At 32.1% G+C, this 57,671-nt stretch carries 63 protein-coding genes and 1 riboswitch (1 of these 64 cut by a window edge); of the genes, 54 read left to right on the plus strand and 9 right to left on the minus strand.

From position 1 onward, the window contains the following. Window positions 1-260: 260 nt before the first annotated feature. The 20 genes from AAA453_RS08095 to gcvPB all read left to right on the plus strand — a co-directional run bounded on the left by AAA453_RS08095 (window position 261) and on the right by gcvPB (window position 17,373). Window positions 261-860, plus strand: a complete 600-nt coding sequence (locus tag AAA453_RS08095; RefSeq protein ID WP_046465435.1) for a superoxide dismutase — start codon at window positions 261-263, stop codon at window positions 858-860. 122 nt (window positions 861-982) lie between these two features. Next, the gene (locus AAA453_RS08100; RefSeq protein ID WP_427704355.1) at window positions 983-3,034 is read left to right on the plus strand and encodes a peptidoglycan D,D-transpeptidase FtsI family protein; all 2,052 of its coding nucleotides are present in this window, start codon (window positions 983-985) and stop codon (window positions 3,032-3,034) included. 130 nt (window positions 3,035-3,164) lie between these two features. Continuing rightward, a complete protein-coding gene (gene rpmG, locus AAA453_RS08105) occupies window positions 3,165-3,314 on the plus strand; it encodes a 50S ribosomal protein L33 (RefSeq protein ID WP_002483181.1) in 150 nt (49 codons plus the stop codon). A 149-nt stretch (window positions 3,315-3,463) separates the two neighbouring features. Then, window positions 3,464-4,003, plus strand: coding sequence for a 5-formyltetrahydrofolate cyclo-ligase (locus AAA453_RS08110; RefSeq protein ID WP_069815510.1), 540 nt, complete (start codon window positions 3,464-3,466; stop codon window positions 4,001-4,003). Between the two features lie 14 nt (window positions 4,004-4,017). Beyond that, window positions 4,018-5,475: a rhomboid family intramembrane serine protease gene (locus AAA453_RS08115; RefSeq protein WP_427704356.1), complete on the plus strand. Its 1,458-nt coding sequence runs from the start codon at window positions 4,018-4,020 to the stop codon at window positions 5,473-5,475. After that, complete coding sequence (locus AAA453_RS08120; protein ID WP_069815514.1) at window positions 5,459-5,659, plus strand: YqgQ family protein; 201 nt, start codon at window positions 5,459-5,461, stop codon at window positions 5,657-5,659. The genes AAA453_RS08115 and AAA453_RS08120 overlap by 17 nt, the downstream gene beginning before the upstream one ends. A 721-nt stretch (window positions 5,660-6,380) precedes the next feature. After that, window positions 6,381-6,563, plus strand: a complete 183-nt coding sequence (locus AAA453_RS08125) for a CsbD family protein (RefSeq protein ID WP_046465431.1) — start codon at window positions 6,381-6,383, stop codon at window positions 6,561-6,563. Window positions 6,564-7,073: 510 nt separating this feature from the next. Beyond that, window positions 7,074-8,060, plus strand: coding sequence for a glucokinase (locus AAA453_RS08130; RefSeq protein WP_046465430.1), 987 nt, complete (start codon window positions 7,074-7,076; stop codon window positions 8,058-8,060). Beyond that, complete coding sequence (locus tag AAA453_RS08135; RefSeq protein WP_046465429.1) at window positions 8,060-8,383, plus strand: MTH1187 family thiamine-binding protein; 324 nt, start codon at window positions 8,060-8,062, stop codon at window positions 8,381-8,383. Before AAA453_RS08130 ends, AAA453_RS08135 begins: the two co-directional genes overlap by 1 nt. A 1-nt stretch (window position 8,384) precedes the next feature. Next, complete coding sequence (locus tag AAA453_RS08140) at window positions 8,385-9,008, plus strand: MBL fold metallo-hydrolase (protein ID WP_046465428.1); 624 nt, start codon at window positions 8,385-8,387, stop codon at window positions 9,006-9,008. A gap of 100 nt (window positions 9,009-9,108) precedes the next feature. After that, a complete protein-coding gene (comGA, locus tag AAA453_RS08145; RefSeq protein ID WP_427704357.1) occupies window positions 9,109-10,083 on the plus strand; it encodes a competence type IV pilus ATPase ComGA in 975 nt (324 codons plus the stop codon). Then, the gene (comGB, locus tag AAA453_RS08150) at window positions 10,055-11,122 is read left to right on the plus strand and encodes a competence type IV pilus assembly protein ComGB (RefSeq protein WP_427704359.1); all 1,068 of its coding nucleotides are present in this window, start codon (window positions 10,055-10,057) and stop codon (window positions 11,120-11,122) included. Before comGA ends, comGB begins: the two co-directional genes overlap by 29 nt. Before the next feature lie 24 nt (window positions 11,123-11,146). After that, window positions 11,147-11,464, plus strand: coding sequence for a competence type IV pilus major pilin ComGC (gene comGC / locus AAA453_RS08155; protein WP_427704361.1), 318 nt, complete (start codon window positions 11,147-11,149; stop codon window positions 11,462-11,464). Beyond that, window positions 11,442-11,888, plus strand: a complete 447-nt coding sequence (gene comGD / locus AAA453_RS08160; protein ID WP_427704362.1) for a competence type IV pilus minor pilin ComGD — start codon at window positions 11,442-11,444, stop codon at window positions 11,886-11,888. The genes comGC and comGD overlap by 23 nt, the downstream gene beginning before the upstream one ends. Continuing rightward, window positions 11,875-12,174 (plus strand): hypothetical protein, encoded by a 300-nt coding sequence (locus AAA453_RS08165; protein WP_427704363.1) that lies wholly within the window; start codon window positions 11,875-11,877, stop codon window positions 12,172-12,174. The genes comGD and AAA453_RS08165 overlap by 14 nt, the downstream gene beginning before the upstream one ends. After that, the gene (gene comGF, locus AAA453_RS08170) at window positions 12,146-12,589 is read left to right on the plus strand and encodes a competence type IV pilus minor pilin ComGF (RefSeq protein WP_427704365.1); all 444 of its coding nucleotides are present in this window, start codon (window positions 12,146-12,148) and stop codon (window positions 12,587-12,589) included. The genes AAA453_RS08165 and comGF overlap by 29 nt, the downstream gene beginning before the upstream one ends. A gap of 164 nt (window positions 12,590-12,753) precedes the next feature. Beyond that, window positions 12,754-13,269, plus strand: coding sequence for a shikimate kinase (locus AAA453_RS08175; RefSeq protein WP_427704366.1), 516 nt, complete (start codon window positions 12,754-12,756; stop codon window positions 13,267-13,269). Beyond that, a riboswitch (glycine riboswitch) is annotated at window positions 13,266-13,372 on the plus strand. Its footprint overlaps the gene before it by 4 nt. Before the next feature lie 74 nt (window positions 13,373-13,446). After that, window positions 13,447-14,538, plus strand: a complete 1,092-nt coding sequence (gcvT, locus tag AAA453_RS08180; RefSeq protein ID WP_427704368.1) for a glycine cleavage system aminomethyltransferase GcvT — start codon at window positions 13,447-13,449, stop codon at window positions 14,536-14,538. A 17-nt stretch (window positions 14,539-14,555) separates the two neighbouring features. Continuing rightward, on the plus strand, window positions 14,556-15,908 hold the full coding sequence (gene gcvPA, locus AAA453_RS08185; RefSeq protein ID WP_427704369.1) for an aminomethyl-transferring glycine dehydrogenase subunit GcvPA: 1,353 nt from the start codon (window positions 14,556-14,558) through the stop codon (window positions 15,906-15,908). Next, window positions 15,895-17,373 carry an aminomethyl-transferring glycine dehydrogenase subunit GcvPB gene (gene gcvPB, locus AAA453_RS08190; RefSeq protein ID WP_427704371.1) on the plus strand — a complete coding sequence of 493 codons (1,479 nt, stop codon included), beginning with the start codon at window positions 15,895-15,897 and terminating at the stop codon, window positions 17,371-17,373. The genes gcvPA and gcvPB overlap by 14 nt, the downstream gene beginning before the upstream one ends. A gap of 326 nt (window positions 17,374-17,699) precedes the next feature. Here gcvPB and AAA453_RS08195 read toward each other — a convergent pair whose 3' ends face one another. Beyond that, window positions 17,700-18,086 (minus strand): rhodanese-like domain-containing protein, encoded by a 387-nt coding sequence (locus AAA453_RS08195; RefSeq protein ID WP_427704372.1) that lies wholly within the window; start codon window positions 18,084-18,086, stop codon window positions 17,700-17,702. Window positions 18,087-18,257: 171 nt separating this feature from the next. On the opposite strand from AAA453_RS08195, the gene AAA453_RS08200 reads away from it, so the two are divergent. Continuing rightward, the gene (locus AAA453_RS08200; RefSeq protein WP_427704374.1) at window positions 18,258-19,088 is read left to right on the plus strand and encodes a lipoate--protein ligase family protein; all 831 of its coding nucleotides are present in this window, start codon (window positions 18,258-18,260) and stop codon (window positions 19,086-19,088) included. A 122-nt stretch (window positions 19,089-19,210) separates the two neighbouring features. Here AAA453_RS08200 and AAA453_RS08205 read toward each other — a convergent pair whose 3' ends face one another. Next, on the minus strand, window positions 19,211-19,429 hold the full coding sequence (locus AAA453_RS08205) for an SA1362 family protein (RefSeq protein WP_046465416.1): 219 nt from the start codon (window positions 19,427-19,429) through the stop codon (window positions 19,211-19,213). 23 nt (window positions 19,430-19,452) lie between these two features. Beyond that, window positions 19,453-20,040: a hypothetical protein gene (locus AAA453_RS08210; protein ID WP_427704375.1), complete on the minus strand. Its 588-nt coding sequence runs from the start codon at window positions 20,038-20,040 to the stop codon at window positions 19,453-19,455. A 103-nt stretch (window positions 20,041-20,143) separates the two neighbouring features. On the opposite strand from AAA453_RS08210, the gene AAA453_RS08215 reads away from it, so the two are divergent. The 19 genes from AAA453_RS08215 (at window position 20,144) to AAA453_RS08305 (ending at window position 38,467) form a co-directional block, all read left to right on the plus strand. Further along, the gene (locus tag AAA453_RS08215; protein WP_427704376.1) at window positions 20,144-21,202 is read left to right on the plus strand and encodes a M24 family metallopeptidase; all 1,059 of its coding nucleotides are present in this window, start codon (window positions 20,144-20,146) and stop codon (window positions 21,200-21,202) included. A 28-nt stretch (window positions 21,203-21,230) separates the two neighbouring features. After that, window positions 21,231-21,788: an elongation factor P gene (gene efp / locus AAA453_RS08220; protein ID WP_002507518.1), complete on the plus strand. Its 558-nt coding sequence runs from the start codon at window positions 21,231-21,233 to the stop codon at window positions 21,786-21,788. Window positions 21,789-22,145: 357 nt separating this feature from the next. Beyond that, window positions 22,146-22,619 carry an acetyl-CoA carboxylase biotin carboxyl carrier protein gene (gene accB / locus AAA453_RS08225; RefSeq protein WP_046465413.1) on the plus strand — a complete coding sequence of 158 codons (474 nt, stop codon included), beginning with the start codon at window positions 22,146-22,148 and terminating at the stop codon, window positions 22,617-22,619. Further along, window positions 22,619-23,977 (plus strand): acetyl-CoA carboxylase biotin carboxylase subunit, encoded by a 1,359-nt coding sequence (accC, locus tag AAA453_RS08230; RefSeq protein WP_069815531.1) that lies wholly within the window; start codon window positions 22,619-22,621, stop codon window positions 23,975-23,977. The genes accB and accC overlap by 1 nt, the downstream gene beginning before the upstream one ends. A gap of 12 nt (window positions 23,978-23,989) precedes the next feature. Further along, window positions 23,990-24,352 (plus strand): Asp23/Gls24 family envelope stress response protein, encoded by a 363-nt coding sequence (locus AAA453_RS08235; protein ID WP_046465411.1) that lies wholly within the window; start codon window positions 23,990-23,992, stop codon window positions 24,350-24,352. Between the two features lie 123 nt (window positions 24,353-24,475). Then, window positions 24,476-24,862, plus strand: a complete 387-nt coding sequence (nusB, locus tag AAA453_RS08240; protein WP_427704378.1) for a transcription antitermination factor NusB — start codon at window positions 24,476-24,478, stop codon at window positions 24,860-24,862. A 14-nt stretch (window positions 24,863-24,876) separates the two neighbouring features. Next, complete coding sequence (gene xseA, locus AAA453_RS08245; protein ID WP_427704380.1) at window positions 24,877-26,214, plus strand: exodeoxyribonuclease VII large subunit; 1,338 nt, start codon at window positions 24,877-24,879, stop codon at window positions 26,212-26,214. Continuing rightward, entirely contained in the window at window positions 26,207-26,443 is a 237-nt protein-coding gene (locus AAA453_RS08250) for an exodeoxyribonuclease VII small subunit (RefSeq protein ID WP_046465408.1), read from the plus strand. Before xseA ends, AAA453_RS08250 begins: the two co-directional genes overlap by 8 nt. Beyond that, a complete protein-coding gene (locus AAA453_RS08255) occupies window positions 26,433-27,314 on the plus strand; it encodes a polyprenyl synthetase family protein (RefSeq protein WP_427704382.1) in 882 nt (293 codons plus the stop codon). Before AAA453_RS08250 ends, AAA453_RS08255 begins: the two co-directional genes overlap by 11 nt. Before the next feature lie 341 nt (window positions 27,315-27,655). Continuing rightward, on the plus strand, window positions 27,656-28,108 hold the full coding sequence (gene ahrC / locus AAA453_RS08260; protein ID WP_002507526.1) for a transcriptional regulator AhrC/ArgR: 453 nt from the start codon (window positions 27,656-27,658) through the stop codon (window positions 28,106-28,108). 21 nt (window positions 28,109-28,129) lie between these two features. After that, the gene (gene recN, locus AAA453_RS08265) at window positions 28,130-29,809 is read left to right on the plus strand and encodes a DNA repair protein RecN (RefSeq protein ID WP_427704383.1); all 1,680 of its coding nucleotides are present in this window, start codon (window positions 28,130-28,132) and stop codon (window positions 29,807-29,809) included. A gap of 52 nt (window positions 29,810-29,861) precedes the next feature. Further along, window positions 29,862-30,758 (plus strand): phosphate acyltransferase, encoded by an 897-nt coding sequence (locus tag AAA453_RS08270; RefSeq protein WP_427704385.1) that lies wholly within the window; start codon window positions 29,862-29,864, stop codon window positions 30,756-30,758. Between the two features lie 263 nt (window positions 30,759-31,021). After that, window positions 31,022-32,083, plus strand: a complete 1,062-nt coding sequence (gene buk, locus AAA453_RS08275) for a butyrate kinase (RefSeq protein ID WP_427704386.1) — start codon at window positions 31,022-31,024, stop codon at window positions 32,081-32,083. 10 nt (window positions 32,084-32,093) lie between these two features. Continuing rightward, complete coding sequence (gene lpdA / locus AAA453_RS08280; protein ID WP_427704388.1) at window positions 32,094-33,515, plus strand: dihydrolipoyl dehydrogenase; 1,422 nt, start codon at window positions 32,094-32,096, stop codon at window positions 33,513-33,515. Between the two features lie 15 nt (window positions 33,516-33,530). After that, window positions 33,531-34,529: a thiamine pyrophosphate-dependent dehydrogenase E1 component subunit alpha gene (locus AAA453_RS08285; RefSeq protein WP_069815545.1), complete on the plus strand. Its 999-nt coding sequence runs from the start codon at window positions 33,531-33,533 to the stop codon at window positions 34,527-34,529. After that, window positions 34,522-35,505 (plus strand): alpha-ketoacid dehydrogenase subunit beta, encoded by a 984-nt coding sequence (locus AAA453_RS08290; RefSeq protein WP_046465401.1) that lies wholly within the window; start codon window positions 34,522-34,524, stop codon window positions 35,503-35,505. The genes AAA453_RS08285 and AAA453_RS08290 overlap by 8 nt, the downstream gene beginning before the upstream one ends. A 12-nt stretch (window positions 35,506-35,517) precedes the next feature. Further along, the gene (locus AAA453_RS08295) at window positions 35,518-36,786 is read left to right on the plus strand and encodes a dihydrolipoamide acetyltransferase family protein (protein ID WP_046465400.1); all 1,269 of its coding nucleotides are present in this window, start codon (window positions 35,518-35,520) and stop codon (window positions 36,784-36,786) included. Between the two features lie 238 nt (window positions 36,787-37,024). Beyond that, window positions 37,025-37,462 (plus strand): bacilliredoxin BrxB, encoded by a 438-nt coding sequence (brxB, locus tag AAA453_RS08300; protein WP_046465399.1) that lies wholly within the window; start codon window positions 37,025-37,027, stop codon window positions 37,460-37,462. A 12-nt stretch (window positions 37,463-37,474) separates the two neighbouring features. Beyond that, window positions 37,475-38,467: an aromatic acid exporter family protein gene (locus AAA453_RS08305; protein ID WP_427704389.1), complete on the plus strand. Its 993-nt coding sequence runs from the start codon at window positions 37,475-37,477 to the stop codon at window positions 38,465-38,467. 157 nt (window positions 38,468-38,624) lie between these two features. On the opposite strand, the gene prli42 is transcribed toward AAA453_RS08305, so the two are convergent. Next, a complete protein-coding gene (gene prli42 / locus AAA453_RS08310) occupies window positions 38,625-38,723 on the minus strand; it encodes a stressosome-associated protein Prli42 (protein WP_155398016.1) in 99 nt (32 codons plus the stop codon). 219 nt (window positions 38,724-38,942) lie between these two features. On the opposite strand from prli42, the gene AAA453_RS08315 reads away from it, so the two are divergent. The 4 genes from AAA453_RS08315 (at window position 38,943) to AAA453_RS08330 (ending at window position 44,528) form a co-directional block, all read left to right on the plus strand. Next, window positions 38,943-40,079 (plus strand): M20/M25/M40 family metallo-hydrolase, encoded by a 1,137-nt coding sequence (locus tag AAA453_RS08315; RefSeq protein WP_427704391.1) that lies wholly within the window; start codon window positions 38,943-38,945, stop codon window positions 40,077-40,079. Window positions 40,080-40,147: 68 nt separating this feature from the next. Next, window positions 40,148-41,557 (plus strand): NADP-dependent phosphogluconate dehydrogenase, encoded by a 1,410-nt coding sequence (gndA, locus tag AAA453_RS08320; RefSeq protein ID WP_021339229.1) that lies wholly within the window; start codon window positions 40,148-40,150, stop codon window positions 41,555-41,557. Window positions 41,558-41,860: 303 nt separating this feature from the next. Then, a complete protein-coding gene (locus AAA453_RS08325) occupies window positions 41,861-42,877 on the plus strand; it encodes a LacI family DNA-binding transcriptional regulator (RefSeq protein ID WP_427704393.1) in 1,017 nt (338 codons plus the stop codon). Between the two features lies 1 nt (window position 42,878). Continuing rightward, on the plus strand, window positions 42,879-44,528 hold the full coding sequence (locus tag AAA453_RS08330; protein ID WP_427704395.1) for a glycoside hydrolase family 13 protein: 1,650 nt from the start codon (window positions 42,879-42,881) through the stop codon (window positions 44,526-44,528). A gap of 79 nt (window positions 44,529-44,607) precedes the next feature. Here AAA453_RS08330 and AAA453_RS08335 read toward each other — a convergent pair whose 3' ends face one another. Further along, window positions 44,608-45,480, minus strand: coding sequence for an AraC family transcriptional regulator (locus AAA453_RS08335; protein WP_285323213.1), 873 nt, complete (start codon window positions 45,478-45,480; stop codon window positions 44,608-44,610). A gap of 290 nt (window positions 45,481-45,770) precedes the next feature. Then, window positions 45,771-47,255 (minus strand): glucose-6-phosphate dehydrogenase, encoded by a 1,485-nt coding sequence (zwf, locus tag AAA453_RS08340; protein WP_427704396.1) that lies wholly within the window; start codon window positions 47,253-47,255, stop codon window positions 45,771-45,773. Between the two features lie 150 nt (window positions 47,256-47,405). Here zwf and rnz point away from each other — a divergent pair, with 150 nt between their 5' ends. Next, window positions 47,406-48,326, plus strand: a complete 921-nt coding sequence (gene rnz / locus AAA453_RS08345) for a ribonuclease Z (protein WP_427704397.1) — start codon at window positions 47,406-47,408, stop codon at window positions 48,324-48,326. 283 nt (window positions 48,327-48,609) lie between these two features. On the opposite strand, the gene proC is transcribed toward rnz, so the two are convergent. Beyond that, a complete protein-coding gene (proC, locus tag AAA453_RS08350) occupies window positions 48,610-49,425 on the minus strand; it encodes a pyrroline-5-carboxylate reductase (protein ID WP_046465391.1) in 816 nt (271 codons plus the stop codon). A gap of 142 nt (window positions 49,426-49,567) precedes the next feature. Between proC and AAA453_RS08355 the strand changes: the two genes are divergently transcribed. Then, window positions 49,568-50,326: an SDR family NAD(P)-dependent oxidoreductase gene (locus AAA453_RS08355; protein ID WP_427704398.1), complete on the plus strand. Its 759-nt coding sequence runs from the start codon at window positions 49,568-49,570 to the stop codon at window positions 50,324-50,326. 140 nt (window positions 50,327-50,466) lie between these two features. Here the strand turns inward: AAA453_RS08355 and AAA453_RS08360 are convergent, their stop codons facing one another. Then, a complete protein-coding gene (locus AAA453_RS08360; RefSeq protein ID WP_427704399.1) occupies window positions 50,467-51,381 on the minus strand; it encodes an aldo/keto reductase in 915 nt (304 codons plus the stop codon). 218 nt (window positions 51,382-51,599) lie between these two features. Here AAA453_RS08360 and AAA453_RS08365 point away from each other — a divergent pair, with 218 nt between their 5' ends. From AAA453_RS08365 to xerD, 3 genes are all read left to right on the plus strand, one after another. Further along, on the plus strand, window positions 51,600-52,142 hold the full coding sequence (locus AAA453_RS08365) for an NUDIX hydrolase (RefSeq protein WP_427704401.1): 543 nt from the start codon (window positions 51,600-51,602) through the stop codon (window positions 52,140-52,142). A 105-nt stretch (window positions 52,143-52,247) separates the two neighbouring features. Next, entirely contained in the window at window positions 52,248-52,694 is a 447-nt protein-coding gene (locus AAA453_RS08370) for a Fur family transcriptional regulator (RefSeq protein WP_046465387.1), read from the plus strand. A gap of 41 nt (window positions 52,695-52,735) precedes the next feature. Next, complete coding sequence (gene xerD, locus AAA453_RS08375) at window positions 52,736-53,623, plus strand: site-specific tyrosine recombinase XerD (RefSeq protein ID WP_046465386.1); 888 nt, start codon at window positions 52,736-52,738, stop codon at window positions 53,621-53,623. A gap of 93 nt (window positions 53,624-53,716) precedes the next feature. Here xerD and AAA453_RS08380 read toward each other — a convergent pair whose 3' ends face one another. After that, entirely contained in the window at window positions 53,717-54,223 is a 507-nt protein-coding gene (locus AAA453_RS08380) for a DUF309 domain-containing protein (RefSeq protein ID WP_427704402.1), read from the minus strand. 93 nt (window positions 54,224-54,316) lie between these two features. On the opposite strand from AAA453_RS08380, the gene AAA453_RS08385 reads away from it, so the two are divergent. From AAA453_RS08385 to AAA453_RS08405, 5 genes are all read left to right on the plus strand, one after another. Continuing rightward, window positions 54,317-55,051: a segregation and condensation protein A gene (locus AAA453_RS08385; RefSeq protein ID WP_046465384.1), complete on the plus strand. Its 735-nt coding sequence runs from the start codon at window positions 54,317-54,319 to the stop codon at window positions 55,049-55,051. Then, a complete protein-coding gene (scpB, locus tag AAA453_RS08390; protein WP_046465638.1) occupies window positions 55,041-55,583 on the plus strand; it encodes an SMC-Scp complex subunit ScpB in 543 nt (180 codons plus the stop codon). Before AAA453_RS08385 ends, scpB begins: the two co-directional genes overlap by 11 nt. Then, window positions 55,576-56,313 (plus strand): pseudouridine synthase, encoded by a 738-nt coding sequence (locus AAA453_RS08395; RefSeq protein ID WP_002507552.1) that lies wholly within the window; start codon window positions 55,576-55,578, stop codon window positions 56,311-56,313. The genes scpB and AAA453_RS08395 overlap by 8 nt, the downstream gene beginning before the upstream one ends. 133 nt (window positions 56,314-56,446) lie before the next feature. Next, entirely contained in the window at window positions 56,447-57,172 is a 726-nt protein-coding gene (locus tag AAA453_RS08400; protein WP_002507553.1) for a response regulator transcription factor, read from the plus strand. Beyond that, on the plus strand, window positions 57,156-57,671 hold the start of the coding sequence (locus AAA453_RS08405; protein ID WP_046465637.1) for an ATP-binding protein. It continues 1,260 nt past the right edge of the window; 516 of the gene's 1,776 nt are visible here — the first part of the coding sequence; its start codon is at window positions 57,156-57,158; its stop codon lies beyond the right edge, outside the window. The genes AAA453_RS08400 and AAA453_RS08405 overlap by 17 nt, the downstream gene beginning before the upstream one ends.

A 57,671-nucleotide genomic window follows, 5' to 3' on the forward strand; every position in this document is an offset into this window, starting at 1 on the left:
TTGTAAAACATCACAAAATAATTCTTTCTACTAAAAATGAGTTGATTAAACATAGGCCGTTAGTATGAATTAAATTGAATTTTTAAAATAGTTCGTCAAAGATGTTTAAATAGGTCTGATTTGAGATATACTAATAAAGGAACTAAAGATGACAAATAGTATTTTATGACTATATGTATTGCTTTCACAAGCATATTAATTGTTGTCATTAATATAACTTGTTATGCTTTATTTAAGATTAATTAGGAGGATGATTATTTATGGCTTTTGAATTACCAAACTTACCTTATGGTTTTGATGCATTGGAACCACACATTGATCAACAAACAATGGAGATTCACCATGACAAACACCATAACACTTATGTAACTAAATTAAACGCTGCAGTTGAAGGAACTGATTTAGAATCTAAATCAATCGAAGAAATTGTTGCAAACTTAGACAGTGTACCAGAAAACATTCAAACAGCTGTTCGTAATAATGGTGGAGGACACTTAAACCATTCATTATTCTGGGAATTATTAACTCCAAACTCTGAAGAAAAAGGTACTGTTGTTGATAAAATTAAAGAACAATGGGGTTCTTTAGATGCATTCAAAGAAGAGTTTGCTAACCAAGCTGCAGCACGTTTCGGTTCAGGTTGGGCATGGCTAGTTGTAAACGATGGCAAATTAGAAATCGTTACTACGCCTAACCAAGACAACCCATTAACTGAAGGTAAAACACCTATCCTAGGCTTAGATGTTTGGGAACATGCTTATTACCTTAAATACCAAAACAAACGTCCAGACTATATTAGTGCATTCTGGAACGTTGTAAATTGGGAAAAAGTTGACGAATTATATAACGCTGCTAAATAATTAAGCAGGCGATTATGACGGCCTTTTCAAAGGTCGTCATTTTTTTTAACTAAAATAATAGAAATATTGTCTGATTTCATATATCATTTGTAGTGAGAACTTTTGAATAGAGGTATGTTGTTTTGCTAAAAAGACTAAAAGAAAAATCAAATGATGAAAAGATTAGAAATACAATGAATAAAAGAATTAGTTTTATTTTTGGTGTTATTGTATTCATTTTCGCAGTAATTGTTTTAAGATTGGGTTATTTACAAATTGCTGAAGGATCTCATTATGAACAGCTTATTAAAAACAGTGAAAATTTAACTGTTAATGAAGCTGTGCCAAGAGGCCGAATTTTAGATAGAAACGGTAAAGTTCTCGTTGATAATGCATCTAAAAAGGCGATTACATATGCAAGAGGCAGAAAAACATCCCAATCAGAAGTTTTAAAAATTGCTAAAGACTTGTCTCGCTTAATAGAAATGGATACAGATAAAATTACAGACAGAGATAAGCAAGATTATTGGATTCAAATTCACCCTAATAAAGCTGAAGATTTGATGAAAGAAGAACAAGCATTATTAGAAGATGGCAGTATTTCTCAAGATGATTATGATGAATCATTGTATAAAAAGATTGGTGCTAAACAAACCGATACATTAACTGATGAAGATTTGCAGATACTATCTATTTATCGAGAAATGATGTCTGGATCGGCTTTAGATCCACAAATGATTAAAAACGAAGACGTTAGTGACGAAGAATATGCAGCAGTATCTCAAAAATTATCAGAATTACCAGGAGTCAATACTACAATGGATTGGGATAGAAAATACCCATATGATGATACGTTGAGAGGTATATTTGGTGACGTTTCTACAAGTGAAGAAGGAATACCAAAAGAATTAACAGAAAAGTATTTATCTAAAGGGTATTCACGTAATGATCGAGTAGGTAAATCTTATTTAGAATATCAATATGATGACATTCTAAAAGGTAAGAAGAAAGAAATGAAATATACTACGGATAAATCTGGAGACGTTATTGACTCGAAAGTTATAAATCCAGGCTCACGTGGTGATGATTTAGTTCTTAGTATCGATATAGAACTCCAGAAAAAAACTGAAGAGTATCTAGAAAAACAAATTGACAAATTGCGTAGTGAAGGCGCTAAAGATATGGATAATGCTATGATTGTAGTCCAAAATCCAAACAATGGCGATGTCTTAGCAATGGCAGGTAAACAAATTGATAAGAATGGCGATTTAACAGATTATGATATCGGAACATTCACTTCACAATATGCAGTAGGTTCTTCTATAAAAGGTGGTACACTGTTAGCCGGATACCAAAACAATGCAATTGAGGTAGGCGATGAGATGGTCGACCAACCATTAGAATTTGCTGGCGGACTTAAGAAAAGTTCTTACTTTAACCAAGATGGTAAAGTGACTATTAATGATAAAGAAGCATTGATGCATTCTTCCAACGTTTATATGTTTAAAACAGCATTGAAAATCGCTGGATCTGCATATACACCAAACATGACATTGCCTTCAGATATTTCAGAAGCGGGTCAAAAATTGCGTAAAGGTTTAAACCAAGTTGGTTTAGGAGTTAAAACAGGTATTGATTTACCTAATGAGACAAGTGGACAAATTGAACCTTTAACTGATAATCCAGGTAACTTCTTAGATTTAGCAATTGGTCAGTACGACACATATACACCGTTACAATTATCACAATACGTTTCTACCATTGCTAACGATGGTTATAGAGTACAACCACATATCGGATTAGAAGTAAGAGATGCTACTAATAAAGACACACTTGGTCCAGTAAAAGAGAAATTCAAAGGCGATGTACTTAACAAGGTTAATAACACTGAAGAGGAAGTTAACCAAGTGCAAGAAGGATTTGAAATGGCCTTTAATGAAGAAGAAGGAACAGGATATGAAAGCTTTAATGATACTGAAGTGCCTTCTGCAGGTAAAACAGGAACAGCCGAAGTATTCCAAGATGGCGATCCTAAAGTAAACGCAACATATGTTGGCTATGCACCAATTGAAAATCCACAATTAGCATTTTCAATCGTATATACCAATCAACCCGTACCTGAACCTTGGTTAAACGGCGGAGATTTAGGTAGAGATGTTATAAACTATTATTTTAAAGAAAAAGACAAAAATTAAATCATTTTAAGACACAATTTATTAAAAATACCGACATAGTGGTGTTTATTGAAAAATTAATACTTTTCAATTTTATAACTAAATGGTATGATTAGTAGGTCGTATTTTGAAAAGGTAAGGAGGAATTAGCATGCGCGTAAACGTAACTCTAGCTTGTACTGAATGTGGAGAAAGAAACTACATTACTACAAAAAATAAACGTACTAATCCTGAACGTATAGAAATGAAAAAACATTGTGCTCGTGATAACAAACACACTATGCACCGTGAAACAAAATAATTTATATTTTGAACCAGATTCTTTTAATAGAATCTGGTTATTTTTTTTGGAAGACTACATTAATTATTTTTTAAAAATTGCAGTTTAATGACATTGTAATTCATTAACGTTATAATAACAGAAGTATAATTAACGGGAAGGTGTATGTTATGAGTAAAAAAGTATTACGCCAAGATAAAATTGAATTAATGAAATCTTTTATGTCTAATGACCATAAACAAGTTTCAGATGAATATCTTGCTCACCATTTATTTGATACGAGTGAATATAAATCAGCTAAGCGTGTAGGCGTTGTATTATCTATGCCACATGAAGTAAATACATATGCTATTATTGAGCAAATGCTTACTGAAGGTAAGACTGTTTTTGTACCTGAAACAAATTATCAAAGTAAAGAAATGACATTTAAACATGTAGATAAACTTGACCATATTGGACCAGATGATAAAGGTATTAATCATGTGGAAGCTGATACGGAAATTTCAAATCAATTAGATTTATTAATTGTACCTGGCGTGGTATTTAATCATAGTGGATATCGCATTGGATACGGTGGTGGATATTTTGATAAGTTTTTAAGTCAAAATACACAACCAACGATAAGTTTGCTTTATGACTTCCAACTTGGTGACTTTGAGGTTGAATCACATGATCAGCCCGTTGAAAAATTAATAATAGCAACAACTTAATTATGGAGGCAGAAATGATTACAGAAAAACATTATTGGAAGTGTATCTACACTTGGATTAAATATTTTAATTATCATGTTGTTCATCGTAATCAAGATGATAGTGAAATTTGGTTAGCAAACAAGAAAAAACAGTCTGTTGCTATCTTTGAATTTGGTGCTAATTCCACTCAAGAAGTTAGGTTTGCTAAAAGTAGGATTCAAGAAAACGAAGAGAATATCGTTTCATTTTTAGATTTTTCACCTAAAAATTATGAATTATACATATTCACGGATAAAGCTTTTACTGATGAAAATTTAAATGAATTACAACCACTTAAATTTAAAGTGAAAATTATTAGAGAAGCAAGTCACGCTGAAAGAATTATGCCGAATTTCATAATGAAGAAAATTTATAATAGAGATACTAAACTTACAAAATATCAATATAAACAACGAGCGTTAAATAATAATCCCATTGAAAAACATATGTTGAAGTTTTCTCCTGTGACCTACACATTAATTGCAATCAATATTATTATCTGGCTTGCAATGGTACTGTTTTTAAATCGTTTTTCAGATTTGAAAATGTTAGATGTAGGTGGACTTGTGCACTTTAATGTTGTGCATGGTGAATGGTATAGATTGATTTCATCTATATTTTTACATTACGATTTTGAACATATTTTAATGAATATGCTAAGTTTGTTCATTTTTGGTAAAATTGTAGAATCAATCGTAGGTCATTGGCGAATGTTTGTCATCTACATTGTTGCTGGACTATTTGGTAACTTTGCATCATTGTCATTCAATATTGACACTGTTTCTGCGGGTGCAAGTGGTGCAATATTCGGATTGATTGGTGCCATTTTTGGATTTATGTATGTAGGTAAACAGTTTAATCGTAAGCTTATCGGTCAGTTGCTTATTGTTCTTGTAATAATGATAGGATTATCTTTATTTATGCAAAATATTAACATTGTCGCACACATAGGTGGCTTTGCAGGTGGTCTATTAATTACATTAATTGGCTACTATTATAAAGCAAATCAAAATCGTTTTTGGTTTTTATTAATTCTTATGCTTGTATTATTTATTGCAGCACAAATTCGTATTTTTACGATTAATGAAGATAATATATATAACACAATTATTTCGAATGAAATGAAGCAAGGACAATATAATGAAGCCAAAGATATGGTTGAAGATACGATAGATAAGAACTATGCAGATGATGAAACGTATTATCTGCATGGACTCATCAACGCCACTCTAAACTCAAAATCTGAAGGTGTCGCAAGTTGGAAAAGAGGCTTAAGGTATTTTCCTGACTCCGGTCTATTAAATTATCAACTAGCGATTGCAAGTAGGTCACTTGAAGATGATGATAAAGCTAAAGAATATATAAAAGCTGCACTAAAGGCAGATCCAAGCAATAATGATTATATTAATTTAAATAAAGAATTGAGCGATAATAGTGAATCAAAAGATTAATAATTTTTATGATGTACTTCAGCTTTTAAAAAAGTTTGGCTTTATTATATATTTTAAAGACAAAAATGATATGTATGAAATGATGGAACAAGAAATAAAATCATTGTACGATTATAAATTATTAACAAATGATGAATATTTGAAATGCATATTAATTATTAATCAAAGAAGAATAAATAAATAAAACAAAATATCCCCCTGTAACTATTGTGTTTACAGGGGGATATTTTGTTTTAAGTATTAAAAAGGATAGAAAAGTGCGGATTTTCTAATGAGATATGTTTGTTAATCAAAGGTTTGTCTATTTTTCATGAAATAGAAGTATATATTTATGACGTTGTATTTCGTCTGCAAACCCAACACGTTCCATAATGTTTAAAGTGAAATGTGCGTTTCTACAAGTGAATTAATATAAGTGGGTTGAATGTAGATAATGTAACTTCTTACGTATTCCTAATTTCAACACATCCTCTTTTTGAGAGGCTTTAGTATTTTTATTTAAAACAATACTCATGTGTTGCCATTTGTCTACGTATGGGGCTTTAAGTTTCACGTAATAGCGATATTTTATATCGTCTTGTTTATACTTGAATTTTTTCTGTCGACATTCCGATTCTCTCCTTAAAAAATCAGATGATTCAATATAAGGTCTTCGCGGCTCAACCGTTAATGAGCTATTTTATTAATAGTAAGTGGTAGGCGTACCATGGATTGTAACTTATAATATGACAAATACTTCAGACATATTGGTGTTGCACCTATGTATGTTGCCCTTGTTACAATTTATAAGGTAGTACAGTACATTGTGCCTACTATTTTCATTTAAATTAGTTGCAGGAAATAAGATAAAATAATATTATAATAGTAGTGATGTTTGGTTAAATTATTTAATGGAGGTGCGTCTCATGGCAGACGAAAGTAAATTTGATCAATTTAAAGGTAATGTGAAAGAAACGGCTGGAAACGCAATTGGAAATGATGAGTTAGAAAAAGAAGGTAAAGAAGATAAAGCTTCTGGTAAGGTCAAAGAAGTCGCAGAAAATGCAAAAGATAAAGTTAATGATATCGTTGATAAATTCAAAAAATAATTTTTGATTAATATGAATTGTACTTGTCATACATTTAACAAAGAGGTAGTCACTTTAAGTGTCTACCTCTTTGTTATGTTAAAGTTCTTGCATAGATTTACTACAACGCTAAATCAACGTATGAGATTTAACAAATATAGTATTAGAATATGAAAGAAAGACTCATATTGAGCAATAGAAGATAGTTATTTTGTAAAAGGTTATATACGAATGGAAATGCACATTAGCAACTACTTTGTTTATATGAAATATATATTAGGAAGTCTTATTTAGAGAGATAAGTTTTGTTCGTTATAATTGCAATTGAGAATTGATTAAGATTAAAATGTATATAAGGAAATATCTTGTAATATTTTAAGGGCAAAAAGGGCGGGTTATTTTAAAAACGGTAAAAAAACATAAATTATATATTGGTGTAAAATCTCCAAAACCCTTGATATATAAGCATTTTTGAACTACAGTGAAAGATAGCAAACCCTTTCAAAAAAATAGAGAAGGATGAATAAATTAATGAATAAAATCATATTAGCAGCAGATATTGGTGGAACAACATGTAAATTAGGTGCTTTTGACGAAAATCTTGATCGCTTAGCAAAATGGTCAATTGATACTGATACGTCTGATGCTACTGGCTATTTACTACTAAAAAAAGTTTATGATTCTTTCGTAAATTACATAGATGAATCTGAATATGCTTTTTCAAACGTCATTGGTGTCGGCATAGGTGTCCCTGGTCCAGTGAATTTCGAAACAGGCGAAGTAAATGGAGCAGTTAATTTATATTGGACTGAAAGTGTTAATGTACGACATATATTCCAACAATTTGTAGATTGTCCAGTTTACGTTGATAATGATGCGAACGTTGCAGCCTTAGGTGAAAAACATAAAGGCGCTGGAAATGGCTCAGATGATGTTGTGGCTATAACACTGGGAACCGGATTAGGTGGCGGTATTATTTCTAATGGAGAGATTGTACACGGTCATAACGGTTCTGGCGCAGAGATTGGACACTTTAGAGTAGATCATGATCAGCGTTTCCGTTGTAATTGCGGCAAGTCAGGTTGTATTGAAACCGTAGCCTCTGCAACCGGTGTAGTTAATTTAGTCAATTTTTATTATCCTAAATTAACGTTTAAATCATCAATCTTGCAGTTAATTAAAGATAATGAAGTAAGTGCAAAAGCAGTATTCGATGCGGCTAAGGCTGGAGATCAATTCTGTATTTTCATTACTGAACGTGTAGCAAATTATATTGCCTACCTATGTAGTATTATTAGCGTTACAAGTAATCCTAAATATATTGTTTTAGGTGGTGGCATGTCCACAGCTGGTTTGATATTAATTGAAAATATTAAAACAGAGTATCATAATTTAACATTTACACCCGCACAACAAGGTACAGAAATCGTTCAAGCACAACTTGGAAATGATGCTGGTATTACCGGAGCAGCCGGGTTAATTTATACTTATATAATTGAAAAGGATGGTGTTAAATAATGGCTATTGTTGATGTAGTTGTTATACCAGTTGGTACAGATGGTCCGAGTGTTAGTAAATATATTGCAGAAATACAAACAAAATTAAAAGAATTTAAAGCGCAAGGCAAAATAGATTATCAATTGACTCCTATGAACACTTTAATCGAAGGTGACTTAAAAGATTTATTTGAGGTTGTTCAAGCAATTCATGAATTACCTTTTGATAAAGGCTTAGACCGTGTCTGTACGAATATAAGGATTGATGATCGTCGTGATAAGTCTCGCAAAATGAATGATAAAGTGAAAGCTGTCCAAAATCATTTGGAAAATGGAGGCAACTAGGGTGAGGATTTCGAGTTTAAGTTTAGGTTTAGTTGATACAAATGCATATTTTATTGAAAATGATAAGCAAGTCATTTTAGTAGATCCTGCTAGTGATAGCGAGTTAATTATTAAAAAACTAAATCAAATTAATAAATCACTAAAAGCGGTATTGTTAACACATGCACATTTTGATCATATTGGTGCTTTAGATGATATTGTAAAAAAATATGATGTGCCAGTTTATATGCATAAATCAGAATTTGATTTTTTAACAAATACAGAAAAAAATGGTTCTGAAAAGTTCAAACAATATGGCATGCCAATTATAAAAAGCAAAGCAACACCAATAGAACTTAAAGAAGGTAAAATGCAAATCGCTGACTTTAATTTCGAAGTCCTTCACACACCAGGACATTCTCCAGGTAGTTTGTCATTCGTCTTTAATGAATTTGCAGTTGTTGGTGATACATTATTCAATCAAGGTATAGGCAGAACTGATTTATATAAAGGTGATTATGAAACTTTAGTTAATTCAATATTAGATAAATTGTTCAAACTAGACGATGATTTACCATTATTCCCAGGTCATGGGCCGCACACTACAGTAGAGGATGAGCAATTAAACCCATATCTACACGGTTAATATATCGTCATATCAATTAAGATTATAAAAAAGATTGAAAAATAAAATAAGTAAAGTAATTCTATCACCTCCTACGTGTTTATAAGTAGGAGGTGATTTTTTGAAGTTATTATTTAATAACATACTTGAGAAAGCAATTCAGAGCAATGCTACTGATATACACTTTATACCTTCTGAAAAGGAAGTGCATATCAAATTTAGAATTCAGGATGATCTAACCTTTATTGAGTCGATTCAGATACATGTTTATAGAAAACTGCTTACTTATATGAAATATCAAGCTGGATTAGATGTATCAAAACATAATTCGGCACAAAGTGGAAGATACATATATAAACTAAAACAAATATTTTATTTAAGAATCTCAACGTTACCATTGTCTCTCGGTAATGAAAGTTGTGTCGTTAGAATCATTCCTCAATACTTTCAAAAGCAAAGTATCTCCCATAATATTGAAAAATTGTATACATTAATGAATAAAAAGCAAGGTTTAATATTGTTTAGTGGTCCAACTGGATCTGGTAAAAGCACGTTAATGTATCATATGGTTATGTATGCAAAAGAAAAGTTAGGCTTAAATATCATAACAGTGGAAGATCCGGTGGAACAGTTAGTTGAGGGTATTACTCAAGTTTCTATCAATGAAAAAGCAGGTATTAATTATGAGAGTTCTTTTAAAGCGATACTAAGGTGTGATCCAGACATTATACTTATTGGTGAAGTTAGAGATTCTACAATAGCAAAATATGTAATACAAGCAAGTTTAAGTGGTCACTTGGTACTTACTACAATACATGCTAACAATTGTAAGGGAGCGTTATTAAGATTATTAGAAATGGGCATAACCAAACAAGAAATTAATCAATCTATTTTGAGTGTATTAAACCAAAGACTGATTACAACTTATAACAGTGAAAGAAAATTGATTTATGAACAGTTACTGCAACATGATATAAGTTATTTTTTTAATAATGATTACACATTACCGAAGCATTTTCATAATTTATCCTTTCATTTAAACCAAATGTCTAAAGAAGGTGTGATATGTGAAGAAACAGTTGATCGCTATATTTAAAACACCTAAATATAAGATAATAACCGAGAAAAATCAAATAGAACTTTTAATAAGATTAAAAGATTTACTAGAACATGGATTCACACTTTCTGAAGCCTTTAGCTTTTTATTAAAACATATTAAAGTTAAATCACCTAAAGTAACCGCATTAATTGAAGAAGAATTAAAAAATGGTGCAAACTGTCATCAAATACTTCACATATTAAAATACCCGCAACCTGTTGTGATGCTTATTTATTTCTCAGAGCTATTTAGTGATTTACCTATGAGTTTAGCGCATGCACATGATTATTTATCGAGAAATTATAATGCTAAAAAAGCGTTATTTAAAACACTTCAATATCCTTTACTATTATTAACAATCTTTATAACAATGTTAATCGTTCTAAATCACACTATTATTCCAGAATTTCAAAATTTATATAACAATATGGATGTCCAAATATCGACTTTACAACTATTTTTATCGACATTTATTGTTTATTTTCCTACCTTCATTACTTACCTCATTATATTTCTATTCATTACTTCAATAGCCTTTATCCTTTATTACAATACTTTATCAATACAGCATAAACATAAGTTTGTTTTAGTAGTACCTATCATACGTAAATTTTTCAAACTTTATAAAACGTATCGAATTGCCTCTGAATTCTCATTGTTTTATAAAAATGGTGTGAACTTACAAAAAATAGTGGGGATTTATGCTCAACAACAGAATGATAAATATTTAAAATTTTTAGCTGATCAAATAACACGCGGAACACAAAATGGATTAACACTCAGTGAAATTTTAACTAGCATCGCTTGTTTTGAAAAAGGATTAACAGAATTTATAGAAGAAGGTGAGAAAAAAGGTAGAGTTGAAATAGAATTAAAATTATATAGCGAGATAGTCATTGCACAAATAGAACGTTATTTGCAACAACTCATAAAATTCATTCAACCTTGTATATTCACATTATTAGCTTTTCTCATCGTATCTTTATATCTCGTTATTATGTTACCAATGTTTGATTTAATGCAAACAATAAAATGAAAAGGAAAGGGGTATATACACTTTTTGAAAAACCTTAAAAAACAGTTTAATAAAGAAGCGTTTACACTTATTGAAATGTTGCTTGTTTTATTAATCATAAGTTTATTGCTTATCTTAATCCTGCCTAACATTGCAAAACAGTCATCACATATACAATCTACTGGTTGTGAAGCTCAACTAAAAATGGTAGACAGCCAAATTGAAGCTTATTCATTAAAATACAATAAAAAGCCAACATCAATTGATGATCTTGTATCAGAAGGATATATTAATGAAAGTCAAAAGCATTGTAAAACTGGTTCCACGATTTCAATAAATAATGGTGAAGCAGTTGCTAACTAGTAAGGCATTTACTTATATAGAAATGCTATTGGTTTTAGGTATAGTAAGTTTGTTATTATTTTTGCAAGTAAGACACATCTCTTTAAATGATTCCTCATTCCAATCAAATAATCATTCTATGACGAATCTTATTATGCAATTTAACTATTTAAAATCTAAAGCAATTAAAGATAATAAACCAATTACTTTAATATTCAACACTTTTTCATCAAAAATTATTGTTAGAGAACCCCAACATGAAAATCCTCCTATAAAGTTAACTCATAATACTTATATTCATCCTAGAACAAATGTGAATTATTTAACCTTTGATAAAAATGGTGATACTAATAAATTTGGAACACTTTACCTATCAAGAAATAACCGTTTATATAAAATTGTTTTCCATATTGAAAAAGGAAGGATGAGATTTGAAAAAATATAATGTCACTGCTTCTTTATTTTTAGATGCTATTATTTCTTTCTCAATTATCACTACGATCTGTGTATTATTTTTACCAATGTTATTACAATTAAATCAATCTACAAAAGAAAAATTATCAGAAATAGAAATGAAAAGAATCCTACTTCTTTCAATGCATAACTACAGCAAATCTGAATTGAAAAAAGGTTTGATTTTGGATGGCTATAGTTTAACTCTCAAAGCGAATAAAATTTGTATAATAAAAAAGGAAACAAAAAATGAAATTTGCTATTATAAAAAAGATTAGTGCTTTCACTTATATCGAGATGCTTTTTGCATTAATGATAACTGTATTGTTACTAACTATAATTCCTGGAATATTTAAATCGACTACAGCCTTGGGTTTTCTAGCAAATGATCATCTAAATGTAGAAAGTGAATTATTTGCGAGAGATTTAACTCAAGACTTAATGAATAAAAAGGCAAATATAATCATAGATAAATCAAAAGAGACTCAACTTTTGATTAAAGAGGAAAATAAACTTATATCTTATAACTTTAAAAATAATAAAATTATTAAGTCTATTAATGGAAAGGGAAATATCACAATACTTAATAACGTAAAGGCGATAAAATTTCGAATACTAAAAAATAAATCTTTACTTGTTAACTTGAAAATATTTGATAAGGATAAGACATTTGAAAAACAAATACTTTTTTAATATATCGGGCTATATATATCCTTTTGTGATGGTCATATTTATGCTATATTTATCTTTAATAACAAACTACACGTTCCAATTTAGCGTTCAGCTAAAAACGTTAGATAATATTGAAGCTTATTATGAAAAGCAAATTAACTTATTTATAAAAAAGGAAGATATTTTTGAAAAATAACAATTTAGAGCCAATAATCCTTATAGGATTTATGGGTACTGGCAAAACAACTTTAGGTAAATATCTTGCTAAAGCTGAACACCTCACTTATGTCGATTTAGATGCCTATATCGTTCAACAAGAGAACAAAACAATTCCTAATATTTTTAAACAACTAGGTGAAAGTGGTTTTCGAGCACTAGAATATAAGTATTTAAAACAGTGTATGGATCGTTTTGATATCATTTCTACTGGTGGTGGCATTATAGAAAGTGATAAGTCATTTGACTTTTTAAAACAACAAACCAAAATTATTTGGTTAGATTGTGATTTGACAATTGTTTACAATAGAATCAAGAATGATAACAATAGACCAAATGCTAATAATAAATCACTTTTTGATTTAAAAAGCTTGTATTCATCTAGGGTTTCAAGATATAATGAAATCGCATTCATAAAAGTGAATAGTAGTAATTCTCTTTCAGATTTACACAAAGAAATCAAGAAAGAGTTAACATGCGAATGACCAGTATTAGAGAGAATGGCAGGTTATATTATATATAACATTAGACCATCGCCGAAGGTGCAAGTTTAACGAAACTCTCAGGCAAAAGGATAATACTGTGACGCATTCCTGGAGTGTCATAAACAGGGTAGATTAGTCTACTCTGTTTTTTTTATAAAATTTTTAGGAGGTTTCTTCATGTCTAACGAACTTAAACATACACCGCTTTACCAAAATTTTGTTGATAGCGGGGCTAAAATTGTGGAATTTGGTGGCTGGGCAATGCCAGTTCAGTTTTCAAGTATAAAAGAAGAACATAATGCAGTAAGAACTGAAATTGGCTTGTTTGATGTAAGTCATATGGGAGAAATTATTATTAAAGGTTCTGAAGCAGATAAATTAGTACAATATCTTCTTTCAAATGATATTGAAAACTTAACTACTACTAAAGCTCAATATACCGCGCTATGTAATGAAAATGGTGGGATTATTGATGATTTAATTACTTATAAATTAGATGAAAAAGTTTATCTATTAGTAGTAAATGCTGGAAATACAGATAAAGATTTTGAATGGATGAAAGAAAATGCTATAAATTTTGATGCAGAAGTAATTAATGCATCAAATGACTATGGTCAATTAGCAATTCAAGGCCCGAAAGCACGTGATTTGGTTAAACAACATGTTAACGTTGACGTAGCAGAAATGAAACCTTTTGATTTTAAACAAAACGTTGAATTCTTTGGAAAGAATGTAATCCTTTCACAGTCAGGTTATACAGGTGAAGATGGCTTCGAAATTTATTGTAATGCAGAAGATACACCTGACTTGTGGGAAAAAATTCTTGAATTCGATGTACAACCTTGTGGACTAGGTGCAAGAGACACATTAAGACTTGAAGCTGGACTGCCGCTACATGGTCAAGACTTAACAGAGTCTATAACACCATATGAAGCTGGTATCGCATTTGCTGCAAAACCATTGATAGAAGCTGACTTTATTGGCAAAAGTGTACTAAAAGATCAAAAAGAAAATGGTTCTAAACGCAGAACTGTAGGTATAGAAATGATAGACAAAGGCATTCCAAGAACTGGTTACACAGTCTATGATTTAGATGGCCATGAAATTGGTGAAATCACTTCTGGTACACAGTCACCATTAAGTGGTAAATCAATTGGGTTAGCTTTAATCAATCGCGATGCTTTTGAAATGGGTAAAGAAGTGATTGTACAAGTTAGAAAAAGGCAACTTAAGGCTAAAATTGTTAAGAAAAACCAAATTACTAAATAATCCAAAGGGGTGTTACTATGAGTCATCGTTATATTCCATTAACAGAGCAAGATAAAAAGGAAATGTTAGATACTATTGGAGCTAATTCTATTAAAGAACTTTTTGGAGACGTTCCAAAAGATATTTTACTGGGAAGAGAATTAGCTATACCTGATGCTGAATCAGAAACAACATTAAGTAAGCGATTGAGCAGAATCGCAAACAAAAATATCACCAAAGAAACGCATTCATCATTTTTAGGTGCAGGGGTATATGATCACTATGCTCCAGCTGTTGTTGATTCAATGATTTCACGTTCAGAATTTTATACTGCTTATACACCTTATCAACCAGAAATTTCTCAAGGTGAATTACAAGCGATTTTCGAATTTCAAACGTTAATTTGTGAATTAACTGATATGGATATAGCAAACTCGTCAATGTATGATGGTATTACAAGTTTTGCAGAAGCATGTATTTTAGCTTTCAACCAAACACGTAAAAACAAAGTTGTTGTATCAAAAGGACTACATTATCAAGCTTTACAGGTATTAAGAACTTATGTTAAAACACGTGAAGAATTTGAAATCGTTGAAGTTGATTTAGATGGCACGATTACAGATTTAGATAAGCTTGAAGCAGCGGTTGATGATGATACAGCAGCTGTTGCTGTACAATATCCAAACTTCTATGGTTCTGTTGAAGATTTAGAAAAAATCAATTCATTTATTGAAGACAAAAAGGCTTTAATGATTGTATACGCAAACCCGCTTGCATTAGGTTTATTAACACCTCCAGGTAGTTTCGGAGCAGACATAGTTGTCGGAGATACACAACCATTTGGTATACCTGCACAATTTGGTGGGCCTCATTGTGGGTTCTTCGCAACAACTAAAAAATTAATGAGAAAAATACCTGGCCGTTTGGTAGGACAAACCGAAGATGGAGATGGCAATCGTGGTTTTGTATTGACTTTACAAGCACGTGAACAACATATTCGTCGTGATAAAGCGACATCAAATATATGTTCAAACCAAGCATTAAATGCTTTGGCTTCCTCAATTTGTATGTCAGCTTTAGGTAAACAAGGTATTTATGATATCGCGGTACGAAACTTTGAAAATGCTAACTATGCAAAAGATCAATTCAAACAAGCTGGTTTTGAAGTTGCTAATGGCACATCTTTTAATGAGTTTGTAGTTAAATTCGACAAACCAGTTAAAGAAGTTAATGATGCTTTAATTGAAGAAGGAATTATCGGAGGATTTGACTTAAGTGAAGCTTCTGAAGACTTTAATAATCATATGTTAGTTGCGGTAACAGAATTAAGAATGAAAGATGAAATAGACACATTTGTTAAGAAAGCGGGTGAATTAAATGGTAGTAAGTAAATCTAGTCCACTAATTTTTGAACGTTCTAAAAAGGATCGTTATGCATACTCGTTACCTCAGAAAGAAATTGATAATGGTGCTGTAGATAAATTATTAGATGATAAATTCATCAGAAAAAATAAAGCAGAATTACCAGAAGTTGCAGAATTAAATTTGGTTCGCCATTATACCGAACTCTCAAACAAAAACTTTGGCGTTGATTCAGGATTTTATCCATTAGGCTCATGTACGATGAAATATAATCCTAAAATTAATGAAAAAATTGCAAGAATACCAGGATTTGCAGAATCACATCCATTACAAGATGAATCACAAGTACAAGGCTCATTAGAAATTATTCATAGCCTACAAGAAGAGTTAAAAGAAATTACAGGTATGGATGAAGTTACATTACAACCAGCTGCGGGTGCACATGGTGAATGGACAGCATTAATGATTTTCAAAGCCTATCATCAAAAAAATGGCGAAGGTCACCGTGACGAAGTTATTGTTCCTGATTCGGCTCATGGTACCAATCCAGCTTCAGCTGCATTTGCAGGATTCAAAGCAGTTACTGTTAAATCAAATGAGCGCGGTGAAGTTGATATTGATGATTTGAAACGTTTAGTTAATGAAAAAACGGCAGCAATTATGCTAACTAATCCTAATACTTTAGGGATTTTTGAAAAGAATATTATGGACATCAGAAATATCGTTCATGAAGCAGGCGGCCTATTATACTACGATGGTGCAAATTTAAATGCAATTATGGATAAAGTAAGACCAGGTGATATGGGATTTGACGCTGTACACTTAAACTTACACAAAACATTCACAGGTCCTCACGGTGGCGGTGGACCAGGTTCAGGTCCAGTAGGTGTTAAGAAAGAACTAGCTAGTTTCTTACCAAAACCTATGGTTATTAAAGAAGATAACGAATATAAATATGATAATGATATTGAAAATTCAATCGGTCGCGTTAAACCGTTCTACGGTAACTTTGGAATTTATTTAAGAGCATATACTTACATTCGTACGATGGGTAATAAAGGTCTTGAAGAAGTTTCAGAAGCTGCTGTGTTAAATGCTAACTATATTAAGGCTCGATTAAAAGACCACTTTGAAATACCATATGAACAATATTGTAAACACGAATTTGTGCTAAGTGGTTCTAAACAAAAAGAACACGGTGTGCGTACATTAGATATGGCTAAACGTTTGCTAGACTTCGGTGTTCATCCACCTACAATTTATTTCCCACTTAACGTGGATGAAGGTATGATGATTGAACCGACAGAAACTGAGTCAAAAGAAACTTTAGATTATTTCTGTGATAAAATGATTGAAATAGCTAATGAAGCTAAAGAAGATCCAGACAAAGTATTGGAAGCACCTCATACTACAATTATAGATAGATTGGATGAAACGAAAGCTGCACGTCATCCAGTATTGAAATTTGAAAATCTACGTTCAGAAAAAGAATAAAATTTTTGAGTAATGAATACTCATGCTCATAATAAAAGTACTACTCCGTTGAAATTATAATCGGAGTAGTACTTTTTTATATTAAATTCTTATGATTAATCAAAATCGTTTCATTATGTCAAAGTATCTTATATCAAATAACCATAGTTATTTTAAAAAGCAATAAATCCAGTAAGGAAACCGCGACTAAATTTTTGGATACATTTGTAGATATTAAAAATAGCGAATTATTCACCCATTAAGGTCAATAATCCGCTATAAAAATGAGTATGTAGAGTTAAGCTAATGTAAATCAAGTTTTATAAACACAATACTTATTTATACATTTATTTTTTCGACTTAATCTTACCAGTCCACTTTTTATATCCACCTTTTAACATGTAGATATCTTTATAACCATTCTTTCTCAATATTTTAGCAGCACGATAACCCGCAATGCCATTTGCATCACATAGATAAATAGGTTGATCAGTTCTCAATCCCTGATATCTTTGCTTAAACGTTGTAATTGGAATGTTGCGTGCACCGTTAATGTGTCCGTAATCATAATCCACTTTTTCTCTTACATCAATAACTTGAGCTTTACGCAAACCATTATGGAATTCATTTTGGTTTAATTCAGTGACTGCTCTCTTGTTAAGAAGATAATTGATTAGCATGTAAGCGATGATTATTATTAATGCTGCTAAAGGTATAAACCAAAAATTACTCATCTTGCATCCTCCCTAATTAACCGATATTATATATTATAAGACTGTTAGCACAATTTATCAAAATTTTTTATTTAATTTATTGGATAATGCTGACAAACTTAGACAATTAGTGCAAACGATAACATAAAATGAATATTAAAACAATTTAATTTATTGATTGGGGTTTTTAGTGTGACTGAATCTTGGAATTTTATAAATACAGGAAGTAACGATCCATATTTCAATATGGCAATGGACGAAGCGCTGCTTAATTTTGTTTCTAGGGGAGAAATTGATCCAGTTATTAGATTTTACACGTGGAATCCAGCAACATTATCTGTTGGTTATTTCCAAAGACTGACTAAAGAAATAGATATAGAAAAAGTACAAGAAAAGGGATATGGTTTAGTCAGACGTCAAACAGGTGGCAGAGGCGTGCTACATGACAAAGAACTTACATATAGTGTTATTGTACCAGAATCTCATCCGGAGATGCCCTCGACCGTAACAGAGGCATACAGAGTGATATCTGAAGGTTTGTTAGAAGGGTTTCAGGCTTTAGGCTTCGAAGCATCCTTTTCAATCCCTCGTTCAAAAGAAGAACGTGAGAAATTAAAACAACCAAGAAGCGCTGTATGTTTTGATGCTCCTAGTTGGTATGAGTTAGTTGTAGAAGGGCGTAAAATAGCGGGTAGTGCGCAGATACGTCAAAAAGGCGTCATTTTACAACATGGTTCATTGTTACAAGACGTCGACATTGATGATTTATTCGATATGTTCATTTTTAAAAACGAGCGTTTAAAAGATAAAATGAAACAATCTTTCGTAGAAAAAGCAGTGGCGATTAATGATATTTCAGACCGACATATTACAATACCCGAAATGGAAGAGGCTTTTGAAATAGGTTTCAAGAAAGGGTTGAATATTGATTTTAAACCACTAAACTTAACGCATAAACAACAAGAAGAAGTGAATAAACTTATTGAAAAATATAAAGCTGACGAATGGAATTATCGTAAATAAAATTATCGAAATCAAAAAATGTGAGGATACAGTCTTTAATGACTGTATCCTCACATTTTTTGTTACATATAAAGTTAGATAGATTTAAATAAAAGTTTTAAGAGTAAGATAGCGCAATAAAATTATTTTTTTCTATTGCGTCTTTTATATTTTCTTTGTGCGCGTTTATACTTTCGTTGATCTTCTGTTAAAAAGAAGAAGTAATATATCGCATATATAATCCCTGCAAATACAGCAAAACTAATTGCCATACTAACAAAACTGAATATAAACGAATCTAAATTGAGGATTAACCCAATTGCTGCGATTGCGATTATTATATAAAATATTGCTCGTTTCAATTTATAACACTCCTATTTAGTTGTTAACTCTGTTTATTATCGATACTAATGGTTGATAGGGCTTTTTGTCCTTTTTTAAGTTTCTTCTTATCTTTCTCGCTATAACCATCTCTAATGTCATTTATTGCTGAACTAAGGTCTTTATTTAATTTAGTGATGTTTTTCTTTTTACTCTTATCTTCATCACTCATTTTATCTTTATCAATATCATTTTCATATGTAGTGTGCGCAGAATCGATTTTATTCGTTATGTCAGTCAACTTACCAAGAATCTTTTTATCATTTTTATTTTTTGTTACATCACTTTCAATATCATTATATTGATCAACTGCTTTTGCTATATTTTGATAATATTTAGATGATGCTTTTAAATTTGTTACTTTCTTTTTATTGTTTTTAGCCTGTTTAATGTTTTCTTTGTCTTTCTTAAGTGAAGCAACGTTTGTTTTTTCTTTGTCGATAGTTTGTTCTAATTCTTGAATATTACTTTTTAATTTATGATTTTCATCACGAAGTTGTGTGGTCTTTTCTTCTAAAGGACCTAAATTTTGACTACCACAACCTACTAGTAAACATGAAGCACTTAATATAGCTATAATTTTTTTCTTCATAACTCTCTCCTAATTCAAAAACTATATATTCACATAATAATTATGCTATCATTTTAATGTATAAAAAGAAAATGTACAAATTTATTGAATAGGAGGAAGACAGATGACTAGAATAGAAAAACTGAATTCTGCCTTAGAAACAAAACATTTGGAAGCGATTGTTGTATTAACCGATTTTAATAGAAGGTATTTATCAGGATTCACAGGTACAAGTGGCGCGCTTGTTATTACAAAAGATAAAAACTTATTGATTACAGACTTTAGGTACATAGAGCAAGCAACTTCCCAAGCTACTCAATTTGAGATCATTAAACAAAAAGGTGGTCTCATAGAAGAAGTGAAAGCACAATTGGAAAAGTTAAACGTCCAGAATGTAGGCTTTGAAGGTGATTTAGTCAGCTATGATACATACTTACAATTAAGCAAATCCTACATTAGCTTAATCAGTGTTTCTGGTTTAATTGAAAAAATCAGAGAAGTAAAAGATGATAGCGAAATTAAACTTATTCAAAAAGCTGCTGAAATTGTTGATGAGACGTATGAGTATATCTTAACTGTTGCAAAAGCAGGTATGACTGAACAGCAATTAAAAGCTAAATTAGAAAGTAAAATGTTAGAACTAGGCTCAGAAGGTACTTCATTTGATACAATTGTTGCCTCAGGTGTCAGAGGTGCGTTGCCACACGGTGTCGCAAGTGAAAAAGTTATTAATCAAGGTGAACTGATTACTTTAGATTTCGGTGCATATTATAAAGGTTATTCTTCTGATATCACACGTACGTTTGCTATAGGTGAACCAGATCCTAAACTCAAAGAAATATACAATATTGTCTTAGAAGCTAATATTAAAGGCATTGAAGCCGCTAAACAAGGTGTTACAGGCAAAGCTTTAGATGCTATCGCTAGAGATTATATTACTGGACAAGGATATGGTGATGCGTTTGGTCATTCCCTTGGACATGGGATAGGGTTAGATGTACACGAAGGACCCAATCTATCTAGAAAATCAGAAGCTAAATTAGAGATAAATAACTGTGTTACAATTGAACCTGGTATTTATTTAGACGGATTAGGTGGCGTTCGCATTGAAGATGACGTTTTAATTACAGAAAATGGTTGTGAATGCTTTACTAAATGCGCTAAAAACCTTATTATTTTATAGAAGACCTTATAATTGAGGAGGAAACTGAATGATTTCGGTTAATGATTTTAAGACAGGCTTAACAATTGCAGTAGATAATGGTATATGGAAAGTATTAGATTTCCAACACGTAAAACCAGGTAAAGGATCTGCATTTGTGCGTTCAAAATTACGTAATTTAAGAACTGGTGCTATTCAGGAGAAAACATTCAGAGGCGGCGAAAAAGTCGAAACTGCTATGATTGAAAATCACCGCATGCAGTATTTATATGCAGATGGTGATACACATGTTTTCATGGATAATCAAACTTTTGAGCAAACAGAATTAGCAGCCGATTATTTAGAAAATGAATTGAATTTCTTAAAAGCTAATATGGAAGTTCAAATTCAAACTTACGAAAGTGAAACACTTGGCGTTGAATTGCCAAAAACTGTTGAACTTACAGTAACAGAAACAGAACCTGGTATAAAAGGTGATACTGCTAACGGAGCAACAAAATCAGCTACAGTAGAAACTGGTTATACACTAAATGTGCCGTTATTTGTAAATGAAGGCGACACACTTATAATTAACACAGGCGATGGTAGTTATATTTCAAGAGGTTAACACTTATAAAAATAATCATATTTATTATTTTTAGTTTAGCCATATTTATTAATAACCTTTCCAATTCACGAAACGTTGGAAAGGTTATTTTATTTTTTCATTTTATAATAAACAAACGACTGTTATAGTAGTATTATTCAAAAGAATTTAAACTTTATATCAATTAATTACAATAACATGGCCCCATTCCATTAAAAAAACGTTATAATAAATAGAATTATCATTAAATTATATCTATATAGAACTTTATAAAGAATAAACACTTTATTATTGAAAGCATGTATATGCTTGAATTGAACATTTCACTAAAGTAAAATAAACTAGGTAAATGAAAACAATCTGAAGGAGTCAGTACTTATGAATTTTAAAGAAATTAAAGAATTAATAGAAATTCTTGATCAATCTAGCTTGACTGAAATCAATATAGAAGATAAAGGCAACGTTGTTAATTTAAAAAAAGAAAAAGAAACTGAAATCATTACACCTCAAATTTCACAACAACCAATGCAACAAGTTTCACCGCAACAAGGTGTAATGTCAGCTCCTGTAAACACGCAAAGTTCAGAGGAAGTAAATACAAACGCAGTGGAAGACAACTTACAAACAATTAATGCGCCAATGGTAGGGACATTTTATAAATCACCATCACCTGAAGAAAGTGCATATGTACAAGTTGGAGATTCAGTTACAAACGAATCAACAGTGTGTATCTTAGAAGCAATGAAATTGTTTAATGAAATACAAGCTGAAGTAACTGGAGAAATTGCTGAAATTCTAGTAGAAGACGGTCAAATGGTAGAGTATGGCCAACCGTTATTCAAGGTGAAATAATGAATAAAATATTAATTGCAAATAGAGGAGAGATTGCGGTAAGAATCATTCGTGCATGTCACGATTTAGGATTACAAACTGTGGCTATATACTCTGAAGGAGATAAAGACGCTTTACATACTCAAATTGCTGATGAAGCATATTGCGTTGGCCCAACACAATCTAAAGATTCTTATTTAAATATCCCAAACATTTTATCTATCGCAACATCAACAGGTTGTGACGGTATACATCCTGGCTACGGATTTTTAGCGGAAAATGGTGATTTCGCTGAACTATGCGAGGCCTGCCAACTGAAATTCATTGGACCAAGTTACGAATCTATCCAAAAGATGGGTATTAAAGACGTTGCTAAAGAAGAAATGAAACGCGCGGAAGTGCCTGTTGTCCCAGGCAGCGAAGGTCTTGTAAAGGATATCGACGATGCAAAAGGCATTGCCGATAAAATTGGTTATCCAGTTATTATTAAAGCAACTGCTGGCGGTGGCGGTAAAGGTATCCGTGTGGCTCGTGATGAAAAAGAATTGGAAACTGGCTTTAAAATGACACAACAAGAAGCGGAAACTGCGTTCGGTAATGGTGGTCTATATCTCGAAAAATTCATTGAGAATTTCAGACATATAGAGATTCAAATCATGGGTGATAGTTTTGGTAACGTTGTCCATTTAGGTGAACGCGATTGTACTATACAACGTAGAATGCAAAAACTTGTTGAAGAAGCGCCATCTCCAATTTTATCTGAAGAGAAACGTCAAGAAATGGGTAACGCTGCAGTCAGAGCAGCAAAAGCTGTTAATTATGAAAACGCAGGTACAATTGAATTTATATATGATTTAGATTCTAATGATTTTTACTTCATGGAAATGAATACAAGAATCCAAGTTGAGCACCCAGTAACAGAAATGGTTACAGGTGTAGATTTAGTTAAATTACAATTAAAAGTTGCAATGGGCGAAAAATTGCCATTCAAACAAAAAGATATCAAAATAGAAGGTCATGCGATGGAATTCCGTATCAATGCTGAAAATCCATATAAAAACTTCATGCCTTCACCTGGTCAAATCACCCAGTATTTAGCACCAGGTGGCTTCGGCGTAAGAATTGAATCAGCATGTTATACTAATTATACGATTCCACCATATTATGATTCTATGGTTGCTAAGCTCATTGTGCATGAGCCAACTAGAGAAGAAACGATTATGACAGGTATACGCGCGTTAAGTGAGTATCTCGTTTTAGGTATAGATACTACGATTCCATTCCATATTCGTTTGTTAAATAATGAAATTTTCAGAAGCGGAGAGTTTAATACTAAGTTTCTTGAAAAATATAATATCATGGATGATCAAACTAAATAGGAGGTATGTGAAATGGTCAAAGTATCAGAAACCTCACATTCCAATTTAGGAAAAATAGAAATTGCACCTGAGGTATTAACAGTTATAGCAAGTATTGCAACAGCTGAAATAAAAGGGATACAAGGTCATTTTAAAGAATTAAAGGATAGTAGTATTGAAAGATTTACTAGAAAGCAACTGAGCAAAGGTGTTAAAGTTGATACAAGAGAAGATGGTATCTATATTGATGTCTATTGTTCATTGTCTTACGGTATCAATATTTCAGAAACAGCGAAAACAATCCAAAGTACCATTTTTAATTCTGTAACAACGATGACTACAATTGAACCTAGCCAAATCAATGTTCATATTACACATATTGAACCAACCAATTAAAATTATATAAGCAAATTTTACTTTAAATACATTTTGTAGATATGTAATAACGAATATTTCAATCTATTTGTTATTACGTTTCTCAAATGATTTACAAAAATACAATGCTTGAAGGAGTTTATAATGAGTCGAAAAGAATCCAGAACACAAGCCTTTCAAACTCTTTTTCAACTTGAAATGAAAAATAGCGAATTAACAATTGAAGAAGCAATTAGTTTTATTACAGATGAAAACCCAGACTTAGAATTCGATTTTATCAACTGGTTAGTAACTGGAGTAAAAGATCATGAAACGATTTTAGATGAAAAAATCCAACCATATTTAAAAGATTGGACACTAGACCGTTTATTGAAAACAGATCGCATTATTTTAAGAATGTCTACTTTTGAATTGTTACATAGTTCAACGCCACAAAAAGTAATTATAAATGAAGCTGTTGAATTAGCGAAACAATTCAGCGATGATGATCATTATAAATTCATCAATGGTGTATTGAGCAATATTGAATAAAAGAGTGATATAAAATGGCAGACTATTTAAGTGTTTCCGCATTAACTAAATATATTAAATACAAATTTGACCAAGATCCCCATTTACAATCTGTATTGATTAAAGGGGAACTGTCTAACTTTAAAAAGCATAGCAGTGGTCATCTTTATTTTAATGTGAAAGATAAAAACAGTGTCATTAGTGCAATGATGTTTAAAGGCAATGCTTCTAAAATTGATTTTGATCCTAAAGAAGGTGACGAAGTATTACTAGAAGCACGCGTTTCTGTTTATGAGCGTAGAGGAAATTATCAAATCTATGTTAATAAAATGCATATTGATGGGGTAGGTAATTTATACCAAAAATTAGAACAGTTGAAAAAGAAATTAACTAAAGATGGTTTTTTTGATCAAAATCATAAAAAGTTAATTCCTAAATTCCCCCAAAAAATAGCGGTGTTAACTGCAGGTACTGGAGCGGCAATTAGAGATATTCATACGACGATAAATAGTCGATATCCACTAGCTGAGCAAGTTCAAATTAATACTTTAGTACAGGGTGAACAAGCTAAAAATGATATAGTCGAAAAGATACAACAGGCTGATCAATTAAATGTTGATACAATTATCATAGGTCGTGGTGGTGGTTCTATAGAAGATTTATGGAACTTTAACGAAGAAGATGTAGTAAAGGCAATATATTTTTGTGAAACACCAATCATATCCGCTGTTGGACATGAAACTGATTTTACATTAAGTGACTTCGTAGCTGATGTACGTGCTGCTACACCAACACAAGCAGCAGTAATGGCAACACCAGATCAATATGAATTACGTCAATATTTAAAGCAAACGAACCTTTCACTCACTCGTTTTATTAAACAACATATGCAACAACAAAGAAAACACTTGGAACATGTATCTTCATATTACAAGTTCCAAACACCAACTTTGTTATATGACCAACAAATTCAAAAACGTGATGATTTAGAAAAGCAGTTAAGCCTATCAATGAATTTAAGAATTAAAAATGAACAGCAACAATTGCAACTATTAACTAATAAGTTTAACTTGAAAAATTTCAAACAAAATATTAATAGAGAACAATTAACAAATAATCAAAAGCGTACAGATTTAAATAAAGTCATGAATAATTTTATTACCAATCAACAAAATAAACTTGCTAGTAAACTAGAAAGCTTAAATAATCTAAGTCCAACAAACACAATGTTACGTGGCTATACAATTGTGAATAAAGATGATGATGTAATAACAAGTACGAATGACTTAGCTGAAAATGATAACATTGTATTAACAATGAAAGATGGCGTTGTTGATGCACAAGTTAAGAAAGTAAGGTGTAAAGATGAGTAATAGTAATACACAAAGTTTTGAAGAAATGATGAAAGAACTCGAAGGCATCGTTCAAAAACTTGATAATGAAAATGTATCATTAGAAGAATCTTTAAATTTATATCAACGTGGTATGAAATTATCTGCAACTTGTGATGAAACATTGAAAGATGCTGAAAAGAAAGTTAATGAGCTCATGACTGATGAAAATGTTGAAAATGAGGAGACGATTGATAACGATGGAGAATAACAAGATGAATAATTTAATAGAAGAAATTAATCAAAAGTTATCTACAACAGTTCCAGAGTCTTCACTCAACACTAATATAGAAGAGAGTATGCGTTATTCTTTAGAAGCAGGCGGTAAACGAATAAGACCTGTCTTATTATTATTAACTTTAGATATGTTATCAAATGAATATAAATCCGGATTATCATCTGCCTTAGGATTAGAAATAGTCCACACATATTCATTAATTCACGATGATTTGCCACCGTTAGACAATGATGATTATCGTAGAGGCAAACTTACAAATCATAAAGTTTTTGGTGAATGGAAAGCGATACTTGCTGGAGATGCACTACTTACCAAAGCTTTTGAAATCATTACCAATGACTCAAATCTAACTGATACTGTTAAAATTAAGCTTGTTAAGCGTTTGTCATATGCGAGCGGACACTTAGGTATGGTAGGTGGTCAAGCTTTAGATATGCAAAGTGAAGGCTCATCAATAGATTTAAATACACTTGAAAAAATTCATAACGCTAAAACGGGTGCGCTACTTAAATTTGCAGTTATGGCTGCAGTTGATATTGCTGAACCAGAACAATCTGTGGCAGATTTGTTAGAAACATACAGTGAACATTTAGGTTTAATGTTTCAAATTAAAGATGATTTGCTAGATATCTATGGCGATGAAGCAAAATTAGGAAAAGCAGTAGGTAGTGATATCGAAAATGATAAAAGCACTTACGTATCTTTATTAGGACAAACTGGTGCAGAAGATAAGTTGAAGTTTCACGCTGATGCCGCTTATCAGTGCTTAAATGAATTACCGGAATCATATAATACTCAAGATCTTGAAGGTATTATTGAATTATTTAATAATCGTGAATCATAAATAGGATGCTTTAGATAATTATTTATAACGGTTCCCATCTTTAAATAATGTTCAGTTAATAAAATACTTAATAGCTCAAAGAATCATGCTACGTATATGTAGTGTGATTTTTTATTGAGTGAAAATATATTATTCAATAATTATTCATCAATTTAATGATTCTTTACATAATTTGCTGAAATTTTACAACTCATATTTGTATACCTTATAGTGACATTTTACTGATATATAGCATAATTAACGTGATATATTTAGCGATATTTCAAATTAACTTTAGTAGTAGAATTCTTATGCTTGTGGTAAAATAAATGTATAAATATTCGTTTACAGAGGTGCTATACATGGCTAAAAAATCAGTGAGACATATAAAAATACGAGAAATCATTTCAAATGAAAAGATAGAAACACAAGATGAATTAGTAAAGCGTTTAAATGAGTACGAATTGAACGTCACTCAAGCAACTGTTTCAAGAGACATTAAAGAGTTGCAACTTATAAAGGTACCGACTCCTGCAGGACAATATGTCTATAGTTTGCCAAATGATCGAAAATATCATCCTTTAGAAAAATTAGGTCGCTATTTAATGGATTCTTTTGTAAACATTGATGGAACAGGCAATTTATTAGTTCTAAAAACATTACCTGGTAATGCTCAATCAATCGGTGCAATTTTAGACCAAATTGATTGGGAAGAAGTTTTAGGAACTATTTGCGGTGATGATACTTGTTTAATTATCTGTAGAGATGATTCTGCGAGCGAAAAAATTAAGACACGCATCTTTAATTTATTATAAGTATAAGGAAGTGATATAAGGATGCTACAAACTTTATCTATTAAGCAATTTGCAATCATTGATGAATTAGAAGTGCATTTTGGTGAGGGCTTAACAGTATTAAGTGGTGAAACAGGTGCAGGTAAATCAATTATCATTGATGCAATTGGTCAACTCATTGGCATGCGTGCTTCTTCAAATTATGTAAGACATGGGGAAAAGAAATCAATTATTGAAGGTATCTTCGACATTGATGAGAGTAAAGAAGCTATTTCCATATTACGTGATTTATCAATTGATATAGACGAAGATTTTTTATTAGTTAAAAGAGAAATCTTTAGTTCTGGAAAAAGTATGTGTAGAGTGAATAATCAAATTGTTACACTACAAGACTTGCGAAAAATAATGCAAGAATTGTTAGATATACATGGCCAGCATGAAACGCAATCATTATTAAAGCAAAAATATCATTTACAATTATTAGATAATTATGCAGAGGATACATATAAATCTTTGCTTGATGATTATGTGTCTACTTTTGATCAATATAAAGCTAAAAAGAAAGAACTTGAAGATTTGGAAACTGCGGATCAAGCACTGCTTCAGCGATTAGATTTACTTAAATTTCAATATGAGGAATTACAGGAAGCTCAATTAACTGATGGAGAAGTTTCACAACTTGAGACAGATATTAAACGCATTCAAAACTCTGAAAATTTAAGCCTAGCACTAAGCAATGCACATCTAACATTAACTGATGAACATGCAATTACCGATCGTTTGTATGAATTAAGTAACCAGCTTCAATCAATTAGTGATATTTTGCCTGATAAATATGATCGTCTTAAAGAAGATGTAGATCAATTTTACTACACATTAGACGATGCGAAACATCAGCTATATGATGAACTCACAAACACTGAATTTGACGAACAGTATCTTAATGAACTAGAAGCTAGAATGAACGTCTTAAACAGCTTGAAACGCAAATATGGCAAAGATATTAGTGAGCTTATTGTTTACCAAGATAAATTGGATAATGAAATCAACAAAATTGAGAACTATGAAGAGAGTACGTCACAATTGCGTGAAGAAATAGAATCACTTTATGATAAAGTTTTCAAGTTAGGTAAAAAATTATCTCAAGAACGTCGTGTTGTAGCTCAATCACTGCGAGACAATATTGTGGATGAAATTCAAAACTTACAAATGAAAGACGCGAACTTAGAAATTTCCTTTAAACCATTAGATACACCTAACCGTGAAGGCATTGAATTTGTAGAATTTCTAATAAGCCCTAATAAAGGTGAACCGCTTAAAAGCTTAAATAAAATCGCTTCTGGAGGAGAATTATCTAGAATTATGTTGGCGCTCAAAACAATCTTTGTAAAAACAAGAGGGCAAACAGCGATTTTATTTGATGAAGTAGATTCTGGTGTTTCAGGTCAAGCAGCACAGAAGATGGCTCAGAAAATGAAAGACTTAGCACAACATATACAAGTAATCTGCATTTCTCATTTACCACAAGTAGCGACAATGAGTGATCAACATTTATTTATTAGTAAAGCTTCTAAAGATAACAGAACAACTACTCATGTTAAAGAATTAACCGGTGAAGAACGTATTGATGAAGTAGCAAGAATGATTTCTGGAGCAAGTGTTACTGAGCTTACACGTCAGAATGCTAAAGAAATGATAGAACAAAATCACCTTAATGATTAATAATGCGAACGTATAAATACTACTTTACTTATAGGGAAAGGTGTTGGTTTTCATGCAATATCAACATTTAATTGAACCGACTACAACTTTAAAAGGTAATATAGCCATTTTATATGCAAATGATGAAAAGATGCTTTCAGTCGTGATAGAAGCACTTACTTTAACAGATATAGAAGTGTTTTTATATGATACACATGATCTTACTGAAATTATTAGATCTTTTAATATAGACGCACGATTATTAAACAGAATTCACATTTATACATTTGATGATGAAAATGAATTATTTAAACAATGTGCACAAGATTTATCACGTGGTAAAGTTTCGATGTTAATGAAAGGTAATTTAACGTCTTCATCATTACTATCTTTTATTTTAAGCAATAAAAATTTTATAGAAAATCATGGTTTTCTAAGTCATGTCGCATGTTTCGATATACCAAATTATCATAAAACATTAATGATGAGTGATGTTGCTTTAAATATTTCACCTTCAGTAGAGGAAAAAAGACAAATTATTAAAAATTTGTCAGTATTTAGTAAGGCATTAGGTTATGAACAGTTTAAAGTAGGTTTATTATCATCTGTCGAAAAAGTTACAAGGAAAATCCCATCTTCTACGGATTCTGAAAAAATCAAAAATATTTTTAATAGAGATGCGGATGATTATTTAATTGTTGACGGTCCTCTAGCTTTTGATAATGCAATCAGCATGGAAAGCGTTATTAAAAAGAATATAAAGTCTACTGTAGCTGGTGACGTCGATGCTTTGCTTGTATCACATATTGATGTTGGCAACGCGTTATACAAGTCATTCACATACTTTGGTGGTGCACGTGTAGCAAGCCTAGTTTTAGGCGCAAAATTTCCAATTGTACTTACTTCTAGAGCTGATAATAAACAAAACAAACTTGATTCATTATTGTTAGCCCTAAAAGTTTTAAATTGACCTTGCTATGAAAGGCTCATTTTACTTGTTGCGATATAAAATAGGTTATTAATTTTATATTTTGTCTATTTGATGTAAAATATAAGTGGATATTATAAATAGTTTAATATAATCCTTTTATGTGCGATGACTTTTTCAAAGTTGACTATTTATTTCAATTTTGAAGCCGGTAATCTAGCCGTTGCATAATAATAAAATCTATGTTCCTTGAGCAGTTAAAGTTAATAACTTTCTATTTTATTTTCAATAAAGAAGGTGGGGCAATGTCTCAAATTTTAGTGCTTAATTTAGGAAGCACATCTTCTAAGGTTGCTATTTATACAGATGCGTATTGCAATTATAATGAAACAATACGGCATGACCTCGAAATTACTTCCTTAAATTTGATAGAACAAATCAAACATCGACGATTTGAAATTGAACGTTTTGTAAAAAATGTAGCTGGTGTGAATTTTAGTGACTTTGATGGCATTGCGTGTAGAGGGGGATTATTGAAACCCATACGTGGTGGCGTTTATACAATCAACGAAACGATGTATAATGAACTTCGAACATTTAAATATGGTGACTATGCATCTAACTTAAGTGGGGTTATCGGTTACGAATTAAGTCAAGATCTTCAAATACCTGTTTTTACAATTGACCCTGTAGTTGTAGATGAATTAATGGATATTGCTAGAGTTACAGGTATCAAAGATATTAAGCGAAGGTGTATTTTTCATGCATTAAACCAAAAAGCTGTTGCAAGCTTATATGCAAATTCATCCAGTAAAACTTATAAACAAGTTAACGTTATTGTTGCTCATATGGGTGGTGGTATAACTGTTGGCGCACATAAACAGGGTCTTGTCGTTGATGTGAACGAAGGCTTGCTAGGCGAGGGTCCTTTTAGTCCTGAACGGGCAGGTTCTATACCAAATGATTTGTTATATGAATATGGTTATAAACGCAATTTTACACCACAAGAAATGAATCACTTTTTGAGCAAAGAAGGTGGTTTTGTTAATATGTTTAAAACAAATGATTTAAAAGTGTTATCACATAAATATGAATCAGATAGTGATGTAAAACTAGCGTTTGATGCATTAGCATATCAAGTCGCGAAAGCGATTGGTGAACGCGCAATCGTTTTTAAAGGAAACGTTGATCAAGTTATCCTTACTGGCGGACTGAGTTATAATAAAATATTAACATCCTTAATCCAATCTTATGTCGATTGGATAGCACCGGTGACAATCTACCCCGGTGAAAAAGAAATGGACGCTTTAGCGACTCGCACATCGCTTGTTTTAGAAGGTATAGAAAGTGCTAAAGTTTATAGTTAGGAGTGCAAGCATGTCAGAAGAAAAATATGATTTAGTAATATTAGGCGGAGGTACAGCGGGTTATGTCTCGGCAATTCGAGCATCTCAACTAGGAAAAAAAGTTGCACTTGTAGAAAAGTCTTTACTTGGAGGCACTTGTTTACATAAAGGATGTATCCCAACAAAAGCACTTTTAAAATCAGCTGAGGTTTTGCATACAGTTAAAAACTCAAGTGAATATGGTGTTGATATAAATGATTTTAAATTGAACTTTTCGCGCGTTCAAGAACGTAAACATGAAGTCGTTAATCAAATGTTTAACGGTGTGAAACATTTGATGGACCATAATAAAATCGATGTATTTAATGGTACTGGTCGTTTATTAGGGCCTTCCATTTTTTCACCGCAAAGTGGTACAGTTTCAGTAGAATTTGAAGATGGTGAGTCAGAATTAATTCCGAATAATAACGTGCTAATTTGTACTGGTTCTCAACCAATGGAACTACCATTTTTGCCATTTGATCATAATATCGTTCTTTCTAGTGATGACATTTTAAATCTTGAGCAACTACCAAATTCTATCGCAATTGTTGGAGGCGGTGTAATTGGTTTAGAATTTGCATCATTACTAGTAGATTTTGGTGTCGAGGTATCAGTGATTGAAGCTGGAGATCGTATTCTACCAACTGAAAGTAAATCAGTAGCAAAAGTATTAAAACAAGAATTATCTAAGCGTGGTGTAACGTTTTATGAAAACACTCAACTAGGTGAAGAAAATATTGTAATTGATGAAAATAAGATAACAATAATATTAAATGAAAAGTCGGTTACATTTGACAAAGCACTCGTTTCGATAGGTCGTAAACCGAACACTGATGATATCGGCCTAAATAATACTAAAATCAAGTTGACTGATAAAAAGCACATCATCGTCAATGAATATCAACAAACTGAAGATAAGCATATTTACGCTGCGGGTGATTGTATCGGTAAATTGCAACTTGCACACGTAGGTTCAAAAGAAGGAATGATTGCGATTGATCATATGTTTGATGCATCGCCATTACCGATAGATTATCAAAAAATGCCAAGATGCGTTTATAGTCAACCCGAAGTAGCGAGTATTGGCAAAAATATAGAAGAAGCCAAAGCAGAAAATATTAAAGCACGCACAGTAAAAGTGCCGTTTAAAGCAATTGGTAAAGCTGTAATTGAAGACACACAAAATCAAAGTGGTTTTTGTGAAGTCGTAATCGATCAAGAAAATGATACTGTATTAGGGCTGAATATGATTGGACCTCATGTCACAGAACTGATTAATGAAGTGTCGTTATTCCAATTTATGAATGGCTCAACATTAGAACTTGGTTTAACAACCCATGCACATCCTTCTCTTTCTGAAGTGTTAATGGAATTAGGATTAAAAGTTGAGAATAGATCGATTCACGTTTAATAAGGAGGCAATAAAATGTTTGATTATAAATCTGTAGGCTTAGAAAAAGAAGACCTACAAGCAATGTACAAATGGATGGACTTAGGTCGTAAAATAGATGAACGTATGTGGCTATTAAACCGTGCAGGCAAAATCCCCTTTGTCATTAGCTGCCAAGGACAAGAAGCAACACAAATAGGTATGGCTTATGCTATGCAAAAAGGTGATATTTCTTCACCTTATTATAGAGATTTAGCGCTTGTAACTTATTTAGGTATGACACCTCTGAATTCTATGTTAGCCGCTTTTGGTAAACGTGATGATATCAATTCAGGTGGAAAACAAATGCCTTCTCATTTTGGTCAAAGTGACATAGGGATGCTTTCTCAAGGTTCTCCGGTAGGAACTCAAATTTTACACGCTGTTGGTGCCGCTTTAGCTTTGAAAATGGATAACAAAGCAAACATAGCAATGACAACTGTCGGTGAAGGTAGTTCCAACCAAGGTGATTTTCACGAAGGATTAAACTTTGCAGGAGTACATAAATTACCGTTTATTTGTGTAATTGAAAACAATAAATATGCAATTTCAGTTCCTGATTCACTTCAATATGGTGCTGAAAAACTTTCTGACCGTGCTATTGGCTATGGAATACATGGCGAGCATGTGGATGGAAATGATCCAATAGCTATGTATAAAGTAATGAAAGAAGCTAGAGAACGTGCTTTAAATGGCGGTGGATCAACACTAATAGAAGCTATGTGTACGAGAATGACTGCTCATTCATCTGATGATGATGATAAATACCGTTCAAAAGAAGAACGCGATGAACTTAAATCTTTAGATTGTAACCTTAAATTCAAAGCATTTTTACTTGAAGAAGGTTTTATTGATGAAGGCTGGTTAGATGATTTAGAAAAAGAACATAAAGAAATAGTCAACCAAGCAACTAAGGAAGCTGAGCAAGCACCTTATCCATCAGCAGAAGAAACTTATACACACGTTTACGAAGAAGGAGGCTCAAACAATGGCTAAATTATCCTATTTAGAAGCTATCCATCAAGGGCTAGACCAATCAATGGAAAAAGATAATGACGTTTTCGTATTAGGAGAAGATGTCGGTATAAAAGGCGGCGTATTTGGAGTCACTTTAGGATTACAAGAAAAATATGGTGAGGCACGTGTATTAGACACGCCATTAGCAGAATCTAATATAGTTGGTACAAGTATAGGCGCTGCAATGTTAGGTAAACGTCCTGTTGCTGAAATTCAGTTCGCTGATTATATTTTACCTGCTACAAACCAAATCATTAGTGAAGCTGCTAAGATGAGGTACCGTTCCAATAATGATTGGCAATGTCCCATTACAATTCGTGCGCCGTTTGGTGGCGGAATTCATGGTGCACTTTATCATTCACAAAGCGTTGAAGCGATATTTGCATCGACACCTGGATTGACTATTGTTATACCGTCTACACCTTATGATGCAAAAGGTTTATTATTGTCATCAATTGAGACGAATGACCCAGTGCTCTTCTTTGAACATAAAAAAGCATATCGATTATTAAAAGAAGAAGTACCAGAAGACTATTATACTGTGCCTATCGGTAAAGCTGATGTAAAACGTGAAGGTGATGATATAACTGTTTTCACTTATGGTTTATGTGTGAATTACTGTATCCAAGCAGCAGATATGTTATCTGAAGATGGTATTAATGTAGAAGTTGTTGATTTACGTACAGTTTATCCTTTAGATAAAGAAACAATTATTGAACGTGCTAAATTGACTGGTAAAGTATTATTAGTTACAGAAGATAACTTAGAAGGTAGTATTATTTCTGAAGTATCTGCGATTATATCTGAAAACTGTTTATTTGATTTAGATGCACCTATAATGAGACTTGCGGGACCTGATGTTCCATCAATGCCATTTGCACCAACTCTCGAAGACGAGTTTATGATCAATCCAGATAAGATAAAAATTAAAATGCGAGAACTCGCAGAATTTTAAGGAGGCACAATCATGGAAATCAAAATGCCTAAACTCGGTGAAAGTGTGCATGAAGGTACAATAGAACAATGGCTTGTATCTGTAGGAGATACTGTTGAAGAATATGATCCATTATGCGAAGTTATCACTGATAAAGTGACAGCAGAAGTGCCATCTTCATTTTCAGGAACAATTAAAGAAATTATAGTAGAAGAAGGCACAACAGTAGCGGTAAATGAAGTCATATGCCTTGTTGATATTGGTGATGAATCGCAAGAAACAAACAATTCAAATACACAACAAACAACAGAATCTAATGAACCTCAAGAGGTTGCTTCAAATGATATAGATGATAATGTTAATAGCGCTTCACATGAAGATAAACCCAAAAACAATGGTCGCTTTTCACCAGTGGTATTTAAACTTGCTTCAGAAAATCAAATCGAGTTATCTGAAGTGATTGGTACTGGTTTTGAAGGTCGAGTTACGAAAAAAGATATTGAAAAAGTAATTAAAGAAGGTACGAACAAAACACCTTCAACAGTTGTAGCACCTAAAGATTCACCTAAAGTTACAAAACAAGCGTATTACAATGAACCTTCTCCAGGGTCAGCAATTCCAGTTAATGGTGTTCGTAAGCAAATCGCTCAAAACATGGTAAATAGTGTCAATGAAATACCGCATGCATGGATGATGGTAGAATCGGACGCTTCAAATCTAGTAAAAACACGTAACTATCATAAGCAAAGCTTCAAAGAAAGTGAAGGATATAATTTAACTTTCTTTGCATTTTTCGTAAAAGCTGTTGCAGAAGGGCTAAAAGCGTATCCACTGTTAAATAGTAGCTGGTCAGATTCAGAAATTGTTATGCATAAGGATATTAATATTTCTATCGCTGTCGCAGATGAAGACAAATTATATGTCCCTGTAATTAAAAATGCAGACGAAAAATCAATTAAAGGTATTGCCCGTGAAATTAACGAGCTTGCAAATAAAGCGCGTAACAAAAAATTACGTTCTGAGGATATGCAAGGTGGTACGTTTACTGTGAATAATACTGGAACATTTGGTTCTGTTTCATCTATGGGTATCATCAACCATCCTCAAGCAGCAATATTACAGATTGAATCTATTATTAAAAAACCTGTCGTTATTGATGATATGATTGCAATTCGCAATATGGTTAATTTATGTCTATCGATTGATCATCGTATATTAGATGGTCTTCAAGCAGGTAGATTTATGAATTTTGTAAAAACACGTATTGAACAATATTCAATTAAACATACAAGTATATATTAATATATTTAACTTTGTAGACTAATTAATTTTCAAGTTTAAAAAATGAGTGTGAGACAAAAGTTTCACACTCATTTTTCATTTAATTTTTCTGGTTTAACATGTGTTTTATCAACCGTCCGCGATATAATTTTTATGAATTTAAGCAATATTATTATATATTATAATCACACATGTTGAAGTATTGCGCATATATTAGTAGAATAAAAGTAATAATTCAGAAATGAAAGGTGACGTTATTATGGATTTAAATTTTGATTTATATATGACTGATGTTGTTAATCAAGCAAGAAATGAAATAGAACAGGCTGGATATGAGCAATTAACATCTCCAGAAGAAGTAGATAAAGTATTACAACAAGATGGAACGACACTTGTGATGGTTAACTCAGTATGTGGTTGTGCTGGTGGTATTGCTAGACCAGCAGCAACGCATGCTTTACATTACGATAAAACACCAGACCGCCTTGTAACTGTATTTGCGGGTCAAGATAAAGAAGCAACACAACAAGCAAGAGATTATTTTGAAGGTTATGCACCATCAAGTCCATCGTTTGCATTAATCAAAGATGGTAAAGTTGCCCAAATGGTAGAACGTCACCAAATTGAAGGTCATGACGTAATGGATGTCATTACTCAATTACAAAACACATTCGACACTTATTGTGACGAAAAATAGAGGGATTAATACATGACACGTTTGAATCCATACCGCATCGGATTTAGAACGATAAAGACTGCAATTGGAATGGCACTAGGTATTATTATTGCAAAATTAATTGGTTTAGATAATTTTGCATCTAGTGCCATTTTAGTGGTTCTTTGTATTAAACATACAAAGGTGCATTCACTACAAGCAATTGTATCTCGTTTTGTATCTTGTCTTATGATACTCGCACTTGGTTCTATTATTTTTAATTTATTAGGACAAAACGCAATTGTTTTAGGTATCATTGTGCTACTTTTTATTCCTTTAACTGTTGTATTTAAAGTTCAAGAAGGTGTTGTTACAAGTTGTGTTATCTTACTTCATGTTTTCAATGCTAAAACGATTGATATGGATTTATTTTTCAATGAAATTATCTTATTAATTGTTGGTCTCGGTATTGCATTCTTAATGAATGTTATTATGCCAAGCTTAGATAGTAATTTAAAACAGTATAAACAACAAATTGAAAATCAATTTACTGAAATTTTTCAAATGTTCAGTAAGGCTTGTACAAGTCCAAACCCAAGCTTAGATATATCCTTTGAGAAGTTAAAAGTTACGATTCGCAAAGCTAAATCAATCGCATTTAGAGATGTTAAGAATCACTATGTTAGAAATGAAAATTCTTATTATCATTATTTTGATATGCGGGAAGAACAGTTAGAGCTGTTACGAAGAATGGCTCTAATCCTTCAAAATATTGAAACAAAAGATTGCTTATTATCCAAAATATCTAATTTATTTGCTGAAGTAGGGACAAATGTAAATAGTAATGATTATACTGCATTACGATTGCATTCGTTATATGAAATTCGAATAGAATTAAATGAATTAGAGTTGCCTACGTCACATGAAGCTTTTCGAACACGTGCAAACTTATTACAACTTTTAAATGAACTTGAATCATATTTATTACTAAAATCACAATTTGGATCATTAAGATTACATAATGATTCTAAAATCGCAACATCCTAAATAATAAAGCCATACAAAATTCTTTTGATTTAAGAATTTTGTATGGCTTTATTCATTTTCTACTGTACTTATTAACTATACATATATTAGTGATTCATCGCTTTTAATAATAAAATAACGTTTAATTAAAAATTGATACTTTCAAAAACCATTATAATTAATTCACTAATGGTACGACACTTGTCAATACCAATGCAAGAATAATAGCTACTAACATGACTATAATAATGACTCTTAGAACTTTGTTGTTACCCAAAGATGATTCCTCCAAATCTAGAATATGGAATTGAAATATAGATAAAACACACTGTATATATCAATATAATTCAATTACAACACATTCAATTTCAAACTACTTTATAAGTTTATTATATCATACGCACCCTCTAGAATTGAAACATATTAGTTTTGCTTATGTACACATTTCGTTACACTTAAACGTATGGCATATAAATAATGGAATGGGGATTTTTAAATGATAAATAAACAACGACTCCTAGATACTTTTTTGGAATTAGTGCAAATTGATTCTGAGAGTGGCAATGAGATTGAAATTCAACGGTTACTTAAATCTAAGTTTGAAAAATTGGGATTAAAGGTAGTTGAAGACCATGCTGGTCAACATGAAAATTTAGGAGCAAATAATTTAATTTGCACATTAGAGGCGACGACAAATGATGAAAATATAGATAATATCTATTTCACGAGTCATATGGATACAGTTGTGCCTGGTGTTAATGTAAAGCCGATAGTTAAAGATGATGGTTACATCTATTCAGATGGAACTACAATTTTAGGTGCTGATGATAAAGCTGGATTAGCTACTATTTTAGAATTAATTTACATATTAAATGAACAAGACATAGCACATGGTAAGATTCAATTTGTACTTACTGTTTCGGAAGAATCTGGTTTAGAAGGTGCGAAAGCATTAGATACATCTTTACTCGATGCCAAATATGGCTATGCTATCGATGCAAGTGTAGACGTAGGGACAACTGTTATTAATGCACCCACACAAATGAAAATTAATACTACAATTCATGGTAAAAAAGCTCACGCGAGTGTACCTAACAAAGGTGTAAGTGCGATTAATATTGCCGCTAAAGCTATAAGTGCGATGAAATTAGGTCAGATAGACGAATATACCACAGCAAATATAGGCCGTTTTGAAGGCGGATCTGCAACTAACATTGTAGCTGACAAAGTAACACTTATGGCTGAAGCCCGATCACACTCAGATGAAAGTATAAATGCTCAAGTAACTCATATGAAATCTGTTTTTGAAGAAACAGCAGAAAAATATGGTTGCTCAGCTACAGTTGAAATAATTAATAGTTATCCTGGCTTTAAAATTGCACAAGATGCCACAGTTACTAACGTAGCTAAAGCCAGCGCAATTGCATTAGGGTTAACACCGAACACAGTTATGGCTGGCGGGGGTTCTGATGGTAATATAATTAATCAATTAGGCATACCAACTGTCATCTTAGGCGTGGGTTACGAGCACATCCATACAACTGAAGAACGTATGTCAATTGATGCTTTAAATCTTCTAGCAGAACAGCTTATAAAAATAGTTGAAATAATTACTCAAAAATCTGAAAACTGATTAAGTGAATATGAGTGATGCTTTGTGATACAATATATGAGAAAACTTTAATAAGAGAGGTTAGTTAAATGACACAACAAATTGGTGTAGTAGGTTTAGCCGTAATGGGTAAAAACCTTGCTTGGAATATTGAATCACGAGGATATAGCGTTTCAGTTTTTAACCGTTCATCTTCTAAAACAGATGAAATGGTAACAGAATCTGAAGGTAAAAATATACATCCGACGTACTCTATAGAGGAGTTTGTGAATTCTCTAGAAAAACCCCGTAAGATTTTATTAATGGTGAAGGCAGGACCAGCAACAGATGCAACAATCGATAGCTTATTACCATTACTAGATAATGATGATATTTTAATCGATGGTGGTAACACTAATTATCAAGATACAATCAGACGTAATAAAGCACTAGCTGAAAGTGGTGTTAACTTCATCGGAATGGGCGTTTCTGGTGGTGAAGTTGGCGCGCTTACTGGTCCTTCATTAATGCCTGGTGGACAACAAGAAGCATTTGATAAAGTTAAAGACATTGTAGAAGCAATCTCTGCTAAAGCTGAAGATGGCGCTGCATGTGTAGCTTATATTGGACCTAATGGTGCCGGTCACTACGTTAAAATGGTGCACAATGGTATTGAATATGCAGATATGCAGTTAATTGCTGAAAGTTACGCAATGATGAAAGACTTACTTGGTATGTCTCATGAAGAAATTTCACAAACATTCAAAGACTGGAACGCTGGCGAACTTTCAAGTTACTTGATTGAAATCACTGGTGACATCTTCACTAAATTAGATGATGATGGTAATGGTCCATTAGTTGAAAAAATCATGGATACAGCTGGCCAAAAAGGTACAGGTAAATGGACTTCTATTAACGCTTTAGAATTAGGTATTCCATTAACAATTATTACTGAATCAGTATTTGCACGCTTTATATCTTCAATCAAAGAAGAACGCGTGAATGCTTCTAAACAATTAAATGGACCAAGTACTAAATTTGAAGGTAACAAAGAAGAATTCCTTGAAAAAATCCGTAAAGCGCTGTATATGAGTAAGATTTGTTCATACGCACAAGGCTTTGCTCAAATGAGAAAAGCTAGTGACGACAATGAATGGAATTTAAAACTTGGAGAGCTTGCTATGATTTGGCGTGAAGGTTGTATTATCCGTGCGCAATTCTTACAAAAAATTAAAGAAGCATATGATAATGATACAGAATTACAAAATCTATTATTAGACCCATACTTCAAAGATATCGTAACAAACTATCAAGATGCATTACGTGATGTTGTAGCTACTGGTGTACAAAATGGTGTTCCAACGCCAGGTTTCTCTGCAAGTATTAACTATTATGATAGTTATCGTTCAGAAAACTTACCAGCTAACTTAATTCAAGCGCAACGTGATTATTTTGGTGCACACACTTACGAACGTAAAGATCGTGAAGGCGTATTCCATACACAATGGATTGAAGACTAATAAACATCTTTATATTAACATTATAAAAGACGTGAAACTACTTCGCGTTTGAAACTACTAGCAAAGTCTACGGACTTTACTAGTAGTTTTTTTATGTAAATTTTTAATAACAGCTTTAGTATTACATTAAATTTCCAAGTAATGGCATTTAAATAAGAAAAAGCTAACCCATGATTACAAAAAATGCAAACTTTGTGCAATCGTTTGCACAAATCCTTTGACTTTCCCTTTATACTTAATTATCATTATAATTATAGTTTTGAAAACGCTTTAATTATATACATTAGCAAAGGATGACTCAACTTGGTAACTATAAAGGATGTTGCAAAAGCAGCAAATGTAGCACCATCGACAGTTTCACGTGTCATTAGCGGTAACAATCGTATAAGCGATGCTACTAGATTAAAAGTATTAGCGGTGATGGAAGCATTAGGCTACCAACCAAATCATGCAGCCCGAACATTAGTTACAAAAAAATCTAAAACAATAGGTATTATTCAAAAAAGCGGGCGTAATGAAACAAGGCAAAATCCATTTATTATAGATGTCCTTTCAGGTATATATAAATCATGCAAAGCACATGGTTATGCAACAATATCTACCACAAATGAGCAATATGAAAATATAGAATTAGAAGTAAGTCACATGATTTCTTATCATGCAGTAGATGGCTTTATTTTATTATACTCAAAAGAAAACGATAAGATAGAACAAATACTTGCTCAACATAATATGCCGTACGTCGTCGTGGGGAAACCCTTATCTAATCAACAAGTCATTCATATAGATAATAATAATGTTGAAGCAGCGGAGCAATTAACACGCTATCTCATAAGTCTTGGTCATAGTAAGTTTTTATTTTTAGCTGAACGTGGAAATTATGAAGTTGTTAAAGATCGAATCAAAGGATTTACTAATGTCCTTAAACAACATGCACAAGTAGGTCTTATCGAATATTTTGATATGAACTACCAAAGCATAAAATCTTATTTTCATTATTTACTCACACATAATGAACTATCTTCAGTCATTATTACATCAGATACGATGCTCAATCATATTGTGCTTAGCGTATTGTATGAACTACAACTTCGTGTGCCAACAGATTTACAAACAGCAACCTTCAATGATTCTTACTTAACTGAATTTGCAGCGCCACCACAAACCGCGGTCAATATTCATCCTGACTTATTAGGTGAAGCAGCAGGCGACGCTATCATTCAATTAATTAGTGGAGAACATATTGTCGATTTTAATAAAGTTATTCCAACAGATATTATTAAAAGAGTCTCAACTCAATATTTAACAAAGGAGCAATAATATGAATAAACAGTGGTGGAAAGAGGCAGTAGCATATCAAGTTTATCCTCGAAGCTTTAACGATTCAAATAACGATGGCATTGGAGATTTACAAGGAGTTATTGAAAAACTAGATTATATACAAGATTTAGGTATCGATATCATTTGGTTAAGCCCGATGTATAAATCACCAAATGATGATAATGGTTATGATATTAGTGATTATCAAGATATCATGGATGAATTTGGAACGATGGATGATTTTGATCAATTATTAGATGGTGTACACCAACGTGGTATGAAACTCATTTTAGATTTAGTAGTCAATCATACATCAGATGAACATCCATGGTTTATAGAATCTAAATCGAGTAAAGATAATCCAAAACGAGATTGGTATATCTGGAAAGATCCAAAAGCTGATGGATCTGAACCTAATAATTGGGAAAGTATATTTAATGGTTCTACATGGGAATATGATAAAACAACAGGTCAATATTATTTCCATTTATTTAGTAAAAAACAACCTGATTTAAATTGGGAAAATAAAGACGTTAAAGCAGCTGTCTTTAACATGATGAACTGGTGGTTTGAAAAAGGAATTGATGGCTTCAGAGTGGATGCAATTACCCATATTAAGAAAACATTTGAAGCCGGAGATTTACCAGTTCCTGAAGGCAAAACATACGCGCCTGCATTCGACGTAGATATGAACCAACCAGGCATACATGATTGGTTACAAGAAATGAAGGATGAATCCTTAAGTCATTACGATATTATGACAGTAGGAGAAGCAAATGGTGTGAATCCTGATAATGCTGATGAATGGGTCGGTGAAGACAAAGGTAAGTTTAATATGATTTTCCAATTTGAGCACTTAGGTTTATGGAATACTGGCGATATTAAATTTGATGTTAAAGCATATAAAGATGTGTTAAATAGATGGCAAAAGAAACTTGAAGATGTAGGCTGGAATGCATTGTTTATAGAAAATCATGATCAACCTAGACGTGTATCTACATGGGGTGATGATGAAAGATTTTGGTATGAGTCAGCTACAAGTCATGCGGTTGTATATTTCTTACAACAAGGCACACCATTCATATATCAAGGACAAGAAATCGGTATGACCAATTATCCATTTGAAAGTGTGGAAACATTTAATGATGTTGCTGTAGTGAACGAATATAATATCGTTAAGGCTCAGGGTGGTGATTTAACAGAACTGTTAAACAAACACAAAATGGAAAATAGAGATAATTCTCGTACACCAATGCAATGGACTAATGCTATAAACGGTGGATTTTCTGAACATGAGCCTTGGTTCCCAGTTAATCCTAATTACACTGAGATTAATGTATCATCACAGCTACAAGATTCTGATTCAATTTTAAATTTTTACAAATCTCTGATTCAAGTAAAAAAATCACATGATATTTTTACATATGGCACTTTTAATCTGATAGATGCTGAAAATGACCGTGTATTTGCTTATATTAGAGAATTAGAAGGAAAACGTGTCCTTGTAGTAGGAAATTTAACTGATAAGTCTGCCTCGTTGGCATTCAATGAAACGATAAATGAAAATAATATTAAACTGCACAATTACAAAGATAACAAATTGAATTTAACTGCATTACGTCCATTTGAAGCTTTTGTAATAGCTTTATAAAAAATTAATTTATTTAAGTCTACAAAAAACCTCTAACGATATTTGAATTATTTTGAATTCAAATTATGTCAGAGGTTTTTTATAGTTCATTGTCATGATATTGTTCTTGATCTACAGGCATCCATAGCTGAACTTTAGTGACAGCATCATCAAAAGATAATTCTAAGGGATAAACTTCCACATACAGGCTGTTATGCTCATATGGCAGGGTCATTTGAAGGCTTGTTTCGATGTAATACCAAGCTTCGTTAATGACATAGTCTAAATCACCTTGTAAGTTAAATTTAGCATATTGTCTTTCAGGTAGGAAACGGCTTTCTAAGTGTGCAGGGTATCTTTCACTTGGTACACCCACAAATATTTCCATACCTTGATCTAATGGACAATTGACTACAAATAACTCATGTGGACTTACATCATTATAACGTTGAAGCTCTTTAATTTTTCCATCGACTAATAAATCTTCTAAAAAGTCAGGTACTTTATATGGATTTTCTAATTCATCTGCATCTAAAAATCGATTGTAACCTACTAATGATAGGCCCTGTGTATCTTCTAATCTGTAATTATAAGGTGCAGTTTCAGTTGTTGTCAGTTTTATATAAAGTCTTGGCTGCATTTTAAGTTCATCGCGTTTGGTATTCACTTGGATGGGTGACACCCCGTGAAAATCACTGAAATCATTTGCGAACGCGTTTGTATCACTATAATTGTATTTTTTAGCTACGTCCATTAAACGACTTGAACCACTAATAATCTCTTTTGCTGCTAAAGTCATTCTACGTGACCTCGCATATTCACTTGGAGACTGACCAACAATCATTTTAAATGATTGATCAAGATGATAAGGTGAAAGACCAACGTAATCACTGAGTTCTTGCAAATGAAAAGGCTCTAGCAAATGATCTTCTATATAAACAATTGCCTGTTGTATTTGCTTGATAACGTCCAAAACTTTCACTCCTAATTTTCAAATGACTCATGCGCCATCATTGCTTTTAAATTTATTGTTGGAAAACGTTAGCATCGTTTACCTAATTAATTATATTCTACATCATTTTACTTATACTTACATCTCAAAAATATTAAATAGAGTAAAATGTAAATAAGTAAACGCATAAACTTTATGTAATTTGCTCAATAGATTAAATCATAACACAAAAAAAGGTTAAGAAAAAAGCAACAACACAAGTGATTTTTTACACTTGCGTTGTTGCCTTATGTTATAGAAAGATAAACATATTAATGAATATCGTCCCACCAATGGAAACCATCTCTACTTAAGAGTAATTCACTTTCTAATGGACCATTTGATCCTGATTCATAGTTAGGGAATTCAGGTTCATTTTGGTCCCATTCTTCTTGTATTGCATCGACAAATTTCCAAGTAGATTTTAACTCTTCCCAATGGGTAAAGTTAGTAGCATCACCATTTAGACAATCAAATAATAAATTTTCATAAGCATCGACAGTATTCATTTTATCTTGTGCGCTCATCGCATAAGATAATTGAACAGGTTCTGTTTCAATACCTTGAACATTTTTCTTCGCATTTAAATGTAATGATACACCTTCATTAGGTTGGATGTTGATGACAAGTAAATTTGAATCTAATTTCTTATCTGTTTCATAATATAAATTCATAGGCACTTCTTTAAATTCAACAACGACTTGAATCGTTTTACTCTTCATTCGTTTACCTGTTCTAATATAAAATGGCACGCCAGCCCATCTAAAGTTATCGACAGTCAATTTACCTGAAACGAAAGTAGGGGTTGTTGAGTCTTCAGCAACACGGTCTTCATCTCTGTAACGTCTTACTTTTTGATCATCAATTGTACCTTCATCATATTGTCCGCGAACAAAGTTTTGACGAACTTCTTCTGATTCTAATTTACGCAATGATTTAAGTGCTTTAACTTTCTCAGCTCGTATATCTTCACTGTGTAAACTAATTGGTGCTTCCATTGCTAATAATGCAACCATTTGTAACATATGGTTTTGAACCATATCTTTTAAAGCACCACTTGATTCATAGTAACCACCTCTATCTTCAACACCTAATACTTCTGAAGATGTTACTTGAATGTTAGAAATGTATTTATTATTCCATAATGGTTCGAACATCGCATTAGCGAAACGAAGTACTTCTATATTTTGTACCATGTCTTTACCTAAGTAATGGTCAATACGATAAATTTCTTCTTCTTTAAATGAACGACGTAATTGTTCATTAAGTTGCTCTGCTGACTCTAAATCAGTACCAAATGGTTTTTCAATAACTAAACGTTTGAAACCAGTAGTCTCGGTTAATCCAGATGATTTCAAATAATCAGAAATCACACCGAAGAAATTAGGAGCCATAGCTAGGTAGAATAATCTATTACCCTGAAGTTGGAACTCAGTATCTAATTTATTACTCACTTCTAGTAGTGATTGATAACTTGCTTCATCACTGACATCATGTTTATGATAAAACACGTGTTCCATAAATTTATCAAGATGTTTTGTATCTTTAACATGTTCTTGAATTGATGATTTCACTTGACTACGGAAATCATCGTTTGTTAAGTCTCTTCTACCTATCCCAATGATTGCAACTTGTTCATTTAAGTTTTCTTGTTGATACAAATGGAATAATGATGGAAATAATTTTCTGTGACTAAGATCACCAGTTGCTCCAAAAATTGTTATTAAGCATGGAATATCTTTGTTTCTAGTATTCAAGATCAAAACCTCAATTCTTTTTATAAATCTCTATTTATTATAGACCAATATTCAGTATTATTCCTACAATTTTGCTTGGAAGTATTTAATTTTAATATATTTTTTATTCTTTTGTGTGATAAAATGTGAACAAGAAGAGGAGGCATATGCATGGAAATCACATTTTTTGGCACGAGTGCAGGTCTACCAACCAAAGAAAGAAACACCCAAGCAATTGCATTAAATTTAGAACCATACTCAAATAATGTTTGGTTATTTGATGTGGGTGAAGGGACTCAACATCAAATACTGCATCATTCAATCAAATTGGGTAAAGTTGATCATATTTTTATTACGCATATGCACGGGGATCATATATTTGGTTTGCCCGGACTATTAACGAGTCGTTCATTTCAGGGTGGAGAAAGTAAGCCACTCACAGTAGTTGGACCAAAGGGTATTCAACAATTTATAGAGACGGCCTTACAACTATCTGAATCCAGATTAAATTATCCAATCACATACATAGAAATTGAAGATCAATTAAACTATCATCATAACGGTTTTAATGTGAACGCACATCTATTAAACCATGGTATTACATCTTATGGCTACAGAATTGAAGCGCCCTATACCCCAGGGAAAATTGATGTTCAAGCTTTAAAGGATATTGGTTTGGAACCGGGACCTAAGTATCAAGATATTAAAATTAATGAAACTTTTGAACATAATGGATTAATTTATGATTCTAATCAATTTAAAGGCGATGCTATTAAAGGTCCTGTTATCGCTATATTTGGCGACACGATGCCTTGTAAAAATGAGTTGTTAATTGCTCAAGATGCAACAGTAATGGTACATGAAAGTACTTATATAGAAGGGGATAAAATGTTAGCAAACAGTTATCACCACAGTCATATTGACGATGTGTTTGAGTTAATTGATGAAGCTCAAGTTGAATATAGTTTAATTACACACATAAGTAATCGCTATACAAAAGAAGAAGTGGAAACGATTAGTCAATCATTAAAGTCTCGAGACAAGACACCACCATTCATGTTTGTTAATGATTTTGATTCGTGGTCATTCTAGCTACAGCTAATTCAAAATAGTAATATAGATATCTAACGAAAGCGTAAGTTCTTAATTTAGGAACTTGCGCTTTTAAACTACCAATATTATCTTTAGTGTAGGTTGATCATATGTTTCTACGTGTTTTGTGCACGCTTTCCGCGAGTTTAGTTGTAATATAAAGTGATGAAATATTTCGAAATTAAAATAACACTAATTCAAATGCAACATGCAATGAATTAGTGTTATTATTTTATATTTATAAGTTAGTTAAAGTAGCATTTGTATCTTAAATTTAAATTAACTAATCGTCATCTCGACTTGATAATTCAATACTTCTATTAACCGCGGCACGTAAACAATCTTCAAATATGCCTTCTATATCATGTTCTGATAAAGCATTTAAGCCTGCTTGGGTAGTGCCACCTTTAGAAGTTATATTTTTTCTCAATTGCTCCATACTCAATTCAGATCGTTCAATCATTTTACTTGTGCCAATAATTAAATTACGGATAGATTCTTCAACTTGAGATTTCTCTAAACCTAGTTGCGTGCCCGCTGTCACATATTGTTCGAATACGTGATATAAAAAGGCTGGACCGCTTCCTGTAATTGCAGTAACTTGATGCAAGTTATCTTCAGAAACTTCTATTGCTGAACCAAATGCATTGATCAAATCATCAACTTCTTCTTTAGATTTTGGTCCAAAATTATTAGAAAAACTGATACCTGTTACAGAATGACCTACATGCGCATTTGTATTTGGCATAATACGAGCAATTGGATTATCAGCACCAATTTTTTCACGAATATAGCTTATAGGTAAACCAGCCATAATAGAAATGAATTTATTGTTTTCTGTTACATTAGGTCTAATACGCTCAGATAATACATCAAAATCATAAGGTTTTGTACCTAAAAATACATAATCAGCATCTTTTAATAATGCTTCATCATCGTAACTATAATTCACACCTAATTTTTCTGCATAATCTTTAAGTGCAACTTCGTTAGAACGATTTGTTAAATAAATATTGTTAGAATCAATCACTTTTGAATTAACGATACCTGTAAAAATGGCATGAGCCATGTTACCAGCACCATAAAATACTAGTTTCATGTGAATATTTCACTTCCTCTTAGTTTTTATGTTTCTATACTAACATAGATTTATAATATAACTAATATTTATATTATATACATGACATATCATAGCCATTTCAATTATACTAACTGTACATTGACAAAGGGTAGGGATAATTATGATTGGCAAACATTATATTTTAACTGGAGGAACGAGTGGTTTAGGTAAAGCAATATTAAAGATACTATTAAAGAAAAGGGTGTTTGTGACAGTAATCGTACGTAATCCACAAAAATTAGATGATATTATTGCGCAGTATGGTACAGAGCATTTATCTATCATACAATGCGACTTACAATCACAGGCTCAAATTCTAAAGCTTAAGCATCATTTTCAAGACCAATCAATCGATGGTTTAATTTATTCATCTGGGTTAGGTTATTTTAAAGCAATAGAGCAACATAGTATTGATGAAATGTTAGAAACTTATAATTTAAATGTAGTGAACTTCAATATACTTTTGACTACTATTCAACCATTTTTAAGTACTAATCCATCCATCGTTGGTATTGGTAGCCAGTCTGCTTTTTTAACACAAGCTTATGCTGCACATTACGGGGCAAGTAAAGCTGCTTTTAACCAAGTCTTGAATGCACTACGCATTGAAAAACCTAACTATCATGTCCTAACTATAAATACTGGTCCCATTGCTACACCATTTCATGAAAAAGCAGATCCATCGCTAGCATTTGCACAAAAATATAAAAGTATTATGCTAGATTCAGATAAATTAGCACAGCAAGTCGTAAAAGGGATACTTACGAACAAAACAGAAATCAATGAACCTAAATGGATGCATTTTATATTAAAGATTTATCAACTTGCACCACGTTTTATTGAAAAACATTTCACGATATTTTTTAAAAATAAAGCTTAATTGCTACTATTCTGTTTATGTATTATTGAACTTAAATGGCAATATAAAAAGAGTTAGTTGAACTTAAAGGATAATAGATGAGGAACAGGACATCTACTTTCACAAGTATCAAACTAACTCTTTTTTAGTGTTGTGATTTATTATTTTAAATGCTGTGTATATTCCAGATTCTTAACACGATTACGTGCAACTTTCAGTTTTTCTAAACTAATTTCTTTTGATAATTCGTAATTCTTCACATTTTCATCTAATTGCTCAACGCTGCTAGCCCCCATAATAATAGAACCTAGAGCATCATGCGACGTAAGATAGTTAAATGTTAAACCAGTTAAATTATTTTCAATCTCTTTAATAGAAGCTATCGTTTCTCCTAATTCTTGGTAAGTATAATCAAATATACCTTCTGCAAATTTAGAATCTAATGCTTGATTACTATTAGTAGTTAACAATCCTTTAAAAACAGGCCCACGTGCAAGTATTTTAACCTTCTTAGCATGCACATCATCTAATAATACTTCTGGTCTATTATCAATTAAGTTAAATTGAGACATTAAAGTTTCGATATCGCTGTGTTTTAAATAATAATCAATGACATTAGGTCGAATTGAAGATATGCCATACGCACGCACAACACCTTCTTTTTTCAATTCCTCAAATGCACTAATTGTTTCATCTAGTGGATCATCAATCGTACCACCATGTAATTGATATAAATCTAAGTGATCTAATCCTAGTCTTTGTAAAGAGTCCTTCACAGCAGCTTTGATATATTTTTTAGAAGGATCCCAAAATGTAGTACCATCATCAGCTAAATGATTACCTACTTTTGTGCCAATCACAATATCATCTCGATTTTGATATTTTTTCAAGGCTTTACCTACAATATCTTCGTTTACACCTTTATCATAAATATCAGCCGTATCAAAATATGTGATGCCTTGTTCAATCGCACGTTCTATAATTGGTTCTGCTTGTTCATAATCAGTGCCTAGACTCATACATCCTAAACCTAATTCTGAGATTTCAATACCACTTTTTAAAATATTTTTTTGCATGTCGTTTCTCCTTTCGATACACTTGATGATAGGGCATAGACGTAACAAAATAAGTCGTTATGAATTACTTTTATGCATTGCGCAAAATTTTTGATATAAATGAAATATAAATACTTACATTTCTACAAATATCGCTTTTATCGCTTTTGCTATTCCCTGAAACACTAACGTGTTAATCTTAACAATAACTTAATTCAAATAAAAGGAACGTGATTATAATGAATCTATTCGAGAAAACATTACATAAAGAGTCCATCTACAAAGGTGCAATTATTGATTTAGAAGTCCATGATATAGAACTACCCGATGGACAAACGTCAAAACGTGAATTAGTTTACCATAACGGGGCAGTTGCAGTATGTGCAATCAATCCAGATAACCAAGTTATTCTCGTCAGACAGTATCGTAAACCCGCTGAAAAAACATTATTAGAAATACCAGCTGGAAAATTAGAATTAAATGAAGAAAGAGAATCAGCTGCCAAAAGAGAATTAGAAGAAGAAACGGGCTATATTGCTGAAAATTTAGAATTGATTACTGAAATGTACGGTTCTCCAGGCTTCTCTAATGAAAAGATTTCAATTTATCTTGCCAAAGATTTGAAAATAGGTGAAATGAATTTAGATGACGATGAATTTATTGAAATCGAAACATATAATATTGAAGAAATAACATCCATGCTCCAAAACCAAGAAATCGAGGATGCTAAAACAATTATTGCTTTACAATATCTATTACTTAATTATAATCATTCCAAATAACTTGCCTACACACTTGCGTATTTTATCAATTATTGGTATTTTATATATATAAATCATTATGTAAATTGAAATGATTATAATTATTAGTAGGGGAGTGAGGCTTCCGTGGAAGAACGATTAAATCGCGTGAAGCAACAATTACAACAATCATCTTATAAATTAACTCCGCAGCGCGAAGCAACGTTAAGAGTTTTAATTGAAAATGAGAAAGATCATTTAAGCGCTGAAGACGTTTATTTAAAAGTTAAAGATAAAGCACCTGAAATAGGACTTGCGACTGTCTATCGTACGTTAGAATTATTAGCAGAATTAAAAGTTGTGGATAAAATTAATTTTGGTGATGGTGTTGCCCGTTTTGATTTACGTAAAGAAGGTGCGAAGCATTTCCACCATCACCTTGTTTGTATGGAATGCGGTAAAGTAGAAGAAATCGAAGAAGATTTATTGCCTCAAGTGGAAGAAAAAGTAGAGCAAGATTTTAACTTTAGAATTTCAGACCATCGCTTAACATTCCATGGTGTATGCTCAGATTGCCAAGCTCAAGGTAAGTAAGCTCAACATCATACACTATTTTATAAATAGAGGTGGTACCATTGGATACGATAATTGAAGAATATTTGAGATTTATCCAACTAGAAAAAGGGTTGAGTTCGAATACAATTGGCGCATATAGAAGAGATTTAAAAAAATATGCCACTTTTTTAGAAGAACAAAAAATAGGGCATATAGATTTTGTAGATAGACAATTAATCAATCAATGCCTTGGCTATTTACACGACGAGGGTGCTTCCGCAAAATCATTGGCGCGTTTCATATCTACAGTACGCAGTTTTCATCAGTTCGCATTACGAGAAAAATATGCTGCAAAAGATCCAACTGTATTAATCGAAACACCGAAATATGATAGGAAATTACCTGATGTCTTAGAAGTAGATGAAGTACTTGCTTTGCTTGAGACTCCGAACTTATCAAAAATTAACGGCTATAGAGATCGTACAATGTTAGAATTGTTATATGCTACAGGCATGCGCGTTTCTGAACTTATACACATTGAACTTGAGGATATCAATTTAATCATGGGCTTCGTCAAAGTATTTGGTAAAGGAAACAAAGAACGCATTATCCCATTGGGTGATGCAGTAATAGAATATTTAAATACATATTTAGATACAACACGCCCTCAATTACTGAAGCGTACTGTGACAAATGTATTGTTTTTAAATATGCATGGTAAACCTTTATCAAGACAAGCTATTTGGAAAATGATTAAACAAAATGGTGTAAAAGCGAATATCAATAAGACGTTGACACCACATACATTGAGACATTCATTTGCTACACATTTACTTGAAAATGGTGCTGATTTACGTGCTGTACAAGAAATGTTAGGACATTCTGATATTTCGACAACACAACTTTACACACATGTCTCAAAATCACAAATTCGCAAAATGTATAATGAATTTCATCCACGTGCATAAACACAAACCAGTTTATTCGTTGAATAGCTAGCTTGTGTTTTTTTGTTTGCGTCGCCATTTTAATATGACTTGTTTTATTCATTTGATTTAAGTTTATTCTTTTTTTGCACGGCGTATATCAAGTGCCTGTTGTCGCGCTTTGTCAACTTCTGAACGATCTCTTTCTAAATGATGATTTACAATATAACTATCTTCTATCATATGTGGTGTTCTAACAAAATTAGGGTATTTTTTTAAAATATCCTGTTCCATTTCTTTTGTTATTGGTAATTGAATTGGCACAAATTGCTTAGCACTAGCCACAGACTGAATTAATTCTATAATGATTTTTTTATATTCATCTGTATAGATGCCTAAATCAATGGATTGTTCACTTTGTTCTATAACACTTAATGCTTTTTTAAATGATCGTAACGCACCAACATTGTTATGTCTGCGATAATGATAGCAACCTGTTGCTAACAAAATCAAACTTACAATTGCATCATCTTTACTAAATTGCGGATTTTCTTTCCAAGTTTCTTCTAAAATGTCATGACACAAAAAGTAATGTTGTTCCGTATGAAATTGATAATAAAAATCTTGTAATGCATTTTCCATAATTAAAACCGCTCCAAATTTAAATGTTTTCATTAAACATGCTATAATATTTTAGTGAAATACGCACATAACTTGCTATATGAGGTAGATACTATGTATGAAGTAAAACTAGATGCTTTTAATGGTCCTTTAGATTTATTATTGCATCTCATTCAAAAAATTGAAATTGATATTTATGATATTCCCATGAAATCATTAACAGAACAATATATGCAATATATACATGCAATGAATCAATTAGAGATTAATGTTGCTAGTGAATATTTAGTTATGGCTTCTGAACTGCTTATGATTAAAAGTAAAATGCTGTTACCACAATCAGAAGAAGTCGACGAATTAGAAGAGGATCCACGTGAAGATTTAGTAGGACGATTAATTGAATATCAAAATTATAAAGAATATACTGAGATATTAAATGAAAAGAAATCTGAACGTGCTTTTTACTTTTCAAAGCATCCAACTGATTTAACACACCTAGAATCTAATGAAACATGGGATTCAAGTAATACAATTGATTTAACAGAATTAATCATCGCTTATCAAAAAGTTAAAAATCGCGTTGAATTCAACACGCCAAAAACTGTAGATATACGTAAAGAAACATTTACGATTCAACAAGCAACTTCTCAAGTTAATGCGCGTTTACAACAACATGATTCGTTTAATTTTTTTAGTTTGTTTAATTTTACAGAACCTGTTGAAATGGTGGTCACACATTTTCTAGCAATACTTGAAATGTCTAAATCGGGCATTGTAAATATAGAACAACTCAAAAATTTCGACGATATCAACATTATAAGAGGGGTAAACTATGGCATTGAACGATAAGGGTATACTAGAAGCATTACTTTATACAGCAGGTGACGAAGGTTTAGATGAAAAACAATTACTTGAAATTTTAGACATTGACCAAACACAATTGTCACTACTCGTTTCTGAATACATATCAGATGGCTTAGAAATTCAACATTTTGGTCAAACTTATGTACTTACTACAAAAAAAGATGCAGCAAATTATATTGAAAAATTAATAGAACAAAAATCAAAAATGAAATTATCGCAAGCAGCAATGGAATCATTGTCTATTATTGCCTACAATCAACCTTTATCACGAAGCGACATTGAGATGATAAGAGGTATAAATTCTGACGGCGCTGTTAAAACTTTAATTGCTCGAGGGCTAATAGAAGCTAAAGACGAAGCGGATTCCAGAAGCCAACAACTCTATACCACAGAACTATTTTTAAACGTATTTGGCATTGAACATTTAGATGATTTACCAACAACTGATGAGGAAGATGAAGAAATAGAAGCTTTCTTCAGTAACTTAGTAAATCAAAAAGGAGAAAATAATGAATAAAGAGACAGAAAGATTACAAAAACGTATTGCAAACAGTGGTCACACGTCACGTAGAAAAGCAGAAACATTAATCACAGAAGGCAAAGTCTTAGTTAATGGCTCAGTAGTAACAGAGTTAGGTACGAAAGTTAAACCGTCGGATACAATTGAAGTTGAGGGCATTAAATTAGAACAACAAGATAAACTATATATTTTATTTTATAAACCAGCACAAGTTATCACTAGTGTATCGGACGATAGAGGTAGAAAAGTGGTTACAGATTACTTTAAACAAATTAAAACAAGAATTTATCCAGTGGGTCGTTTAGATTATGATACTTCAGGTTTACTTTTATTAACTAACGACGGCGAATTCACTAATTTAATGACACATCCGAGTTATAAAATTAAGAAAAAATATGTTGTTAAATTAAAAGGCTATTTAATGCGTGAAGAAGTTAAAGCTTTAGAACATGGTGTTGAACTAGAAGATGGCCATACACAACCAGCTACTGTAAAAGTAAAGAATCAAGATAAAGATAAAAATTCAACACTTGTTGAAATTACAATTACAGAAGGACGCAATAGACAAGTCCGTCGCATGTTTGAACATTTTGGTCACGAAGTTACAAAATTACAACGCATTGAAGTTGGTCCACTTAACCTAAAAGGGCTTAATGCAGGTGAAGGCAGAGTCTTAACACCTCATGAAGTAAAAGTGATGCGTCAACTTGCAGAACATGGTAAATAATTGTTATTACGTTTAGTTTAATTTAAATCATGAGAAAAGTTTCACAATCTTTTTCTTCGTAATCACTTTTCCTATTAAACGTATGATATAATGTGATTAAATTGAAAGTTAGCAGTGTGGGAGGTACATATGTATGTCAAATGAAATACTTATCGTAGATGATGAAGATCGAATCAGAAGATTATTAAAATTATACCTTGAAAGAGAATCTTTTGAGATACATGAAGCAAGTGATGGTAATGAAGCGTATAAAATGGCGATGGAACATGATTATTCATGTATTTTATTAGACCTTATGCTTCCAGAAATGGATGGTATCACTGTTGCTTCACGTCTCAGAGAACACAAAGAAACACCAATTATTATGTTGACTGCTAAAGGTGAAGAAACAAATAGGGTAGAAGGATTCGAATCTGGTGCAGACGATTATATCGTGAAACCATTTTCTCCTCGTGAAGTGGTATTGCGCGTCAAAGCGTTGTTAAGACGTACACAAGTAGCGCATACAGAACAAAGTGAACCTCATGCGCGTGATTTAATTGAATTTGACCACCTTGTCATTGACAACGATGCACACAGAGTATTAGCAGATAATAACCAAGTTAATTTAACACCAAAAGAATATGAGTTGTTAATATTTCTAGCTAAAACACCTAACAAAGTCTTTGATCGAGAACAGCTTCTAAAAGAAGTATGGCATTATGAATTCTACGGCGACTTGCGTACTGTAGATACTCACGTTAAACGTTTAAGAGAAAAGTTAAATCGAGTATCTGATGCAGCAGCTCAAATGATTCAAACTGTTTGGGGTGTTGGTTATAAATTCGAGGTTAAGTCCAATGATGAATCGGCTAAATAATGTAGTAATAAAACTGTGGTTAACTATTATTTTAATAGTAACGACAGTTTTAATTTTACTAAGTGCTGCACTCATAACATTTATTCAGTCCTATTTTACGCAAGAAACCGAAGATTCATTACTCAAAGATGCACAGCGTATCAGTCAATTGGTGGAAAGTGCAGATGATAAAACTACAGCTATTGAATACAGTCGTAAATTGATAGAAAACCCAGATGGGCTTATTATTATGAATGATAAGCATATGGTGAGCCAACATAAAGATAAAATTAAAGACAAGATGTTTAAAGAAATTAAAAACAATAAAGATTATAACCAAGTGTTTGATAAAGGAAAACAAATTTCAGAACACGTTACTGTCAAAATCAATGGGCAACAGCGGACTTATGTGTTAATTGGTTATCCTGCTAAAAACTTGACTGAGCAAGATAATAATCGAAATAATAACTACAGTGGCGTATTTATCTATCAAGATTTAAAAACGATTGAAGAAACCAAT

It is taken from the genome of Staphylococcus parequorum (assembly GCF_039237145.1).
Taxonomy (GTDB): domain Bacteria; phylum Bacillota; class Bacilli; order Staphylococcales; family Staphylococcaceae; genus Staphylococcus; species Staphylococcus equorum_A.

Bases quoted from the DNA above. Each gene is read 5' to 3' on its own strand.
- AAA453_RS08270 (WP_427704385.1), top strand. From the start codon at position 29,862: ATGCAATATCAACATTTAATTGAACCGACTACAACTTTAAAAGGTAAT.
- rpmG (WP_002483181.1), top strand. From the start codon at position 3,165: ATGCGCGTAAACGTAACTCTAGCTTGTACTGAATGTGGAGAAAGAAAC.
- buk (WP_427704386.1), top strand. From the start codon at position 31,022: ATGTCTCAAATTTTAGTGCTTAATTTAGGAAGCACATCTTCTAAGGTT.
- gcvPB (WP_427704371.1), top strand. From the start codon at position 15,895: ATGGTAGTAAGTAAATCTAGTCCACTAATTTTTGAACGTTCTAAAAAG.
- AAA453_RS08110 (WP_069815510.1), top strand. From the start codon at position 3,464: ATGAGTAAAAAAGTATTACGCCAAGATAAAATTGAATTAATGAAATCT.
- AAA453_RS08330 (WP_427704395.1), top strand. From the start codon at position 42,879: ATGAATAAACAGTGGTGGAAAGAGGCAGTAGCATATCAAGTTTATCCT.
- AAA453_RS08365 (WP_427704401.1), top strand. From the start codon at position 51,600: ATGAATCTATTCGAGAAAACATTACATAAAGAGTCCATCTACAAAGGT.
- AAA453_RS08195 (WP_427704372.1), bottom strand. From the start codon at position 18,086: ATGAGTAATTTTTGGTTTATACCTTTAGCAGCATTAATAATAATCATC.
- brxB (WP_046465399.1), top strand. From the start codon at position 37,025: ATGGATTTAAATTTTGATTTATATATGACTGATGTTGTTAATCAAGCA.
- proC (WP_046465391.1), bottom strand. From the start codon at position 49,425: ATGAAACTAGTATTTTATGGTGCTGGTAACATGGCTCATGCCATTTTT.
- AAA453_RS08255 (WP_427704382.1), top strand. From the start codon at position 26,433: ATGGAGAATAACAAGATGAATAATTTAATAGAAGAAATTAATCAAAAG.
- gcvT (WP_427704368.1), top strand. From the start codon at position 13,447: ATGTCTAACGAACTTAAACATACACCGCTTTACCAAAATTTTGTTGAT.
- comGD (WP_427704362.1), top strand. From the start codon at position 11,442: ATGGTGAAGCAGTTGCTAACTAGTAAGGCATTTACTTATATAGAAATG.
- AAA453_RS08235 (WP_046465411.1), top strand. From the start codon at position 23,990: ATGGTCAAAGTATCAGAAACCTCACATTCCAATTTAGGAAAAATAGAA.
- AAA453_RS08385 (WP_046465384.1), top strand. From the start codon at position 54,317: ATGTATGAAGTAAAACTAGATGCTTTTAATGGTCCTTTAGATTTATTA.
- nusB (WP_427704378.1), top strand. From the start codon at position 24,476: ATGAGTCGAAAAGAATCCAGAACACAAGCCTTTCAAACTCTTTTTCAA.
- accC (WP_069815531.1), top strand. From the start codon at position 22,619: ATGAATAAAATATTAATTGCAAATAGAGGAGAGATTGCGGTAAGAATC.
- gndA (WP_021339229.1), top strand. From the start codon at position 40,148: ATGACACAACAAATTGGTGTAGTAGGTTTAGCCGTAATGGGTAAAAAC.
- ahrC (WP_002507526.1), top strand. From the start codon at position 27,656: ATGGCTAAAAAATCAGTGAGACATATAAAAATACGAGAAATCATTTCA.
- AAA453_RS08115 (WP_427704356.1), top strand. From the start codon at position 4,018: ATGATTACAGAAAAACATTATTGGAAGTGTATCTACACTTGGATTAAA.
- AAA453_RS08380 (WP_427704402.1), bottom strand. From the start codon at position 54,223: ATGGAAAATGCATTACAAGATTTTTATTATCAATTTCATACGGAACAA.
- AAA453_RS08095 (WP_046465435.1), top strand. From the start codon at position 261: ATGGCTTTTGAATTACCAAACTTACCTTATGGTTTTGATGCATTGGAA.
- gcvPA (WP_427704369.1), top strand. From the start codon at position 14,556: ATGAGTCATCGTTATATTCCATTAACAGAGCAAGATAAAAAGGAAATG.
- AAA453_RS08355 (WP_427704398.1), top strand. From the start codon at position 49,568: ATGATTGGCAAACATTATATTTTAACTGGAGGAACGAGTGGTTTAGGT.
- AAA453_RS08135 (WP_046465429.1), top strand. From the start codon at position 8,060: ATGGCTATTGTTGATGTAGTTGTTATACCAGTTGGTACAGATGGTCCG.
- AAA453_RS08360 (WP_427704399.1), bottom strand. From the start codon at position 51,381: ATGCAAAAAAATATTTTAAAAAGTGGTATTGAAATCTCAGAATTAGGT.
- AAA453_RS08290 (WP_046465401.1), top strand. From the start codon at position 34,522: ATGGCTAAATTATCCTATTTAGAAGCTATCCATCAAGGGCTAGACCAA.
- AAA453_RS08210 (WP_427704375.1), bottom strand. From the start codon at position 20,040: ATGAAGAAAAAAATTATAGCTATATTAAGTGCTTCATGTTTACTAGTA.
- xseA (WP_427704380.1), top strand. From the start codon at position 24,877: ATGGCAGACTATTTAAGTGTTTCCGCATTAACTAAATATATTAAATAC.
- AAA453_RS08305 (WP_427704389.1), top strand. From the start codon at position 37,475: ATGACACGTTTGAATCCATACCGCATCGGATTTAGAACGATAAAGACT.
- AAA453_RS08250 (WP_046465408.1), top strand. From the start codon at position 26,207: ATGAGTAATAGTAATACACAAAGTTTTGAAGAAATGATGAAAGAACTC.
- accB (WP_046465413.1), top strand. From the start codon at position 22,146: ATGAATTTTAAAGAAATTAAAGAATTAATAGAAATTCTTGATCAATCT.
- recN (WP_427704383.1), top strand. From the start codon at position 28,130: ATGCTACAAACTTTATCTATTAAGCAATTTGCAATCATTGATGAATTA.
- AAA453_RS08315 (WP_427704391.1), top strand. From the start codon at position 38,943: ATGATAAATAAACAACGACTCCTAGATACTTTTTTGGAATTAGTGCAA.
- rnz (WP_427704397.1), top strand. From the start codon at position 47,406: ATGGAAATCACATTTTTTGGCACGAGTGCAGGTCTACCAACCAAAGAA.
- lpdA (WP_427704388.1), top strand. From the start codon at position 32,094: ATGTCAGAAGAAAAATATGATTTAGTAATATTAGGCGGAGGTACAGCG.
- AAA453_RS08215 (WP_427704376.1), top strand. From the start codon at position 20,144: ATGACTAGAATAGAAAAACTGAATTCTGCCTTAGAAACAAAACATTTG.
- AAA453_RS08125 (WP_046465431.1), top strand. From the start codon at position 6,381: ATGGCAGACGAAAGTAAATTTGATCAATTTAAAGGTAATGTGAAAGAA.
- AAA453_RS08285 (WP_069815545.1), top strand. From the start codon at position 33,531: ATGTTTGATTATAAATCTGTAGGCTTAGAAAAAGAAGACCTACAAGCA.
- AAA453_RS08295 (WP_046465400.1), top strand. From the start codon at position 35,518: ATGGAAATCAAAATGCCTAAACTCGGTGAAAGTGTGCATGAAGGTACA.
- AAA453_RS08400 (WP_002507553.1), top strand. From the start codon at position 56,447: ATGTCAAATGAAATACTTATCGTAGATGATGAAGATCGAATCAGAAGA.
- comGF (WP_427704365.1), top strand. From the start codon at position 12,146: ATGAAATTTGCTATTATAAAAAAGATTAGTGCTTTCACTTATATCGAG.
- AAA453_RS08395 (WP_002507552.1), top strand. From the start codon at position 55,576: ATGAATAAAGAGACAGAAAGATTACAAAAACGTATTGCAAACAGTGGT.
- AAA453_RS08130 (WP_046465430.1), top strand. From the start codon at position 7,074: ATGAATAAAATCATATTAGCAGCAGATATTGGTGGAACAACATGTAAA.
- efp (WP_002507518.1), top strand. From the start codon at position 21,231: ATGATTTCGGTTAATGATTTTAAGACAGGCTTAACAATTGCAGTAGAT.